Annotated in this window: 52 protein-coding genes, 3 tRNA genes and 1 pseudogene (2 of these 56 running past the window's edge); 38 read left to right on the top strand and 18 right to left on the bottom strand. The window is 50.4% G+C overall.

Annotated elements, in window-relative coordinates:
• From tmk to ptsG, 4 genes are all read left to right on the top strand, one after another.
• Positions 1-475, top strand: partial view of a dTMP kinase gene (tmk, locus tag FDW96_RS10410; protein WP_137365648.1) — the 3' portion only. Its footprint begins 167 nt before the window's first position; 475 of the gene's 642 nt are visible here — the last part of the coding sequence; its start codon lies off the left edge, out of view; the stop codon is at positions 473-475.
• Complete coding sequence (gene holB, locus FDW96_RS10405; RefSeq protein ID WP_061381763.1) at positions 472-1,476, top strand: DNA polymerase III subunit delta'; 1,005 nt, start codon at positions 472-474, stop codon at positions 1,474-1,476. The genes tmk and holB overlap by 4 nt, the downstream gene beginning before the upstream one ends.
• Before the next feature lie 10 nt (positions 1,477-1,486).
• A complete protein-coding gene (locus FDW96_RS10400) occupies positions 1,487-2,284 on the top strand; it encodes a metal-dependent hydrolase (RefSeq protein WP_061381762.1) in 798 nt (265 codons plus the stop codon).
• 416 nt (positions 2,285-2,700) lie between these two features.
• Positions 2,701-4,134, top strand: a complete 1,434-nt coding sequence (gene ptsG / locus FDW96_RS10395; protein WP_003036277.1) for a PTS glucose transporter subunit IIBC — start codon at positions 2,701-2,703, stop codon at positions 4,132-4,134.
• 55 nt (positions 4,135-4,189) lie between these two features.
• On the opposite strand, the gene FDW96_RS10390 is transcribed toward ptsG, so the two are convergent.
• From FDW96_RS10390 to FDW96_RS10375, 4 genes are all read right to left on the bottom strand, one after another.
• Positions 4,190-5,968, bottom strand: coding sequence for an aminopeptidase P family protein (locus tag FDW96_RS10390; protein WP_137365647.1), 1,779 nt, complete (start codon positions 5,966-5,968; stop codon positions 4,190-4,192).
• Positions 5,969-5,983: 15 nt separating this feature from the next.
• Complete coding sequence (locus FDW96_RS10385; RefSeq protein WP_042309167.1) at positions 5,984-7,438, bottom strand: AMP nucleosidase; 1,455 nt, start codon at positions 7,436-7,438, stop codon at positions 5,984-5,986.
• Between the two features lie 119 nt (positions 7,439-7,557).
• Positions 7,558-8,874, bottom strand: a complete 1,317-nt coding sequence (shiA, locus tag FDW96_RS10380) for a shikimate transporter (protein WP_042309164.1) — start codon at positions 8,872-8,874, stop codon at positions 7,558-7,560.
• A 208-nt stretch (positions 8,875-9,082) separates the two neighbouring features.
• Positions 9,083-9,158 (bottom strand) — tRNA-Asn (locus tag FDW96_RS10375).
• Between the two features lie 325 nt (positions 9,159-9,483).
• Between FDW96_RS10375 and nac the strand changes: the two genes are divergently transcribed.
• Together nac and cbl are read left to right on the top strand one after the other, a co-directional pair.
• A complete protein-coding gene (gene nac / locus FDW96_RS10370) occupies positions 9,484-10,401 on the top strand; it encodes a nitrogen assimilation transcriptional regulator NAC (RefSeq protein ID WP_042309161.1) in 918 nt (305 codons plus the stop codon).
• Between the two features lie 101 nt (positions 10,402-10,502).
• Positions 10,503-11,453, top strand: a complete 951-nt coding sequence (gene cbl / locus FDW96_RS10365) for an HTH-type transcriptional regulator Cbl (RefSeq protein ID WP_042309158.1) — start codon at positions 10,503-10,505, stop codon at positions 11,451-11,453.
• 105 nt (positions 11,454-11,558) lie between these two features.
• On the opposite strand, the gene FDW96_RS10360 is transcribed toward cbl, so the two are convergent.
• Positions 11,559-12,431 carry a LysR family transcriptional regulator gene (locus tag FDW96_RS10360; protein ID WP_042309157.1) on the bottom strand — a complete coding sequence of 291 codons (873 nt, stop codon included), beginning with the start codon at positions 12,429-12,431 and terminating at the stop codon, positions 11,559-11,561.
• A gap of 108 nt (positions 12,432-12,539) precedes the next feature.
• Between FDW96_RS10360 and FDW96_RS10355 the strand changes: the two genes are divergently transcribed.
• The 11 genes and pseudogenes from FDW96_RS10355 (at position 12,540) to FDW96_RS10300 (ending at position 19,999) form a co-directional block, all read left to right on the top strand.
• Positions 12,540-13,730, top strand: coding sequence for an MFS transporter (locus tag FDW96_RS10355; RefSeq protein WP_137365646.1), 1,191 nt, complete (start codon positions 12,540-12,542; stop codon positions 13,728-13,730).
• A 4-nt stretch (positions 13,731-13,734) separates the two neighbouring features.
• A complete protein-coding gene (locus tag FDW96_RS10350; RefSeq protein ID WP_137365645.1) occupies positions 13,735-14,118 on the top strand; it encodes an FAD/NAD(P)-binding protein in 384 nt (127 codons plus the stop codon).
• Positions 14,109-14,408: a hypothetical protein gene (locus FDW96_RS10345; protein WP_137365644.1), complete on the top strand. Its 300-nt coding sequence runs from the start codon at positions 14,109-14,111 to the stop codon at positions 14,406-14,408. Before FDW96_RS10350 ends, FDW96_RS10345 begins: the two co-directional genes overlap by 10 nt.
• Complete coding sequence (locus FDW96_RS10340; protein WP_137365643.1) at positions 14,398-15,738, top strand: hypothetical protein; 1,341 nt, start codon at positions 14,398-14,400, stop codon at positions 15,736-15,738. Before FDW96_RS10345 ends, FDW96_RS10340 begins: the two co-directional genes overlap by 11 nt.
• Positions 15,739-15,753: 15 nt before the next feature.
• Positions 15,754-15,957 (top strand): 2-hydroxymuconate tautomerase family protein, encoded by a 204-nt coding sequence (locus tag FDW96_RS10335; protein ID WP_038639801.1) that lies wholly within the window; start codon positions 15,754-15,756, stop codon positions 15,955-15,957.
• Between the two features lie 159 nt (positions 15,958-16,116).
• Positions 16,117-16,755: a 2OG-Fe dioxygenase family protein gene (locus FDW96_RS10330; RefSeq protein ID WP_137365642.1), complete on the top strand. Its 639-nt coding sequence runs from the start codon at positions 16,117-16,119 to the stop codon at positions 16,753-16,755.
• Between the two features lie 83 nt (positions 16,756-16,838).
• A complete protein-coding gene (locus FDW96_RS10325) occupies positions 16,839-17,987 on the top strand; it encodes an acetyl-CoA carboxylase biotin carboxylase subunit family protein (protein ID WP_252362860.1) in 1,149 nt (382 codons plus the stop codon).
• Between the two features lie 65 nt (positions 17,988-18,052).
• Complete coding sequence (locus tag FDW96_RS10320; protein ID WP_137365640.1) at positions 18,053-19,078, top strand: AbrB family transcriptional regulator; 1,026 nt, start codon at positions 18,053-18,055, stop codon at positions 19,076-19,078.
• Between the two features lie 48 nt (positions 19,079-19,126).
• Positions 19,127-19,219 (top strand): annotated as a pseudogene (locus FDW96_RS10315) (helix-turn-helix domain-containing protein); the annotation flags it as partial.
• Positions 19,220-19,408: 189 nt separating this feature from the next.
• The gene (locus FDW96_RS10305; RefSeq protein ID WP_137365639.1) at positions 19,409-19,666 is read left to right on the top strand and encodes an antitoxin; all 258 of its coding nucleotides are present in this window, start codon (positions 19,409-19,411) and stop codon (positions 19,664-19,666) included.
• Positions 19,667-19,999, top strand: a complete 333-nt coding sequence (locus FDW96_RS10300) for a type II toxin-antitoxin system PemK/MazF family toxin (protein WP_137365638.1) — start codon at positions 19,667-19,669, stop codon at positions 19,997-19,999.
• A 60-nt stretch (positions 20,000-20,059) separates the two neighbouring features.
• On the opposite strand, the gene FDW96_RS10295 is transcribed toward FDW96_RS10300, so the two are convergent.
• Together FDW96_RS10295 and FDW96_RS10290 are read right to left on the bottom strand one after the other, a co-directional pair.
• Positions 20,060-20,135, bottom strand: a tRNA-Asn gene (locus tag FDW96_RS10295).
• A gap of 99 nt (positions 20,136-20,234) precedes the next feature.
• Entirely contained in the window at positions 20,235-21,722 is a 1,488-nt protein-coding gene (locus FDW96_RS10290) for an EmmdR/YeeO family multidrug/toxin efflux MATE transporter (protein ID WP_305764171.1), read from the bottom strand.
• Positions 21,723-21,882: 160 nt separating this feature from the next.
• On the opposite strand from FDW96_RS10290, the gene FDW96_RS10285 reads away from it, so the two are divergent.
• A tRNA-Asn gene (locus tag FDW96_RS10285) sits at positions 21,883-21,958 on the top strand.
• A 155-nt stretch (positions 21,959-22,113) separates the two neighbouring features.
• Here FDW96_RS10285 and FDW96_RS10280 read toward each other — a convergent pair.
• Positions 22,114-23,280: a cytoplasmic protein gene (locus FDW96_RS10280; protein WP_137365636.1), complete on the bottom strand. Its 1,167-nt coding sequence runs from the start codon at positions 23,278-23,280 to the stop codon at positions 22,114-22,116.
• A 132-nt stretch (positions 23,281-23,412) separates the two neighbouring features.
• Here FDW96_RS10280 and FDW96_RS10275 point away from each other — a divergent pair, with 132 nt between their 5' ends.
• From FDW96_RS10275 to FDW96_RS10260, 4 genes are all read left to right on the top strand, one after another.
• A complete protein-coding gene (locus tag FDW96_RS10275) occupies positions 23,413-24,963 on the top strand; it encodes a bifunctional UDP-sugar hydrolase/5'-nucleotidase (protein ID WP_137365635.1) in 1,551 nt (516 codons plus the stop codon).
• 168 nt (positions 24,964-25,131) lie between these two features.
• Positions 25,132-26,013: a nucleoside-specific channel-forming protein Tsx gene (locus FDW96_RS10270; RefSeq protein WP_137365634.1), complete on the top strand. Its 882-nt coding sequence runs from the start codon at positions 25,132-25,134 to the stop codon at positions 26,011-26,013.
• A gap of 26 nt (positions 26,014-26,039) precedes the next feature.
• On the top strand, positions 26,040-27,650 hold the full coding sequence (locus tag FDW96_RS10265) for a bifunctional UDP-sugar hydrolase/5'-nucleotidase (RefSeq protein ID WP_137365633.1): 1,611 nt from the start codon (positions 26,040-26,042) through the stop codon (positions 27,648-27,650).
• An 83-nt stretch (positions 27,651-27,733) separates the two neighbouring features.
• On the top strand, positions 27,734-28,756 hold the full coding sequence (locus FDW96_RS10260; RefSeq protein ID WP_373562169.1) for a radical SAM protein: 1,023 nt from the start codon (positions 27,734-27,736) through the stop codon (positions 28,754-28,756).
• Between the two features lie 118 nt (positions 28,757-28,874).
• On the opposite strand, the gene fhuE is transcribed toward FDW96_RS10260, so the two are convergent.
• On the bottom strand, positions 28,875-31,061 hold the full coding sequence (gene fhuE / locus FDW96_RS10255) for a ferric-rhodotorulic acid/ferric-coprogen receptor FhuE (RefSeq protein WP_137365631.1): 2,187 nt from the start codon (positions 31,059-31,061) through the stop codon (positions 28,875-28,877).
• Between the two features lie 349 nt (positions 31,062-31,410).
• Between fhuE and hinT the strand changes: the two genes are divergently transcribed.
• The 8 genes from hinT to FDW96_RS10215 all read left to right on the top strand — a co-directional run bounded on the left by hinT (position 31,411) and on the right by FDW96_RS10215 (position 37,455).
• Positions 31,411-31,770 carry a purine nucleoside phosphoramidase gene (hinT, locus tag FDW96_RS10250; protein WP_003030826.1) on the top strand — a complete coding sequence of 120 codons (360 nt, stop codon included), beginning with the start codon at positions 31,411-31,413 and terminating at the stop codon, positions 31,768-31,770.
• 2 nt (positions 31,771-31,772) lie between these two features.
• Entirely contained in the window at positions 31,773-32,147 is a 375-nt protein-coding gene (locus FDW96_RS10245) for a YcfL family protein (protein WP_042309115.1), read from the top strand.
• Between the two features lie 13 nt (positions 32,148-32,160).
• A complete protein-coding gene (gene lpoB / locus FDW96_RS10240) occupies positions 32,161-32,802 on the top strand; it encodes a penicillin-binding protein activator LpoB (RefSeq protein ID WP_137365630.1) in 642 nt (213 codons plus the stop codon).
• Positions 32,783-33,607, top strand: a complete 825-nt coding sequence (gene thiK / locus FDW96_RS10235) for a thiamine kinase (RefSeq protein ID WP_079224641.1) — start codon at positions 32,783-32,785, stop codon at positions 33,605-33,607. Before lpoB ends, thiK begins: the two co-directional genes overlap by 20 nt.
• Positions 33,608-33,617: 10 nt before the next feature.
• Positions 33,618-34,643: a beta-N-acetylhexosaminidase gene (gene nagZ / locus FDW96_RS10230; RefSeq protein WP_137365629.1), complete on the top strand. Its 1,026-nt coding sequence runs from the start codon at positions 33,618-33,620 to the stop codon at positions 34,641-34,643.
• A 21-nt stretch (positions 34,644-34,664) separates the two neighbouring features.
• A complete protein-coding gene (ycfP, locus tag FDW96_RS10225) occupies positions 34,665-35,207 on the top strand; it encodes an alpha/beta hydrolase YcfP (RefSeq protein WP_003030817.1) in 543 nt (180 codons plus the stop codon).
• A gap of 235 nt (positions 35,208-35,442) precedes the next feature.
• Entirely contained in the window at positions 35,443-36,747 is a 1,305-nt protein-coding gene (gene ndh / locus FDW96_RS10220; protein WP_137365628.1) for an NADH-quinone dehydrogenase, read from the top strand.
• 168 nt (positions 36,748-36,915) lie between these two features.
• Positions 36,916-37,455 carry a glycine zipper 2TM domain-containing protein gene (locus FDW96_RS10215; RefSeq protein ID WP_003030814.1) on the top strand — a complete coding sequence of 180 codons (540 nt, stop codon included), beginning with the start codon at positions 36,916-36,918 and terminating at the stop codon, positions 37,453-37,455.
• A 57-nt stretch (positions 37,456-37,512) separates the two neighbouring features.
• Here FDW96_RS10215 and FDW96_RS10210 read toward each other — a convergent pair whose 3' ends face one another.
• Positions 37,513-39,693: a TonB-dependent siderophore receptor gene (locus FDW96_RS10210; protein WP_137365627.1), complete on the bottom strand. Its 2,181-nt coding sequence runs from the start codon at positions 39,691-39,693 to the stop codon at positions 37,513-37,515.
• Between the two features lie 248 nt (positions 39,694-39,941).
• A complete protein-coding gene (gene comR / locus FDW96_RS10205; protein WP_061381747.1) occupies positions 39,942-40,577 on the bottom strand; it encodes a TetR family copper-responsive transcriptional repressor ComR in 636 nt (211 codons plus the stop codon).
• A gap of 243 nt (positions 40,578-40,820) precedes the next feature.
• On the opposite strand from comR, the gene bhsA reads away from it, so the two are divergent.
• Entirely contained in the window at positions 40,821-41,078 is a 258-nt protein-coding gene (gene bhsA / locus FDW96_RS10200) for a multiple stress resistance protein BhsA (RefSeq protein WP_029139491.1), read from the top strand.
• An 85-nt stretch (positions 41,079-41,163) separates the two neighbouring features.
• On the opposite strand, the gene FDW96_RS10195 is transcribed toward bhsA, so the two are convergent.
• The 3 genes from FDW96_RS10195 to FDW96_RS10185 all read right to left on the bottom strand — a co-directional run bounded on the left by FDW96_RS10195 (position 41,164) and on the right by FDW96_RS10185 (position 46,907).
• On the bottom strand, positions 41,164-42,129 hold the full coding sequence (locus tag FDW96_RS10195; protein ID WP_079224637.1) for a L,D-transpeptidase family protein: 966 nt from the start codon (positions 42,127-42,129) through the stop codon (positions 41,164-41,166).
• 148 nt (positions 42,130-42,277) lie between these two features.
• Positions 42,278-45,724, bottom strand: coding sequence for a transcription-repair coupling factor (gene mfd, locus FDW96_RS10190; protein ID WP_137365626.1), 3,447 nt, complete (start codon positions 45,722-45,724; stop codon positions 42,278-42,280).
• Positions 45,725-45,842: 118 nt separating this feature from the next.
• Positions 45,843-46,907: an acyltransferase family protein gene (locus tag FDW96_RS10185; RefSeq protein ID WP_042309097.1), complete on the bottom strand. Its 1,065-nt coding sequence runs from the start codon at positions 46,905-46,907 to the stop codon at positions 45,843-45,845.
• A 261-nt stretch (positions 46,908-47,168) separates the two neighbouring features.
• Here FDW96_RS10185 and lolC point away from each other — a divergent pair, with 261 nt between their 5' ends.
• The 5 genes from lolC to cobB are packed head-to-tail and all read left to right on the top strand — an operon-like array spanning position 47,169 to position 52,073.
• Positions 47,169-48,368, top strand: coding sequence for a lipoprotein-releasing ABC transporter permease subunit LolC (lolC, locus tag FDW96_RS10180; protein WP_038639847.1), 1,200 nt, complete (start codon positions 47,169-47,171; stop codon positions 48,366-48,368).
• Positions 48,361-49,062, top strand: a complete 702-nt coding sequence (lolD, locus tag FDW96_RS10175) for a lipoprotein-releasing ABC transporter ATP-binding protein LolD (protein WP_042309095.1) — start codon at positions 48,361-48,363, stop codon at positions 49,060-49,062. The genes lolC and lolD overlap by 8 nt, the downstream gene beginning before the upstream one ends.
• Positions 49,062-50,306, top strand: coding sequence for a lipoprotein-releasing ABC transporter permease subunit LolE (lolE, locus tag FDW96_RS10170; protein ID WP_042309093.1), 1,245 nt, complete (start codon positions 49,062-49,064; stop codon positions 50,304-50,306). Before lolD ends, lolE begins: the two co-directional genes overlap by 1 nt.
• A gap of 18 nt (positions 50,307-50,324) precedes the next feature.
• On the top strand, positions 50,325-51,236 hold the full coding sequence (gene nagK / locus FDW96_RS10165) for an N-acetylglucosamine kinase (protein ID WP_137365625.1): 912 nt from the start codon (positions 50,325-50,327) through the stop codon (positions 51,234-51,236).
• 15 nt (positions 51,237-51,251) lie between these two features.
• Positions 51,252-52,073, top strand: a complete 822-nt coding sequence (gene cobB, locus FDW96_RS10160) for a Sir2 family NAD+-dependent deacetylase (RefSeq protein ID WP_042309089.1) — start codon at positions 51,252-51,254, stop codon at positions 52,071-52,073.
• 102 nt (positions 52,074-52,175) lie between these two features.
• Here the strand turns inward: cobB and potD are convergent, their stop codons facing one another.
• Genes potD through potA form a run of 4 tightly spaced genes read right to left on the bottom strand, consistent with a single transcriptional unit; the run spans position 52,176 to position 56,003 of the window.
• Positions 52,176-53,222 carry a spermidine/putrescine ABC transporter substrate-binding protein PotD gene (gene potD, locus FDW96_RS10155; RefSeq protein WP_137365689.1) on the bottom strand — a complete coding sequence of 349 codons (1,047 nt, stop codon included), beginning with the start codon at positions 53,220-53,222 and terminating at the stop codon, positions 52,176-52,178.
• Positions 53,223-53,249: 27 nt separating this feature from the next.
• A complete protein-coding gene (potC, locus tag FDW96_RS10150; RefSeq protein ID WP_003030794.1) occupies positions 53,250-54,029 on the bottom strand; it encodes a spermidine/putrescine ABC transporter permease PotC in 780 nt (259 codons plus the stop codon).
• Positions 54,026-54,883: a spermidine/putrescine ABC transporter permease PotB gene (gene potB / locus FDW96_RS10145; protein WP_061381743.1), complete on the bottom strand. Its 858-nt coding sequence runs from the start codon at positions 54,881-54,883 to the stop codon at positions 54,026-54,028. Before potB ends, potC begins: the two co-directional genes overlap by 4 nt.
• Positions 54,867-56,003: a spermidine/putrescine ABC transporter ATP-binding protein PotA gene (gene potA, locus FDW96_RS10140; protein WP_038639864.1), complete on the bottom strand. Its 1,137-nt coding sequence runs from the start codon at positions 56,001-56,003 to the stop codon at positions 54,867-54,869. The genes potB and potA overlap by 17 nt, the downstream gene beginning before the upstream one ends.
• A 250-nt stretch (positions 56,004-56,253) precedes the next feature.
• Here potA and pepT point away from each other — a divergent pair, with 250 nt between their 5' ends.
• The gene (gene pepT / locus FDW96_RS10135; protein ID WP_137365624.1) at positions 56,254-57,483 is read left to right on the top strand and encodes a peptidase T; all 1,230 of its coding nucleotides are present in this window, start codon (positions 56,254-56,256) and stop codon (positions 57,481-57,483) included.
• A gap of 3 nt (positions 57,484-57,486) precedes the next feature.
• Positions 57,487-57,671: the 5' end (the start) of a hypothetical protein gene (locus tag FDW96_RS10130; RefSeq protein ID WP_137365623.1), read on the top strand. It continues 1,150 nt past the right edge of the window; only the first 185 of its 1,335 coding nucleotides appear in the window; the start codon lies at positions 57,487-57,489; the stop codon falls past the right edge of the window.

The following is a 57,671-nucleotide window of genomic DNA, read 5'->3' as shown; positions in this document are numbered from 1 at the left end:
CATTAAGTCGGTGGGTGACGAGGTCATTACCGACAAAGCCGAAGTCCTGATGTTTTACGCCGCGCGCGTACAGTTGGTCGAAACTGTTATTAAACCTGCTCTGGCGAGAGGAGCATGGGTCATTGGCGATCGTCACGACCTGTCGACCCAGGCGTATCAGGGCGGTGGCCGCGGCATTGATCAAAATATGCTGGCAACGCTGCGTGATGCGGTACTCGGAAATTTTCGTCCGGACCTGACGCTCTATCTGGATGTCACTCCAGAAGTCGGATTGAAGCGTGCGCGTGCGCGCGGCGAACTGGACCGTATTGAACAGGAATCTTTCGATTTCTTTAATCGCACCCGAGCGCGCTATCTTGAGCTGGCTGCCAAAGACGCCAGCATTCGTACTATCGACGCTACGCAGCCGCTGGAGGCTGTGATGGCTGATATCCGCAATACCGTTACCCAGTGGGTGAAGGAGCAGGGCGCATGAAATGGTACCCATGGTTACGACCTGATTTTGAAAAACTGGTAGCGAGCTACCAGGCCGGTCGTGGTCACCATGCGTTACTGATTCAGGCGTTACCCGGCATGGGCGACGATGCGCTGATTTACGCGCTCAGTCGCTATTTAATGTGTCAGCAGCCGGAAGGACATAAAAGCTGCGGACACTGCCGCGGCTGTCAGCTGATGCAGGCGGGAACGCATCCGGACTACTATTCGCTGCTGCCGGAAAAAGGTAAAAGCACGCTCGGGGTTGATGCGGTACGCGAAGTCAGTGAGAAACTGTACGAGCATTCACGCCTGGGCGGGGCGAAAGTGGTGTGGATCCCGGATGCCGCCCAGTTAACCGACGCCGCCGCTAATGCGTTGCTGAAAACGCTGGAAGAGCCTCCGGCGCAGACCTGGTTCTTCCTCGCCAGTCGAGAGCCTGCGCGTTTATTGGCCACGCTACGTAGCCGCTGTCGGTTACATCACCTTGCACCACCGGCAGAGTCGTACGCTATCTCCTGGCTTAGTCGTGAAGTGACGTTGTCACCGGAAGCATTGTTGAGCGCATTACGTCTGAGTGCGGGATCGCCGGGTGCGGCATTAACGTTACTGCAGGACGCAAGCTGGACGCACCGCACAGATTTCCTCGCTGCGCTGGCGAACACCCTGCATTCAGGCGACTGGTATATCCTGTTAACGGCGCTTAACCACGATCAGGCTGCCGCTCGTTTACACTGGCTGGCAACGCTGCTGACGGATGCTCTAAAGCGTCCCTATGGGGTTTCCCATTTAACCAATCCTGATGCTCAGGATCTCATCTCTTCTATCGCAGAGCGGTTATCCGTCGCCCAGATACAGGCGATACTCGGTGATGTTTGTCATTGCCGTCAGCAGTTGCTGAACGTGACGGGTTTAAACCGTGAACTGGTGTTAACCGATCTTATCCTTCGTATTGAGCATTACCTGCAACCGGGCACCGTACTGCCTGTTCCTCATCTTTGAGAGAGACATTATGTTTTTAGTCGACTCACACTGCCATCTTGATGGCCTGGATTATCAATCTCTGCATAAGGACGTGGATGACGTGTTGGCGAAAGCAGCCGCACGCGATGTGAAATTTTGTCTTGCCGTCGCGACAACCCTGCCGGGATACCGCAGTATGCGTGAACTGGTTGGCCAACGTGACAACGTGGTTTTCTCCTGCGGTGTGCATCCGTTAAATCAGGATGAAACTTATGATGTTGAAGACCTGCGTCGTTTTGCCGCCGAAGACGGTGTGGTAGCGATGGGAGAAACCGGGCTGGATTATTTTTACACGCCGGAAACGAAGGTGCGCCAGCAGGAATCTTTCATCCACCATATTCAGATTGGCCGCGAGTTACAGAAACCGGTTATCGTTCATACTCGTGATGCCCGAGCCGATACATTATCAATTCTGCGCCAAGAAAAGGTGACGGATTGTGGCGGCGTACTACACTGTTTTACAGAGGACAGAGAAACGGCGGGCAAATTGCTGGATCTCGGCTTTTATATCTCGTTTTCCGGCATCGTCACGTTCCGTAATGCTGACCAACTGCGTGATGCTGCCCGTTATGTTCCTCTGGATCGTTTGTTAGTTGAGACGGATTCCCCGTACCTTGCGCCGGTACCGCATCGCGGAAAAGAGAACCAACCCGCCATGACGCGTGATGTCGCAGAGTACATGGCCGTAGTGAAAGGTGTTGCCGTGGAAGAACTGGCGCAGGCAACCACTGATAACTTTGCCCGCCTGTTTCACATCGATGCTTCTCGCCTGCAATCAGTCCGCTAACTGACTTTTTTTAAAGCTCGTAATTAATAACTAAAGCGAGTAAAGTTCACCGCCACAAAATGGGCGGTGAATAACCAGTTAGACACATTCAGAAACTCATTTTATCGTAATGTGCGAATTTTGCGGCCATTCACAACTGAATTGTGATAGCCGTCAAACAAAAACAGGCTGAATTATTTTACTCTGTGTAATAAATAAAGAGCACTTAGATGCTCTGTCCACGGCGAGGCTCTCCCCCCTTGCCAATGCGTGAGAACGTAGAATACACAAAATCATTCAAGCTGCATCAAGGCGGCAAGTGAGTGAATGACAGGAGCTTACTCGAGTAAGTGACTGGAGTGAACGAGCACAGCCAACGTTGAGGCGGTTTGAAGGATGAAGTGTATAAGCACAAATACTCAGGAGCACTCCTAATTATGTTTAAGAATGCATTTGCTAACCTGCAAAAGGTCGGTAAATCGCTGATGCTGCCGGTATCCGTACTCCCGATTGCAGGTATCCTGCTGGGTGTCGGTTCCGCTAACTTCAGCTGGCTGCCAGCCGTTGTATCGCACGTAATGGCAGAAGCAGGCGGTTCTGTTTTTGCGAACATGCCGCTGATCTTTGCCATCGGTGTTGCGTTAGGCTTCACCAACAATGACGGCGTATCTGCACTGGCGTCCGTTGTTGCCTACGGCATCATGGTTAAAACCATGGCTGTTGTTGCGCCGCTGGTTCTGCATTTACCTGCTGAAGAGATCGCCGCTAAACACCTTGCTGATACGGGTGTTCTCGGGGGGATTATCTCCGGTGCGATTGCAGCGTATATGTTCAACCGTTTCTACCGTATCAAATTGCCTGAGTATCTCGGCTTCTTTGCGGGTAAGCGCTTCGTTCCTATTATTTCTGGTCTGGCTGCCATCTTCACAGGCGTGGTTCTGTCCTTCATTTGGCCGCCGATCGGTACTGCTATTCAGACGTTCTCCCAGTGGGCTGCATACCAGAACCCGGTAGTGGCGTTCGGTATCTATGGCTTCATTGAACGCTGCCTGGTGCCGTTTGGTCTGCACCATATCTGGAACGTTCCTTTCCAGATGCAGATCGGTGAGTACACCAACGCTGCGGGCCAGGTGTTCCACGGCGATATCCCTCGCTATATGGCGGGTGACCCGACTGCGGGCAAACTGTCCGGTGGCTTCCTGTTCAAAATGTACGGTTTGCCGGCTGCCGCTATCGCTATCTGGCATTCTGCTAAACCAGAAAACCGCGCGAAAGTGGGCGGCATCATGATCTCCGCGGCGCTGACCTCGTTCCTGACCGGTATTACCGAGCCGATCGAGTTCTCCTTCATGTTCGTGGCGCCGATCCTGTACATCATCCACGCGATTCTGGCTGGTCTGGCATTCCCGATCTGTATCCTGCTGGGTATGCGTGACGGAACATCGTTCTCTCACGGTCTGATCGACTTTATCGTTCTGTCCGGTAACAGCAGCAAACTGTGGCTGTTCCCGATTGTCGGTATCGGTTATGCGATTGTTTACTACACCATCTTCCGTGTGTTGATCAAAGCGCTGGACCTGAAAACGCCTGGTCGTGAAGATGCTACCGAAGACAGCAAAGCGGGTGCGTCCGGCGAAATGGCTCCGGCTCTGGTTGCTGCATTCGGTGGTAAAGAAAACATCACTAACCTCGATGCGTGCATCACTCGTCTGCGTGTTAGCGTGGCTGACGTTGCCAAAGTGGATCAGGCTGGCCTGAAGAAACTGGGTGCGGCGGGCGTCGTGGTTGCTGGTTCCGGTGTTCAGGCGATCTTCGGTACTAAGTCCGATAACCTGAAAACTGAAATGGATGAATACATCCGTAACAGCTAAGCAGTAAGAAGTTGGGGAGAACTAAGGCAGCCTGCGGGCTGCCTTTTTTAATGCCTTAATTGGCCTGAACGCGAATGGGCGCAGTGGCGGCGAACAGCCACGGACGGGCTTCTGCGTTTACGCGTGGGGACAATGTCTCTCTGACCTGCTGGTGGTAATCATCAATCCACTGTTTCTCAGCATCGCTCAGCAGATGTAGTTCCACCAGGTTCAAATCAATCGGCACCAGCGTCAGCGTTGAGAAGCGGCAGAAGCCCGGACGGCTGTTGATAATCTCCACCTGATTCTCAATGCGGATCCCATATTGCCCGGCCAGATAATAACCCGGTTCGATGGTGATGATATTGCCCGCCACCAGAGGCCAGGGGTTAACTTTTTTGGCAATGCGATGAGGTTGTTCATGGATAAGCAACTGATGGCCTACGCCGTGCCCGGTTCCATGATCAAAATCCAGTCCCAAATCCCACAACGCCCGCCGACTAAAGGCATCCAGTTGATGGCCCTGAGTACCGCTGGGGAACTGCAGTGAAATAAGTGACAAGAAGCCTTTCAACACGGCGGTGTAGTGCAAGCGTCGCTGCGGATCCTGTGGGCCAAATGCGAGGGTACGCGTCGTATCCGTCGTACCATTATGATACTGACCACCGGAATCATTCAGGTACATGGCCTGCGAGGTAATTGGCGTATTGGTTTTTTCGCTGGAGTGGTAATGACACATCGCCGCATTGCTGGCAGAGGCTGAAATCGTGCTGAAGCTCTGCTCGATAAATCCCGGCTGCTGTTGGCGAAACTCCAGCTGTTTAGCCTGTGCTTCCAGTTCGGTGATCGGATTGCCTGCCGCTTCGCCTAAAGGGACCTCATGCGCCAGCCATGCGAGGAAGTTAACCCAGGCTGCGCCATCCTGTTCATGGCATTCCCGATAGCCTGCCAGTTCAACGTCATTTTTGTGCGCTTTCATTAACGTGATGGGATCGGGGGCCCACAGGACGTTGCCGCCATGTTCTTCTATGGCAAAACGCAATGCCACCGGAGCGTAGTCTTTATCGACCAGAAAGCGCTTCCCATTTGCCAACTGCTGGCAGCGAGCCAGGAAGTTCTCTTGCGGGGCCAGCGTAAGCGTATCCAACAGCGATGCGGGGAGCTGCTGTGTTTTGTTGCTATCCACAAACCATTCCAGTTCGCCGCTGCGATGGAGCAGGGCAAATGAGAACGGCACTGGAACCATAGCAAGATCCGAACCGCGGACATTGAGCAGCCAGGCGATGTTGTCCGGCAGCGTAATCGCTAGCACGTCGGCCTGATGTTGAACGAGCAGCTCTACCACCCGCGCACGTTTCTGCGCGCTGCTCTCACCGCTGATGTCGAGGGGCATTTCGCGAATGATGCCGCAGGGCGCAGCCGGACGATCGAGCCATATCTGGTCGAAAGGATCTTGCTCCAGAGGCACCAGTTCGCAATGCGTCGCCGACAGCGCTTCAAACTGGCTGTTGACCATCAACAGCGGCTCAAAGCCAATACGCGCGCCCGCTGCAACGTGACACTGCAAATAGTCGGCCAACGGCTCATCGTGTAAGTGGTGAATTTCAAAATCATCCAGCGAGACTTCATTGCGCACCTGGACCTGATAGCGCCCATCGACAAACATTAATGCGCGATCGCGCAGGACCAATGCGAGTCCCGCAGAGCCGCTAAACCCAGTCAGCCAGGCCAGCTTATTATCATGCGGCGTACAATCTTCACTTTGGTGAGCGTCGGCGCGCGGGACAATCATACCGTCCAGTCCCTGCGCTATCAGCAGGTTACGCAGGGCGGAAAGAGGAGTTGAGTTGTGCATAGTTACCTTCAGGCCTTAACGGAACGGCGGTTCGTTGAATGTGCGTAATTTACGGGAGTGCAGTCGGTCGCCTTCGGCACGAAGACGATCGATAGCCCGGATACCTATTTGCAGATGCTCGGAAATGGCGCCTTCATAAAAACGGTTGGCCTGACCAGGCAGTTTGATCTCGCCGTGCAAGGGTTTGTCGGAAACGCAAAGCAATGTGCCGTAGGGAACGCGGAAGCGGTAGCCCTGGGCGGCGATGGTGGCGCTTTCCATATCGATAGCTACCGCGCGGCTGAGGTTAAAGCGCAGCGCAGAGGCGGAGTAACGTAATTCCCAGTTGCGATCGTCGGTGGTGACAACGGTACCGGTACGCAGGCGCTGTTTGACCTCTTCGCCGGGCATGCCGCTGACCTCTTTGGTCGCGTCATACAGCGCGCGTTGCACTTCAGCGATGCTTGGAATCGGGATGTCCGGTGGGAGAACGGCATCCAGTACGTGGTCATCACGCAAATAAGCGTGGGCCAGAACATAATCGCCAATTGCCTGACTTTCACGCAGGCCGCCACAGTGCCCAATCATCAGCCAGACATCAGGGCGCAATACGGCGAGATGATCGCAAATAGTTTTGGCGTTAGACGGGCCGACGCCGATGTTTACCAGCGTGATCCCCTGACCATCAGCGGTAATTAAATGCCAGGCGGGCATCTGGTGCTTCTTCCAGGCGAGGTCAGAGATGGCTTCTTCTGGCGCTTCGGTTTCGGCGGTGATCCAGATCCCGCCCGCGCATGACAGCGCGATGTACGGGCTGTCCGGGTCGAGGATCTGGCTGCAGCCCCAGCGTACGAACTCATCGACATAGCGGGTGTAGTTGGTGAACAGCACAAAGGGCTGGAAATGTTCAACCGGCGTGCCCGTGTAATGACGTAGTCGCGCCAGCGAAAAATCCACGCGTCGGGCATCGAAGTGAGACAGCGGAGAAAATTCCGCCGGATGAAAAATCCCGTCCGCCGTTTCGTCACCAATCTGCGACAATTCAGTGGTGGGGAAATGACGCGTTAATCCGGCGCTCATCGAGCGATCCAGCGTCAGTTCTGAACCGTCAATCACATAGGGATAGGGGATTTCATGCTGCGATGGCTCAACAGAGATATGCGCATCATAATCCTGATACAGCAGCGTAAGCTGTTCTTCAAGATAAGGACGAAAGAGCGACGGACGGGTAATGGTGGTGGTATAGCAACCCGCATGGGTAAAACGGCCATAGGCGCGGGTTTTCGGAGGATTGGTGGCGCTGCCATCCCAGGTGACACGAAGTGATGGGTAAACAAAAAGACCGTTATGGCGGGCGATTACGTCAGGGAGCGTCCCTGTTTCAATATACTTACCAATGGCGCTACGCAGTGATTTAACCGACTGTTCGTACAGCGCGTCCAGTTTATCCAGTGCCTGAGCCGGGGTCAGGCTGGCGCCCTTATTGTTCATGTCTGTCTCCTTGTTCCACAGATATACCGCTCTTCCGATAGTATGTCACAGGAATGTGAAACAAAAGTCAGACGATAAGGAAGATTGTGCGAAGACCGGACGACCCTCGCACCGGGGGTTTAACCGTGCTGCTTATCTCGCATTAACAGCGCGGTAGTGGCGGAGATAAGACAACCCGCCATCAGATAAATAGCTACGCTGTGCCAGTCTCCACCTGAGAATGTCACCAGTGCCGCCGCAATAAAGGGGGTAAAACCGCCGCCAACCACGCTGGCCACCTGATAACCAACGCCTGCGCCGCTGTAGCGATAACTTGCGCCAAACAGACCGGTAAACATAGGCTGCTGTACGCACACCACCATATCGTGCGCGATGTTGGCTAACATAATCGCGAAGAACACGATCCAGAAAATAGACTGTGCTTCCAGTGCCATAAAGAACGGGAAGGCGCTCAGCGTACCGACCAGTGCCCCGGTAATGTAGACGCGACGACGACCAAAGCGGTCGGCAAGCCACGCAAAACAGGGGATGGTCAGACAGCTCAGCCCGCCGACCAGCAATCCGATATTCAGAAACAGCTCGCGCGGCAGGCCCAGGTTTTGCGTCGAGTAGTTAAGAGCAAATGCGGTGACGATATACATCGTCAGCAGTTCACACAGGCGCAGGGCGATAATTTTTAAGAACGCGCCCGGATGGCGGATTAAAGCCTCGATGACCGGAAGCCGCTTTTTCTCCGGTTGCGGCGCCTGTTGCTGCTGTTCGAACTCGGCCGATTCATCCATTCTGTTACGCATCCACAACGCGCCTAATACCAGCACAATGCTGAACAAGAACGGAATACGCCAGCCCCAACTGAGGAACTGCTCATCGGTGGTTTGAGAGCTAATCAGCGAGACCAGGCCGGTAGAAAGCAGCAGACCGACGCCGTACCCGACCTGTACACCGCTGCTATAAAAGGCTTTTTTATTTTTCGGCGCACTTTCGACGGAGAGCAACGCGGCTCCGCCCCATTCACCACCCACGGCGAAGCCCTGAATAGCGCGCAGCGTCACCAGTAGAACAGGGGCCCACCAGCCAATGGTGTCAAAGGAAGGAATAATGCCAATCAGCGCCGTGGCGATCCCCATCATCCAGACGGTGAGCATCAGCATACGTTTACGCCCAAGACGATCGCCGAAGTGGCCGAAGATGACCCCGCCTAGCGGGCGGAACAGAAATCCGACGCCAAAGGTAGCGAAGGCGGCAAGTGTGCCCATCGCCGGACTGACCTGTGGAAAGAACTCGCGGTTAAAGACTAACGCAGCGGTGATGCCATAGAGCAGAAAATCATACCAGTCGACCACGGCGCCCGCGAAGCTACCAAGCGCAGCGCGTCGGGCACGGTTGAGCGAAGAGGTGTCCTGTTGGGAACCCGTGGAGGTGAGGGTGGAATCCATAGTTATCCTGTCTGTACTGTATTCTAGTTATTAGTATTTGAGTTGGGTTACACACATTGCAGCCGATAGATTACCGGCCGTTATGAGATTACCGCGACAGGCATGAAGAGGAAACGATTATATCCCTCGCAGAGGGCAACATGAATAATTAGACGAATGAGAAAATTGAAAAGCAAAAAGCCTGCTCGAAAGCAGGCTTTTCTGAATTTGGCTCCTCTGACTGGACTCGAACCAGTGACATACGGATTAACAGTCCGCCGTTCTACCGACTGAACTACAGAGGAATCGTGTGAACGAGGCGCATATTAGCGAGGGTGATGAGGGTTGTCAAAGGACGAAATGCAATTGTGCGTTCGTTTGCTGACAAAATCAGCAAAGCGGCGAACTTTCCGTCTTTTTATGCTTTTGCCCCATTCTGGTGCGCTTCTACCTTTTCCAGGGCAGCCACAGTTATCTGTATAAGCGTACAAAAAATGTCGTTCTTCACTTTGCTCCTTACCTGACGCGGCGTCAGCGTAAAATGCAGCTTCAGACGAAACTGGCAAGTATCTTGCAATCCTGAATCACATGACTGCCAGCACGGGTTCTGGTATTCCGACAGGAGGCAAAATGAACTTCAGACGACTGAAATATTTCGTAAAAATCGTCGATATTGGTAGCCTGACCCAGGCAGCGGAAGTGTTGCACATCGCGCAACCCGCGCTGAGCCAGCAGGTCGCCACGCTGGAAGGCGAACTGGATCAGCAATTGCTGATTCGTACCAAACGCGGCGTCACGCCCACGGAAGCGGGGAAAGTGCTGTATACCCACGCTCGAACGATTTTACGTCAGTGTGAACAGGCGCAACTTGCAGTCAATAATGTTGGCCAGACTCTGAGTGGTCAGGTTTCTATTGGCCTGGCACCGGGTACGGCAGCATCATCCATCACTATGCCACTGTTACAAACAGTACGTGCCGAACTGCCTGATGTACTGGTCTATTTGCATGAAAACAGTGGGGCAGTGCTAAATGACAAGCTTCTCAGCGGACAATTAGACATGGCAGTGCTCTATGAGCGCTCGCCCGTGGCGGGCATCAGTTGTCAGCCGTTGCTGAAAGAGGATCTTTTCCTTGTGGGGACGCGTGATTGTCCAGGCCAAAGCGTCGATTTAGCCGCAGTGGCGCAGATGAATCTGTTTTTGCCGCGGGATTACAGTGCGGTGCGTTTGCGGGTGGATGAGGCTTTTTCGCTACGTCGCTTAACGGCCAAAGTCATTGGCGAAATCGAGTCTATCTCGACCTTAACGGCTGCCATTGCCAGCGGTATGGGCGTCACTGTGTTACCCGAATCGGCAGCCCGCGCACTGTGCAATGCAGCAAATGGCTGGATGGCGCGGATTACTGCTCCATCAATGAATCTGCCGCTCTCGTTGAATGTGTCGGCCATGGGGAGCTTGTCGCCACAAGCGCAGGCAGTCAAGGAGATCCTGTTGTCGCTGGTTAGCCGACCAATGCTGGAAAACCGTGAGTTGCAACTGGTGAGCTAAACCTTATTCCCAAGAGGAATAAGATGCAGGTTTTTATTATTTGTTATGCCGGGCATCAGACTTTAACAATAGCGTAATGTCTGATGTGCCCGGAGTGTAAAGTGAATTTCCAGCAACTTAAAATAATCCGCGAGGCGGCCCGTCAGGATTACAACCTGACGGAAGTCGCGAATATATTGTATACCTCGCAGTCGGGCGTCAGCCGACATATTCGTGAACTTGAAGATGAACTTGGCATCGAAATATTTATTCGTCGCGGGAAACGCCTGCTGGGCATGACCGAACCGGGTAAAGCCTTACTGGGCATTGCCGAACGTATTCTGAATGAGGCCAGCAACGTCCGCCGTCTGGCGGATCTGTTTACCAATGACACCTCAGGTGTTCTGACGATAGCCACCACGCATACCCAGGCGCGCTATAGCCTGCCTGCAGTGATTAAAGCATTTCGTGAGCTTTTCCCGGAAGTGCGTCTGGAACTGATTCAGGGCACGCCACAGGAGATCGAAGCGTTGTTGCAAAATGGCGGAGCAGATATTGGGATTGCCAGTGAACGTCTGAGTAGCGATCCACTGCTGGTGGCTTTTCCCTGGTTTCGTTGGCACCACAGTCTGCTCGTTCCGCACGACCATCCAATCGTCAAGACATCACCTTTAACGCTGGAATCCATCGCCCATTGGCCGTTAATTACTTATCGCCAGGGGATTACGGGGCGTTCGCGTATTGATGAAGCGTTTGCCCGAAAAGGGTTAGTGCCGGATATCATACTCAGCGCCCAGGATTCGGATGTGATTAAAACTTATGTGGCGTTGGGACTGGGTATTGGGCTGGTGGCAGAGCAATCCAGTGGCGAGCAGGAGGAGGGCAGTTTGACCCGTCTGGATACCCGGCATTTATTTGATGCAAACACCGTCTGGCTGGGGTTGAAACGAGGACAACTACAGCGCAACTATGTCTGGCGATTCATCGAGCTATGCAACGCAGGATTATCCGTGGATGAAATTAAGCGCCAGGCAATGGAGCCGGATGAAATGATGATTGACTATCAGATATAAAGCGGGCTTTTCAATATCAATTACGTTGCCACTGGCGCTCTTTTGAGTGCGCCAGTCTTCCACTGACTCTGCGGCCTGCATTGCGCCGGTGTCTGTAGCGAAAAATTAAGCCCCGGTAATAAATGAGACAAAGCGATTAAGCACCCGGCTGACTTCTCGGTTTTTAAGCCATATCATCATAGTATTCACGTTACCTATTTGTGGCGTAATCGCATGGCTACGGATAGGGAAATTATGTTCATACTGTCTGACTACGCTCTCTGGCAACAGGGCAATCCCCATTCCGGCACTCACGCAGCCAAGGATCGCCTGAAAAGAGCCGAACTCCAGGGGATCGGCATAATCGACTCCCTGCAGCCGCAGCCATTGTCCCAGACGGGAGCGATAGTTACACCCCTTAACAAAGACCAGCGGTCTTGACACCTTGAGATCCGCGCCGGTAATGACATCCCGGTGTTCTGCCGCCGTCACCAGTACCAGCGTTTCCTGACATAAAATGTGCGATTGCAGAGGCGAATTTTCCGTGTGCAGTCCCTGATGATCGGCAACGAAAGCGATTTCCAGTTCATTGTTCAGGATGTGCTGCACCAGTACCTCCGTGGGGGAGGTTTTCAGGTTTAGCTCAACGGAAGGCATTTCGCGGTGGAAATTCGCCAGTATCGAAGGCAGACGTACCGCTGCGGTCGTTTCCATTGCGCCGATGCGTAACGGCCCCGCCACTTTTGTTCCATGCATGGACAATTCCGCTTCGTGTAACAGAGCCAGAATTTTGTTGGCATAGCGAAGAAGAAGCTCGCCTTCAGGGGTGATGTAGAGACGATTTTTCTCACGGACAAACAGAGATACGTCAAGGCTGGCTTCCAGCTGTTTGAGACGGGTTGTGACATTCGATGAAACGCAGTGCAGACTACGTGCAGCAGCGGATATGGAACCCGTTTCCGCAACCGTTTTAAACAAATTAAGCGAGGTACTGTTCATAGAAGGCATTACCTAAAGTGAATGTTTTCGTCATTTTTATTAACTTTTTATTATCATTTCCCTGTGTAATATAACAATCAAACTTAATTCGTCTTTTGAGGCCAAAAAATGGATCTCGATCACAGTGCTGTTGGCCATCGTCAGTTGAGTACTGCTGTATTTGGTATGATCGTCTTGACCTTAGGAATGGGAATTGGGCGTTTTTTATATACCCCTATGCTTCCCGTTATGCTTCATGAAGGGCTTTTTACCTTTTCGCAATTATCCTTAATTGCCAGCGCCAACTATGCAGGTTACCTCGTCGGCAGTCTCCTTTTCTCCTTTGGTATTTTTAACGCAGTCAATAAGTTAAGAATGCTGTTACTGGCTTCAGCGTTACTCACAGGCCTGCTGATTTTTTTGATGGCACAAGTGACTCAGCCTGAAATTATTCTGTTAATCAGATTCCTTGCGGGTGTGGCAAGCGCGGGAATGATGATATTTGGTTCAATGCTGGTGCTCCAGCATACCCATAATCCTTTTGTTATCGCCTCACTGTTTTCAGGCGTAGGAATAGGCATTTTTATCGGTAATGAATATGTCATTGCTGGCGTGTCTTACGCGTTAGATTCACGCTTGTTGTGGATTGGCGCTTCCATACTTTCAACGATATTTTTCGTCATCCTGGTAATTTTATTGCCGAAAGATAAGCATATGATCCCCGCGGTAAAAGCAGTCGTAAGTGCGGAACCTGAAATCCAGTGGTGGAATTTAGCCTTACTGTATGGTCTGGCCGGATTCGGTTATATCATTGTCGCTACATATTTACCGTTAATGGCCCGGGGGGTTGGCAACACCTTTTTAGCCGACCATATCTGGTCCATTGTCGGTCTTGCCGTTATTCCTGGATGCTATGGCTGGTTATGGGCCGCGCGCAAGTGGAATATATTATCCTGCCTAAGTGTTAACTTAATTGTTCAGGCGAGTTGCGTAGTCATGGCCATATTTATTAACTCACCACTGCTACTAACCATTAGCTGTATTGGTTTTGGCGGCACATTCATGGGGACCAGTTCTTTGGTCATGCCGCTGGCAAGAAAAATAAGGGCACCAAAAAATATTAACCTTCTTGGCCTCGTTACGCTGACTTATGGGGTTGGGCAGATCGTCGGTCCATTAATTGTCAGTGCCTTCCAGAGCAATAAAAATGGAATGACCTATTCCATATTATTGGGCGCAGTCTCGTTATTTATCGCAGCAGGGATTAGCTATTTACAATACAGTAAAGTTAAATATTCAGACAGTTGGAGCAAAGAATGAAAAAATGACAGTGGCTATACTGGGTATGGGACCGCGTGGTTTAAGTATTCTGGAAAGGATTTGTGCCCTGCATACAGAGTCTGCGATTAATGAACATATGCAGATCATTATTATTGATAAAAATGCTATGGGTGTGGGAGCGCATAGTTTGTCTCAGCCCGATCATTTATTAGTTAATACTGTTGCCTGTCAAATAACATTGTTTGGCGATGCGACCGTAAAAAATGCCGGCCCTTTTCGCCCGGGCCCATGTTTTCATCAATGGGCTAACAATCAGGGTTATCGCAAAGTGGGTGATCGCTATATAAAAAGCGAAACAGGTTTAGCTATTGATGCAAATGATTACTTGCCTCGTCGCTTATTGGGGGAATATTTGAATTGGGCGTAGGAGAGAATACTAAAAACGGCATTGTGCGTCCCTTTATGAACGATGGTTATCATCCAGGCGGGCTGGATATTGATATCAATCAGCATCCGATTAACTGCCTTGGGGAAACGCAAGAATCGATTTGGGTGTTAGGTAATCCAGCGGAAGGGGCTAATTTTTACACTTACGTATTGCCCCGATCCCTTGTCAATTCGAGGTTCCTGGTCGATGCCGGGCGCTGTGTAACCGATATTTATCAACAATTGCACCATCGCAATGTTCAGCATGAGGTTGTCATTAATGCAGACTGAGCAAATCCAGACGCACGGTAATCTCTGGCAAAATCTGCAATCCTCAATGATTGTGATCTCATTGGGTGTTTTCCTTGCATCCTGTGTGCTCGCCGGTAAATATCCCGTGATGTCTGCTTTTGCACTCGTTGCGTCAATATTGTATATCCTGTCAACTTTTTCATTCTGGTGGAAAAAATCATCGGCAAGAAGTGGGATCCTCATTTTTCTCGCTTCGATGATTTTTCTACTGACAGCAAACAAGAGTGGGGAACTTAACCTCCTCGCTGTATTTGTACGATATTCAGACGTCATGCTCTTGCTGGTGGGGATTGCATTACTCCAGCAGGTGATGAACGCGATAAATTTTAACGCTGCGCTGGGGGCATATTTACTGCAGAAAAAACCGTCTCGAGTCACATTGTCCATTACGTTGCTGACCGCTTTTTTAACCTGGCCAATGAGCCTTGGGGCCATTCCACTCCTGCTTGATAGCCTGAAAAAAGTGGTTCAACCGAAGTTTAACCTGGCGAAGATTGTCACTCGTACGGTATGTATCACGATGGTTTTAATGCCGACGACTATTGGTGCGGCGGCGGTATGGGCAGCTATGCCGGATATCCCTCATGTTCCGGCGATGCTGGTCGGCATTCCCCTGTTTTTATTCAGTATCCTGTTAAACCAGAAATCGCGTGTCCAACTGGTTGCCGAAGATAGTCATACGGTTTCTGACCGCGGCAATATGACCTCGATTCTTGCTTTTATTGGCTTGTTTTGGGGAAGCTTTATTCTATCGTTGAGCGTGCTGGGGTTGAATCCTTTGCAGAGCATCACCTTCACGGCGGTTGTTCTTTTTATCGTCAGCCATTTTGCGAATCGCAAAATGCAGTGGGCACAACAACTGTCTGAATCTGCTCAGGGGATCTCCGGCGAAGTGGTATTACTCCTGGCATGTAGCCTGTTAACATCGGTATGTATGATGTTGTTTGCAAACATCCCGCAAGGCATTACAGCGTTTGTTAGCGGTCTTACAACTTTTCAGTGCTATGCCATTATTTTATTTGTTCTGCCCTTGCCTGGTATCCTCGGTATTCATCCCCTAATTATATTTAGCGTGTCGTGGTCGATTTTTTCCGACTATCTTTCCGGCAGCGTGGTGGATTATCAGATTTGGATTTGCCTTTTTATTGCTACGCAACTGCTATCTCCGGTATCGATAAACGCAATTTTTGCTGCCAACAGCCTTAATGTTTCTCCCGGCAGAACCAGTTTCCAGATGCATTATGGTTATGTTCTGCTGTTTAACCTGTTTGCGCTTAGCTACCTCGGCGCATTATCCACAATCATTTAGTTTACAGGAGTTGTTATGCCCTACGTAAATATTAAGATCACTAAAGAAGGTGTGACCGATAAACAAAAGAAACAGCTGATGGAAGGTGCGACTCAGCTACTGGTGGATGTGCTTAATAAAAACCCTGCTACAACCATTGTGGTTATTGACGAAGTCGATACCGATAACTGGGGGATTGGCGGCGTACCGGTGACCGAGTTGCGTAAAAAAAGCCAGTAATAGTGAAGGTGATGGCGGGGGAACGTGCGTTCCTCGCCTGATATCCGCAGTCATCGTATTTTGCCCAAGATGCAGGTAATGATATTGGCCCTTGCCGGTGTCATAAGTTGAGAAAAATAACCAACATACATTATTGTCTCTTTTCTGAGGATGTCATATATGCATGCTTATCATCATATACGTTTGGGTAATACCTCGATTAATGTTAAAAAAAGCTTTGATGAGTTGCTACCTGATCCCTGGCTTAAAGCTGAAGATGGAAAATTTCGTTTTCGAAGTTATCTTCAGGCAAAAGCAGGGTGTGAAAAATATTTTAGTTTGTGTGAGGCCGGAGTTTTCTTTCAGTCTGAAAAAGTTAATACGTATTCAGGTGGTATCAGCAGAAAGTATCCAGAAATAAAACAGGATGTTGCCGAAGAAGTTATGAATCTGGTATTTAGCAAATTACTGCCATTGCTACCGAAGGATAATTATAACGTTGGTATTCATCAAATAAGAATTACAACACATGATCGACAACCGGGCTATCCTGCTCCGGAAGGTATACATCAGGATGGCTTTAAGTTCATTGCCGTCTATTGCAGCGAAATGGAAAATATCGCCGGTGGCGATACTACGTTAATCCCTCATCACGACGGCGGAAATGACGCAACAACCTTCAAAATTCTGGCGGGGGAGGCGATCATTTTCAATGATGTTAATTATCTGCATTATACCGCACCTATCGTACCGCTGTTGCCCGGGAAAGGATTTCGGGATGTGTTTGTCATTACGTTTGATATCGAGAGTGAAAAATAATGAACATCTTACTGTGCCCACCCAAAATTCTTTTACAACACTCGCCGAACGCCTGGCATGAACTCCAGCAATCAACGCCGTTAGTGATAGCCACCTGCGCCAGTCAAAAAGCGGCGATTTTGCATCATATGGGGAATGATTTTACCTTTCTGTTTTATGAAAACTTTAACGATAATCCCCTGGTAGAACTGGATATTTATCATTATGCACGTTCGAACAACGCCAGCGGTATTTACTTCCTGGCTGAAATTGATGTGCTCAGAGCGGCAAGGATCAGCGATCGTTTAGGTTTAACGCAGGGGCGTGAGAATGCGGCGATCCTGTTTCGCGATAAGTTTCTGATGAAATCCCGTGTGCAGCAATATCAGTTACCGATTCCAGCAATGGCTCGAGTGGGAAATGCGACGGCAATGGCCTCATTTATTGCGCAACAAGGATATCCCTGCGTGATAAAACCAAATGATGGACGTGGATCTCTGGGAGTGGTGGTTTTAAAAAATGAAGGTCAGTTATTTAAATATCTGGCGCAGATGAAATCCTCTGAATACCATAATCTGTTAATCGAGAAGTTTATCGAAGGTGAGGCTTATCAGATCAACGCGTTGTATCTGCACGGGAAACCCATATTTATTTCCGCCTTTCGGGCCACGGTATCTTGTCTTGATTTTCTATCAGGGCAAACCTTAGGGCTGGTCATGGAAGATGATAATCCACTACACCAGAAGTTGATTGACTATACAAAATACCTTGCGAAAGAAGTCTTTCCTATTGAGAAAAACACCTTACTTCATCTTGAGGTATTTGTGGATCAGGGCGGTAATATTATTTTCGGCGAGCTTGCCTGCCGGTTAGGCGGATGTTTCGTTAATGAAGAATTAGGTGCGGCGTTTGGCCTCGATCCGCGTATGACATGGCTGAAGGCCTGTCTGAACGAAACGTATCCGCGGGATTTAGCGCAAAGAATACCTGTTATCCGGGTTGGACAACTGAATGTGCCGCCTTCTCAAGGAACCTTACAGGCTATTGCGGATAAATGTCCGTTACCTTTTGTGATCAATTATCGGGCTACAGGTGTTGTCGGACGTCATTACGATGTGATGAAACTGACGAATGGTGAGATTGTCAGTGCTATTGTTGAAGGTGAGTCCAGTCGCGAAATTGAGGAACATCTTGCGATGCTAACGCAATGGGTGATCGATAATACGCATTGGGTTAAAGATACGGTGCACTGAATATATTCATGATGGTGCCGGCGAAAACTATTGTTATCTGAACAACCGGCCTGGAGAGGTACTGGATGAGAGTATTGGCAGGTACTATCCTCTGTTTTCTCGTCGGGCAGGGATTCACTTTCTGTAACGTTCCACTGGGCATGATGTTTGGTGCCCTTTTTACCGTGCTTATGCTTAAACGTATTGGGTTCTCCGTATCCTCAATGCCGGGGAGTATCACGGTTATCCAGCTTTCTCTCGGAATCTCGATAGGGATTATGTTCAGAGATTTTTCATATGGCGAACATCGACAGATAAGCCTTTTGTTTGCTTTGTTATTACTCTGCTTATCTTTACAATTTACCTTGAGTTACTTCTGGTGTGTGCGGCGGTTAGGCTGGAATAAAGAAGAGGCGCTTTTAGGTGCAGTGCCAGGAGCGATGGCGGCGGTACTGGCGTTAGCCTCTCATATTAAGACGCCGCCACAAAAGATTGTGATCTCGCATTCTCTGCGTCTCATTACCCTGACGTTTCTGGCCGGGTATATTACCCGTGGGGCATCTGCAGATATTCTGGCAGCGACTCCAGCCGTTTTTTTCTCCGGGCACAATCTGCTCTGGCTGACCGGAATGGTATTAGCAGGATATATTGCGGGGAAGTTTCTGGAGCGCTTACATTTCCCGGCACCCTTTATGATAACCTCGCTGGTTTGCGCGGCGGCATTGCACCCTTTATCCTCACAACCGCTAATTTTCCCCGATCTCTTTAACCAGATTAGCATGGTGCTGATGGGGATCTTGCTGGGGCATCATTTTACGACTTATTCGATGGCTGAATTTAGTCGTCATCTTTGGTCTTCGGTACAGCTTGTTCTGATTGGACTGGGGGTGACGATAATCATGGCATTTATCTCGGCGCGCTTGCTGGATTATCCCTTCCCGGTGTTGATGCTCTCCTGGGTTCCCGGCAGCGTGGAGTCGATGTCATTTGCCGCGCTGGCGTTAAAAGCGGATGCGAGCTTTGTTATGGCGAATCATATTATTCGTATGCTTCTCATTCATACCGTTCCAGCATTGGTTTTCTTTCGCAAAAGACAGATGAAAGTGGATTAATGTCTTCCTTGAAGAGCAAGGTAATGTTGTGGCGTTGCGGTTATTATTGCGCTTATCCGCCACTGGCCCAAAGGCGAGAGATTGATTGCCGAAGCGCTTGACGTCGTGCCTGAAAAAATCTGGCCTTCATGCTATCGCTGATGCTCCTCCGGTGCAGTCCGGATATGGAAGGTGCGCCGTATTTCGTTTATCAGATCTGTCATAATCCTTTGAACCGCAAAAACAGTTTTCACGCTTTATTACGCTCAGGAAATCACAATGAATCTGATGAATAATTGTGCATCGCTCGCCGCAGATGTTTTATTAAAATATAATATCCGGAGGTGCTCTATGTATACCACTCGTCTGAAAAAGGTTGGCGGATCCGTCTTACTGGCGGTCCCTCCCGCCGTGCTGAAAACGCTGGGGCAGTCGACGGACAGCGAAGTGGGTATGACCATTGATGATGGCTGCCTGATTATTGAACCCCAGAAACGGCCCCGTTATTCGCTTGAGGAACTGCTGGCACAGTGCGATCCGCACGCCGAAATGAGCGACGAGGATCGGATATGGATTGATGCGCCTGCGATGGGCAAAGAGGTCCTGTAAATGGACAGAGGGGAAATCTGGCTTGTCTCACTGGATCCTACAGCCGGACATGAACAAAGCGGAAAATGTCCGGTACTTATCGTATCGAAGGCATCATTTAATAAGTTCACCCGGCTACCTATTGTCGTTCCCGTCACCAGTGGCGGAAACTTTGCTCGCACGGCAGGTTTCACTGTTTCACTGGAAGGGGCGGGGACAAAAACAATGGGCGTTATTGGCTGCGACCAGCCCAGAACTATAGATATGGCGGCCCGGAACGGCAAGTGTCTGGAACGCATACCTGACGCCGTTGTCAATGAGGTGCTTGCAAGGCTGGATGCGATTCTGAGTTAACACCAGAGACGCAAAAAAGCAAAAAGCCTGCTTAGTTTCCTAAGCAGGCTTTTCTGAATTTGGCTCCTCTGACTGGACTCGAACCAGTGACATACGGATTAACAGTCCGCCGTTCTACCGACTGAACTACAGAGGAATCGTGTGAACGAGGCGCATATTAGCGATACCACTCAGCGATGTCAAAGCCTGAATCGATAAATTTAATCGTTTGCCGAAATATTCCCCATTTCGCCGATTATTCAGGCGCAACAGGTTGTTTTATGCACTTTTCGTGTTCGGGACGCGGGTATTTCCATAGCCAGCGGCCTGTCACCATACGCCAGTAAAATAATGCGGCGCGTACGGCCCAGTCGAAGAACATCCCTAACCAGACGCCCACTACCCCCCATCCTAATACAATTCCCAGGGTGTAACCCGCCACTACGCGACAGCCCCACATCCCCAGCATAGATACCCACATCGCAAAGCGGGCATCGCGTGCGCCTTTAAAACCAGCCGGTAATACCCAGGAGGCCGCCCATATCGGCATAAATGCCGCGTTGAGCCAAATCAGAATGACTATGACCTCTTTTACGTCCTGATCATGGGTATAAAACGAGGCCATAACGCCGGCAAAAGGGGCTGTCAGCCAGGCGATGGCAGTTAAACCGATGGTCGACAGCCAGAATACATGCCGTAACTGGATTTCGGCCTGGGCAATTTGACCATTTCCCAAACGCCTGCCGGTGATGATTGTCGACGCAGAGCCTAAAGCATTTCCCGGTAGGTTGATGAGCGCGGCGATAGAAAATGCAATGAAGTTTCCGGCAATTACGCTGGTGCCCATACCTGAGACAAACATCTGCGTTAACAGTTTGCCGCCATTAAACAGCACTGACTCAATGCTGGCTGGAATACCGATCCCCATTACCTCCCAGATAATGGCGAGGTTGAGTGGCTTAAAATAACTTTTGAAAGTGATACGTAACGCCGGATTAAAACCAATCATCAGTACCCAAATAATGGCGATCGCACCTATGTAGCGTGAAATGGTTAGTCCGAGTCCGGCCCCCACGAATCCCAATCCTTGCCAGGAAAATACGCCGTAGATCAGGATGCTACTGATAATAATATTCAGAATGTTCATACCACCGTTAATCAACAGCGGTATTTTGGTATTACCCGCGCCGCGTAGGGCACCACTACCAATTAACGCAATGGCTGCCGCCGGGTAGCTGAGCACCGTCAGCTCCAGGTAGGTGAGTGCCAGAGCTTTTACATCGGGCGTTGCTTCACCAGCGACAACGTCAATAATCTGCTCACCAAAATAGTGAATGACCGCTGCCAGCACGGTAGCAAAAATCGTCATAATCACCAGCGATTGCCTGGCAGCAGCTCTGGCCCGGCGACGATCTCGTTTTCCCAGGCTAAAAGCCACAACCACCGTGGTACCCAGATCGATGGCGGCGAAAAATGCCATGATGACCATGTTGAAACTGTCGGCGAGTCCAACACCTGCCATCGCCTCTTTCCCCAACCAGCTTACCAGGAAAGTACTCAGGACACCCATCAATAGCACGCAGGTGTTTTCCAGAAAAATAGGCACGGCAAGCGGAGTGATTTCGCGCCAGAAGAGAACCTTATAACTCTTGCGTTTGGCATACCAGGGCGTGCGGGATACGACCTGGCGTAAGGCTGCGGAGACGTTCAAAGTGGACCTTAAAGAAGAAAGTTGAAACCTCATTTCAAATGATGAGGGAGAATCAAGAAAGCTGCAAAGTTTTTTCCATTTAAAATGTCTGCAAATGCAACAAACTGTCGAGAGAAGCATCAACTGAGCATCATTCAGGGAAATGGGGTTTGACAAAAAAAATTTCGCCGCTAACATAAGCTTCCACAACGATTCCTCTGTAGTTCAGTCGGTAGAACGGCGGACTGTTAATCCGTATGTCACTGGTTCGAGTCCAGTCAGAGGAGCCAAATTAAAGAAGCCCGCTTAAGGAAACTTAAGTGGGCTTTTTGCTTTCTGTACTGGTCTGACTTTGATGTATTTCGGTTCAATAATGAAGTGACCACCATTTATCCCTGGACGACGCGAAAATCTGCGCTATCAAGCCTTCAATGGAGCGATGACTTCATGGCAGAGGAAATTTAGTCGGATATAAATCGCCAGAAGCCGCGGCAAGCATACAGTTGTAGTCCTGTGCCAGAGAAAGCAGTATTTGCGTTACACGCCCTGCAGATAACTGGGTACTGTGGGTAAAAGCCGTTTGTTTATACAGCCAGTGGATGTAGTGCCTGCTTGCTGCTAAAGAGAGCGTTTTAGCTTTATTTCTATCCCCGCCCGTTAATGAGCAAACCATCTTGCGATTTTTTTCCTGCACCCAAAGCTGCCATTGACTTTGCCACCAGCCATGCTGTGTAGTTCCCTGAAAATTCCAGGGGATATTAATATCACTGTCATTTATCTCCTCTTCTATAAACCAAAGCTCGCCTTGCTGTTGGCGGAACAGGTCTGCCCAAACAGTAATAACCGCCCCTCGAAGAAAGCTTTCATGTGAAATAACATGCACCTTGACCTTAGGAAAAAGGAGATTAAGTACTCGAAAATGCCCGTGAGCCGCAATAACCGGACGCACAATCGCACCTCTGGCGTTACGTTTAAGAAGAGCGCTTCCATATTGAATTTCATCGAACTGGCTCCGACGTAGAAACTGCGTCTCGCGCATATCAACGCGTTTTACGATATCACTATGATGCAAATCAGGCTCTATCTTTCCTCTCCAGTGATAACGTAAAGTTTCCCCAATATGATGCTGAGTAAAATTAGTGGAGAGATGCAGAATATTACCGCGGACAGCATCGAAACTGAGTAGGACATACAGTTTCTGTTCTGCACTTGTTCCCTGGAATGGAACAATCAGAGGAACTGATTCAATCCTTTCTGGTTGCGCTATTTCTCTGTGTAACTGTTGTTTGGGTGTCCAGACTTTTTTGCAGGTGTGACACTGAATGCGCTGTGTTCCTTGCGGGTTATGGCCATAATAAATAGTTTTTGTGCCATAACATACAGGACAAAACAAGCCTCTCTCAGAGGCGTATGTGGTTAAGTGAACAGACAGCCAATCATTAAACTGTTGCTCATCAAACAGAGGGGGATAACTTCCACATGCCCGGCAGTGCAATGCTGGATATCCCAATCTATAGTCTGGCCAACTGTAATCTACAGATGCTGATATTGGCAGCCCTAAATTGCGGCAACCAAACGATTTGCACGTATTAATCGTAAATAGAGTCAATATTAGTCACCAACGATTTCAATGGATCGCTTATTTTTACTCATTACTCTTGCTTAATTGTGTGAACAGACACGCATAAAAAAGCATTTCAGAACGTAAAGTAACGAATCTTTATATGACTGAAAGGAACTGCTTATGAAGATAAAATTAATCGCTGCGGGTATTCTGTTGACGTTACCGTTTTGGGCTTGCGCCAAGGATGTAACTATCTATTATACCAACGATTTACATGCGCATGTCTCTCCAGGGAAAATTCCAGCCGTCGATAAAGAGCGTCTGGTAGGTGGCTTTGCTAACATAGCGACTATCGTTAATGATGCTAAGAAAAAGAATAAAGATGTCTTTTTTTTTGATGCGGGTGATTACTTTACCGGTCCATATATAAGTACCCTGACTAAGGGTGAAGCAATTATAGATATTATGAATGCTATGCCGTTTGATGCTGTATCAGTGGGAAACCACGAATTTGACCATGGCGTTGATAATATGGTTAAGCAGTTATCAAAAGCTAACTTCCCCATTCTATTGGGTAATATTTTTTATACCAATAGCGACAAGCCGGTCTGGGATAAGCCCTGGACGATTGTCGAGAAAGATGGCATAAAAATTGGCGTAATTGGAGTGCATCAGAAATTTGCCTTTTATGATACGGTGGCGGCTAAGGCTTACGCTGGCTCGGAAGCGCGTGATGAAGGCCCTTACATTCAAAAGGGGCTTGATGCCTTAAAAGGTAAAGTTGATATTATTGTACTGCTTATCCATGAAGGCACACCGGCGCGTCAATCCAGTTATGGAAATAAAGACGTAGCCAGAATGCTGCAAGCCGATATCGATACTGCAAAGAAATTTAAGGGTATTGATGTGCTCATCACAGGACATGCCCATGTTGGGACACCTGAACCCATTAAAGTCAATGACACACTCATTGTTTCAACAGATGCATATGGAACTGATATTGGTAAACTCGTATTGGATTTTAACCCTCAGACGAAAAAGATTGATGGCTATAACGGTAAATTAATCACCGTTTTTGCTGATGAATATAAGCCTGACCCTAAAGTGCAAGCGAAGATTGATGAGTGGAATGCTAAGCTAAAAAATATCACAGATCAGGTTATTGGGTCGGCAACCGCGCCCTTTACGCGCGCCTATGGTGAATCATCACCAGTTGGTAATTTAATTGTCGACGCCATGATGGCTAAAGCTCCGGATGCCGTTGTGGGATTCCAGAACAGCGGTGGAATGCGCGCTGACTTCCCACAGGGAAATTTAAAATATGGTGATGTAATTACCACTTTCCCATTTAATAATGAACTGGTTGAAATGGATCTTACCGGAAAAGATCTCATTAACTTAATGATTCACGCGACTAACCTCACCAATGGCGTTTTACAGGTGTCCAAAAGTGTCCATGTTGAATATGACAGTAAAAAATCTCCAAGTGAGCGGATTATTAAATTCACTATTAATAATCAACCAGTAGATCCAAGCAAAACATATCGGGTTGTTACACATTCATTTTGTGCGACAGGTGGTGATGGATTTGAGGATTTCTTAAAAGGAACGAATGTCAAAACTATCAATAGCACAACCTCTGCAGAGTCAATTATTGATTATGTCAAAGCCCATAGCCCATTAACCCCTGATTCTGATGTGAGGGTGATTGATGTCAGTTCGACTAAATAAAATTTATTTTCTATAACGCTTATATTTCAAGGCGTCCTGGTATGATAGAGGGATTAATATTACCTCTGTTATATCAGACCGATATGCTAAAAAATATAATTAATTATTTGTATTCTTTATTGTAGAAGTATTTTTTCTAATGAACCTCAATGAAAAGGGAATATGCCTATGTCAAAAACAAAATTTCTTGTATCAGGAGCCTTGATGCTTTTGCCCATGGTAACATTTGCGGACTCAAGGAATGATGAGTATCTGTCAGACTGGTGGCATCAAAGCATTAATATCGTAGGTAGTAACTCCACTCGTTTTGGACCACTTAAAAGGTCCGATCTATATCCAGAATATCGTGGTTGGGCGCATATAGATTGGTTTGATTTCTATGGTTATGCTGATTTACCTAAGTTCTTCGGCTTAGGAAATGATAACGATATTGGTATTTGGGATAATGGTTCCCCCTTCTTCATGGAAATAGAACCACGTTTTAGTATCGACAAATTAACTGGGCTGGATCTCAGTTTTGGCCCGTTTAAAGAATGGTATTTTGCCAATAACTACATCTATGATGCGGGTACTAACGAGGGGCAGCGTCAGAGTACCTGGTATATGGGGCTTGGTACGGATATTGATACCGGGCTACCAATGACGTTATCTGCAAATATTTATGCAAAATACCAGGGTAATAATTATAATGCGGCCAACGAAAATGAGTGGGATGGATACCGATTTAAAATAAAATATGCTGTTCCTATCACCACATTACTTGGTGGGAAACTTAATTACGTCGGTTTCACTAATTTTGATTTTGGTTCGGATTTAAAAGATGAATCAGGTGGTAAACAACAGTTTTATTCCCGTACAAATAATTCAATAGTTTCCACGCATGTACTTAGCTTAGTTTACTCTCACTGGAGCTATGGCGCGACCCTACGTTATTTTTATCATGGTGGCCAATTTGAAGAAGGTAGTAAAGCATTTAACAGTGACGGGGATGTCGTCACTATAGATTCAACTGGCTGGGCATACTATCTGACTGTCGGTTACACTTTTTAAACATATATAACTGAAAGGAATTGGCTATGAAAATAAAATTAATTGCAGCAAGTGTTCTGTTGACACTACCGTTCTGGGTTTGCGCCAAAGATGTCACCATTATTTATACCAATGATCTCCATGCGCATGTTGATACATACAAATTGCCATATGTTGCAAACGGCGAACGCGCTATTGGTGGATTCGCTAATATAACAACTTTAGTCAAGCAGGAAAAAACCAAAAATAAAGCTACATTTTATTTTGATGCTGGTGACTATTTCACCGGGCCCTATATCAGCACGCTGACAAAAGGGCAGGCAATAATTGATATTATGAATACTATGCCCTTTGATGCGGTATCAATCGGTAACCATGAGTTTGACCATGGTTGGGATAATCTCTTACGTCGGTTAAGTAAGGCAAACTTCCCTGTTCTGCTGGGGAATGTGTTCCATAAGGACAGCGAAATACCTTTCTGGAACAAGCCGTATACCATTCTGGAAAAGGATGGCGTAAAGATTGGCGTTATTGGGCTACACGGCGTGTTTGCGTTTAATGACACAATTTCAGAACTCTCTATCCAGGGTCTCGATAACGATAACAACAACCGCTTTGATAAATCAGCCGCAGCCCTCAAAAATCAGGGGATTGAAGCTCGTGATGAGGTGAAATATCTGCAGCACTATCTGGATGAGTTGCGGGGTAAAGTTGATATTACCGTTGCGCTCGTTCACGAAGGCGTTCCAGCACGTCAGTCCAGTATTGGCAACACAGATGTCAGGCGCGCGCTGGATAAAGATATTCAGACTGCAAGCCATGTGAAAGGGCTGGATATTCTCATCACCGGACACGCTCACGTAGGAACACCAGAACCAATCAAAGTGGGAAACACATTAATCCTTTCTACTGACAGCGGCGGTATTGATGTAGGGAAATTAGTGCTCAATGTTGATCCTGATGCTCGTACCCATAAAGTGAAAAGCTTCGAGCTGAAAACAGTTTATGCCGATGAATGGAAGCCTGATCCCACGACACAAAAAGTTATTGATGGTTGGAATAAAAAGCTTGCGGATATCGTACGCCAGCCAGTTGGCGAATCACCTATCATGTTGACTCGCGCCTATGGCGAATCATCACAGCTCGGCAACCTGTTTACCGATGCGATGCTTGTTGCTGCGCCGAAAGCCCAGATCGCATTGATTAATTCCGGTAGCTTGCGGGCCGATCTCAATGCTGGATCTATCACCTTTGGTGATATTACCAGCACATTCCCCTTTAAGAATGAGCTTACCGAGATGGATCTCAGCGGCAAGAGTTTGCGTAACCTGATGGAACATGGGGCATCGCTCACGAATGGTATACTACAAATGTCTAAAGGTGCTGAAATGCATTATATGCCGCAGAAACCTGCAGGGCAGCGCATTGTATCTTTTACGATAAACGGCAAACCCATTGTCGATACGGAGACTTACCATGTTGCCACGACGACATTCCTTGCTTTAGGAGGCGATGTTTTTCTGGCATTTAAAGAAGGAAAAAATGTACAGGTTCGTGCTGGACAGAATATGTCCGATATCGTGATTGATTATCTGAAGTCAGGGCACAAAATTGTTCCCGCACAGGTTAATGAAATGCGGGTTGAAGTCAGTAAATAATATAAACTCAATTTTGATGATGCAATTCAATAATATGAATTGCATCATTTCTTTGCTTATTATAAGACATGTAAAATAATACAATGAAAACGATAGTAAAAAAACACCACAGGCTGACGAAATCTACCTGTGTATCCTGCAATTTATCTTGCTCGCACTGCATGTATCTCAATAAGGCACAAACCTACTCTGAATACACAGCGTGCGATATGGATGATATGACGCTTCTGCTATTTATTCATCAGAAAATTGATGCCCAGGAAACTAACAATGTGATTTTTTCCTGGCAGAGTGATGAACTCACGTCTGACAGGTTTCACTTCTTTAAACGAGTTATAGAACTACAACAGCAATGTGCGCAAGGTAAAAATATTATCAATACATTGCTAACTAAAGGCATTTTGCTGGACGATCACTGGTGTGAATTCTTCAAGACCAATCAATTTTTGATTAGTCTTTCAGTGGATGGTGATGCTGCACCGTACGACAATATCCATGAAACGATTTCGGGCAAACTAACAAATTATCTGGTTAAAGAGACCGTGAGACTATTACAACAGCATGATATTGATTTTAACACTCTGACCATCGTTAACGCTATTAATAGCCAGCAACCTCTGCGAATCTACCATTACCTGAAAAGTCTTGGCAGCCGCCATATGCAGTTTATCCCTTTACTGGAACCACTAGCACAAGGTGACGTGGATAAACGAAGCCTTGCGCCCGCCGAATTGGCGAAATTTTTGAAAACGATTTTTTATAACTGGATCCGGCTGGATATTGGAGTAATTAACATTCCTATTTTTGAACACACTTTCGCGGCGTGGTGTGGACTATCTACAAAGGCCTGTGCTTTTGCACCAATTGTTGAGCAGCATAAGGAGGCACTGGCAGCAGAATGTACGGATTGTAAAGTGAAATTTATCTGCCGTGGCGGTTGCCCTAAAGAACGTGTAGCGCTTTCCCGGCGCGGTGTCCCGGAACTCAATTATTTCTGCGAAAGCTATCAGGCTTTTTTCACTTATGCTGAACCCTATATGTTGATGATGAGGGCGCTGTGGGAACAAAACTATCCACCTTCCGATATCCGTCAGTATTTGGTCTGATATAGTGTCAGTACAAATTGATGATTGAAGCAGCGTGCCGACAATATCTGAAATATCGGAGTTTTTTTCATTTTCATCGTCAAACGCATCCACCTACTGAGCAGGCGGATGCTTGATATCAGAACTGATAGCTGGCGGTAACGCTGACGTTACGTGGTTCGCCATAAACAATAGAGCCGTCGATATTGGTGTCGTAGGTTTTATCGAACAGGTTATTGAGATTGCCCTGCACAGAGAAGTTTTTCGTTACCTGATAGCGAGTGAATAAATCTACCAGGGCATAGCTTCCCTGTTCTGCGCGGAATGTGCCGTAGGGGGTGACCGTATCGCTGTAAACGCGATTCTGCCAGTTAATACCACCACCCACGGTCAGTTTTGGCATCGCTGGCAGGCGATAACGGGTAAACAGTTTTACCGTTGTACGCGGCAGGTTCGGGTTTACCGCATTACCATCGTTGTCTTCAGCAACATAGCGTGTTGCGCCGAACGTCATTTGCCAGTTATCGGTGATCGCGCCGTTAATTTCGAATTCGACTCCTTTGCTGACTGTACCATCTACTGCTTTATAAGCCGTGTCCCCGTTACTGCCGGCAATAGGTACACCGGTTGATTGTCCAACATTATCCTGTTCAATGCGGAATACCGCGAGGGTGGTGGTTAACCGGCTGTTCATCCAGTCTGATTTCAGACCAACCTCGTAGTTGTTGCCCGTAATCGGTGAGAGATATTGACCGGAACTGTCGCGTTTGTTCTGCGGCTGGAAGATAGAGGTATAGCTGGCATAAGTTGACCAGTTATCGTCAATGTCATACACCAGACCTGCATATGGCGTGGTGTGGTTTTGCTCCATGCTGTAGGTCAGTGTGTCGATACGCCAGTTGGTATAGCGCGCGCCGACAATCAAATGCAGCGGGTCGGCGAGTGAAATACGCGTAGCGGCGTAGAGCGATTTCATGTGAGTGGTATCATCCTGGGCCAATGACTGCGGGTTCCAGTTGGTTTCCGGGAAGTTACCATCGAAGGTATAGAAGCTGCCCGTCTCGTTGGGGAAGACGTTCGCCCATGAGCTTTCGTAACGGTTATTCTGCTTACTATAGCTGCCGCCCAGCATCAGATTATGCTGACGACCAAACAGGTCGTAGCCGCCATCGGCGAAGAAATCGACGGCATCGACTTTACGTTTGCCGCTGTTCCAACCGGTGCCGCCCACGTAGTCATAACCTGGACCATAGTTAGAATATGGTCCAACCAGCGAGCCATTGGCTTTGTTGACGTACGCATCGATGTACATCATTTTGCTGTCAAACTTAATCTCAGAGTGAGTGGCGTTCAGGGTCGCCTGCCAGGTATCGGCAAAACGTTGTTTGAGGGTGACAAACACTTTGTTGAAGTCTTTATCGTTGTAGGCCCAGTCCGGGGCAGTGCTACGCGAGCGGTCATAGCTGTTTTTACTGCCATCGGTATTCCAGCGCGGCAATCCTCCCCAGGTTGGGCTGTTAATATCAATCTGCTGGTGTTCGTAACCCGCAGATAAACGGGTGGTGTCACCCAGATCGGCATCGACAATTCCGGAGAAGAACATTTTTTCGCTGCTGTAGCGATCAAGCCAGGAGTCATTATTCTGGTAGCCTGCCACGATGCGGCCGCGTACGTTACCGTCCGGCGTCAGAGGACTTTGTAAATCAGTGACATAACGCTGCTTATTCCAGCTACCATATTCTGCTGAAACATTACCGGTAAACTCGCGGCTGGTGGCATGTTTGCGGATCATATTGATGGTGGCGGAAGGGTTGCCGGTCCCGGTCATTAGCCCGTTTGCGCCACGGACCACTTCGACACGCTCAAAAAGGGCGGTGTCAGAAAGGGCGTCACCGAGATTCCAGCGGGATTCAAAATAGGTCGGAATACCATCGACCATGTAGTTATCAATCTCAAATCCGCGGGAGTAGTAACTATTACGATCGGAATCGGCCTGGCTTTTACTGATCCCCAGCGTGTTGTCCATCACATCGCCCAGGGTTTGCAGTTGCTGATCTTCCATCCGCTGCTGGCTAACAATACTGACCGATTGCGGAATATCGCGCTGCGTCATCTGCATTTTCGTGCCCGCAGTCGTCGATTTTACGCTGTAATCCTGTTCCTCGCTGGAGGCGGTAGAAGTGGAACCCTCAACGATAACCGTCTCTTCCGTCGGGGCAGCCTGGCTGGCAGCCGGCAATAGCGCTAACGTGATGCAGGCGGCCAGTATGGGGGGCGCAAGTCCTGGCTGACGCTGATTATTCCCAGTGTTTGTTGTGAAAGACATCGAAAAGCCCTTGATAATTATTAATATTAAGTTCGAATCACGCGTAACGGTGATGAACCCTTTGGTTTTAAATTATTAAATGCGCATGTAAATACAAATGCGAAATATACGCATTAACATTCAATGTGTAAACAGAAGCTTCATCGCAAATGAAATATTGTTTCAGTACTATGCTTAAGCAATAGCGTAGGGAAATGGTTATAAGAGCAGCACTGACCAGGGTTTTTGCTTAAAAAATCGAGGGTTAAAGTTGAAAGAGCGTGAGTAACTCGCTCATACTCTATACTCGCAGTGTTACCCGGCGTAGCATGGCATAACGCTTGGGCTGTTAATGAAAAAGGAAAACGTCGTGGCAGAAGAAACTATATTCAGCAAAATTATCCGTCGTGAAATTCCGTCGGATATCGTGTACCAGGATGAACTGGTCACAGCGTTTCGTGATATTTCCCCTCAGGCACCTACGCATATTCTGATCATCCCTAATATCCTGATCCCCACCGTCAACGATGTGACGGCAGAACATGAGCAGGCGCTGGGCCGAATGATTACCGTTGCGGCGAAAATCGCGGAGCAGGAAGGTATTGCTGCGGATGGATACCGTTTAATCATGAATACCAATCGTCACGGCGGCCAGGAGGTGTATCACATTCATATGCACCTGTTGGGTGGACGTGCGCTTGGTCCGATGCTCGCACATAAAGGTCTTTAAGCATGACCAGAGGATGCATTGCACTTTCACTGGGCTTGCTGTTGCTGGCAGGCTGTCGCTCACACCCTGAAATTCCGGTCAGTGATGAACAGTCTCTGGTGATGGAATCAGCTATTCTGGCGGCGGGCATAACCGCAGAACAGCCCGTGTTAACAACGTCTGATATTCAGGCTTCAGCATCCTCGCGACTCTATAACGAAAGACAAGAATCCGTCACCGTGCATTATCGGTTTTATTGGTATGACGCCAGAGGGTTGGAGATGCACCCTCTGGAAGCGCCACGCAGCGTGACTATCCCGGCTCATTCGTCGGTAACACTGTACGGCAGCGCCAATTATCTGGGTGCGCACAAGGTTAGACTTTATCTATATTTGTAAGGGGTGAATCTTGATGATCAAAATGAATCGCTACGCATTGCTTGCCGCGCTGGCGATGTTTCTCTCTGGTTGTGTGGCTCAACGTGAACCTGCGCCGGTAGAGGAAGTGAAGCCGGTACCGGAACAGCCCGCGCAGCCGCAACAGCCGGTACCGGTGGTACCAACGGTGCCAGGTATACCGCAGCAGCCGGGTCCGATCGAACACGAAGATCAAACGGCGCAGCCAACACCGCGCCAACGTCACTACGACTGGAACAGCGCAATGCAGCCGATGGTGGGTAAAATGCTGCAGGCCGATGGCGTCAAAGCGGGTGGTGTTCTGCTGGTTGATAGTGTGAATAACCGTACTAACGGTTCATTGAACGCTGGCGAAGCGACTGAAACCTTACGTAACGCGCTGGCGAATAACGGCAAATTTACCCTGGTTTCCACCCAGCAACTGGCTGTCGCCAAGCAGCAGTTAGGTCTGTCGCCGAACGATAGCCTGGGAACGCGCAGCAAAGCGATTGGTATTGCCCGTAACGTTGGTGCGCAGTATGTGCTCTATTCCAGCGCATCTGGCAACGTCAATTCGCCGGCGCTGCAAATGCAATTAATGCTGGTACAAACTGGCGAGATAATCTGGTCAGGTAAAGGTGCTGTTCAGCAACAATAACAGATTGACGCGCGATGAAGTTATGTCGCGCTACTTTCCGCAGTATCATCCCGTCGTAGCCAGCCACCATGGCTTGAGCGGCGGGAGCTGCATAATCGAACATCAGACCCACCGCTTAGTGCTGCGCTGTCATCACGACCCCGACGCGCCGGAATCGCATTTTCTGCGCCAATATCATGCGTTAAAACACCTACCGGAAAATCTTGCGCCCCGACCTCGTTTTTATACGCGTGGGTGGATGGCAGTCGACTTTTTTCACGGTAAGGTAGAATCCAGATTACCGGACGCCGACGAACTTGCTGACTTATTGTATTATCTGCATCAGCAACCTCGGCTGGGCTGGCGAATCAGCCTGCTGCCGTTACTTGAACAGTACTGGCAGTGTGGTGATCCGGCGCGTCGTACACCACATTGGTTACGAGCGTTAAAGCGGCTAAGAAAAAGCGGCGAGCCCCGCCCTTTGCGGCTGGGGCCGCTACATATGGATGTCCACGGTGACAACATCGTACGCGCACCGTCAGGGTTGCGGCTGATTGACTGGGAATATGCCGGAGACGGCGATATCGCCCTCGAGCTGGCGGCGGTGTGGGTCAGTGATGAGCTCCAGCACCAACAGCTAGTCAGCGCCTATGCCCGACGAGCGTGCATTGAGCCAACCGTTTTGTGGCGACAGGTCAGGCGATGGCGACCCTGGGTAATCATGCTAAAAGCAGGGTGGTTTGAGTATCGCTGGCGACAAACCGGCGATCAACAATTTATCAGGCTGGCCGATGAAACCTGGCGGCAGCTAACAATGAAAGGATGAGGAGAGTAGTGTGGGCCCAGTAATGTTGGATGTCGAAGGGTATGAGCTGGACGCTGAAGAGCGTGAGATTCTGGCGCATCCGCTGGTAGGTGGGTTGATTCTCTTTACCCGAAATTATCATGACCCGGAACAGTTGCGTGAGTTAGTGCGTCAGATCCGTAGCGCGTCACGTAATCATTTGGTCGTGGCGGTTGATCAGGAAGGCGGACGCGTACAGCGTTTTCGCGAAGGTTTTACCCGCCTGCCTGCGGCCCAATCTTTTGCCGCGCTACACGGTCTGGAAGAGGGAGGCAAACTGGCTCAGGACGCCGGGTGGCTGATGGCCAGCGAAATGATCGCCATGGATATTGATATTAGCTTTGCACCGGTTCTGGACGTGGGACATATCAGCGCAGCGATTGGCGAGCGCTCTTACCATGCCGATCCGCTGAAAGCATTGGCGATGGCGACCCGTTTTATTGACGGTATGCATGCCGCTGGCATGAAGACCACCGGTAAACACTTCCCCGGGCATGGGGCGGTGACGGCGGATTCGCACAAAGAAACGCCAACCGATCCACGCGCAGAAGCTGAGATTCGTGCGAAAGATATGTCCGTGTTCCGGACGTTAATTACAGAAAACAAACTCGATGCCATTATGCCTGCGCACGTTATCTACAGCGACGTGGATCCGCGTCCGGCGAGTGGTTCGCCTCACTGGTTGAAGACGGTACTGCGTCAGGAGCTTGGCTTCGACGGCGTTATTTTCTCTGACGATCTGTCGATGGAAGGTGCGGCGATTATGGGAAGCTACGCCGAGCGTGGGCAGGCATCGCTGGATGCTGGTTGCGATATGATCCTGGTCTGCAATAATCGTAAGGGAGCGGTCAGTGTGTTAGATAATCTGTCGCCGATCAATGCAGAACGTGTTACACGTTTGTATCATAAAGGTTCATTTTCACGTCAGGAACTAATGGACTCGACACGCTGGAAGACGGTAAGCGCCCAGCTCAACCAGCTTCATGAGCGCTGGCAGGAAGAGAAAGCAGGTCATTAACGCACGTTTGGCGAGGATGCGATGATTATCTATTTACACGGTTTTGACTCTAATAGTCCGGGCAACCACGAGAAGGTGTTGCAGCTGCAATTTATCGACCCGGATGTCAGGCTGATTAGCTACAGTACGCGGCATCCTAAACATGATATGCAGCATCTGCTGAAAGAAGTGGACAAAATGCTGCAGCTTAATGTGGACGACCGTCCGCTGATTTGTGGCGTCGGTCTGGGGGGATACTGGGCAGAACGCATTGGTTTCCTGTGTGATATTCGTCAGGTGGTATTTAATCCTAACCTGTTCCCGTATGAGAATATGGAAGGGAAAATCGACAGACCTGAAGAGTATGCTGACATTGCGACAAAATGCGTGACCAATTTTCGTGAAAAGAACCGCGATCGCTGCCTGGTGATCCTCTCTCGCCATGATGAAGCACTGAACAGTCAGCGCTCGTCAGAAGAGCTGCATCACTTTTATGAGATCGTCTGGGACGAAGAGCAGACGCATAAGTTTAAAAATATCTCTCCGCATTTGCAGCGCATTAAGGCGTTCAAGACGTTAGGTTAAGCCTGATGAGTGTCTAAAAAACCAGCTTTCGGGCTGGTTTTTTTGTCTTTAACCTTCGGGTTGTCTATCTTTTCAGCATCAAAACTTGATGCACATCAATTTTGGTATGACCAATGCACCGTTCGTGTTATTCTCACTCTCGAAGGACATTTTCATTATCGTAACCTGTTGTTAATTAAAGGCTATGTTAATAACTTTTAATTAACAATTGGTTAATAAATTTGAGGGGGTCACGTTGACTACACCATTGAAAAGGATCGTGATTGTCGGCGGCGGTGCTGGCGGGCTGGAAATGGCGACGCAGCTGGGTAAAAAGCTGGGGCGTAAGAAAAAAGCCAAAATTACGCTGGTGGACAGAAACCACAGCCATTTATGGAAACCGTTACTGCATGAAGTGGCGACTGGTTCTCTGGATGAAGGTGTGGATGCGCTGAGCTATCTGGCGCATGCCCGTAACCATGGTTTCCAGTTCCAGTTGGGCTCGGTGGTTGATATCGACCGCGAAGCGAAAACCATTACTCTTGCTGAGCTGCGCGACGAGAAGGGCGATCTGCTGGTTCCCGAGCGTAAAGTACCGTATGACACGCTGGTGATGGCGCTGGGCAGTACGTCCAACGATTTCAACACGCCGGGCGTCAAAGAGAACTGTATTTTCCTTGATAACCCGCATCAGGCGCGTCGTTTCCACCAGGAGATGCTGAATCTGTTCCTCAAGTATTCCGCGAATCTGGGCGCTAACGGTAAAGTGAATATTGCCATTGTCGGCGGCGGCGCAACGGGGGTTGAACTCTCCGCGGAACTGCACAATGCGGTCAAACAGCTGCACAGCTATGGCTATAAAGGACTGACCAATGACGCGCTGAACGTCACATTGGTTGAAGCTGGTGAGCGTATCCTGCCGGCATTGCCGCCGCGGATTTCCAGCGCCGCGCACAATGAGTTAACCAAACTGGGCGTACGTGTACTGACGCAGACGATGGTTACCAGCGCTGACGAAGGCGGGTTGCATACCAAAGATGGCGAATACATTGAGGCCGACCTGATGGTGTGGGCCGCAGGGATCAAAGCGCCAGACTTTATGAAGGATATTGGCGGTCTGGAAACGAACCGCATTAACCAACTGGTGGTTGAGCCGACGCTGCAGACCACGCGCGATCCTGACGTGTATGCGATTGGCGACTGCGCTTCCTGCGCGCGTCCAGAAGGGGGTTTTGTGCCGCCGCGCGCTCAGGCTGCGCACCAAATGGCGACCTGCGCGATGAACAATATTCTGGCGCAGATGAACGGCAAGCCGTTGAAAGCGTATCAGTACAAAGATCACGGTTCTCTGGTCTCGCTTTCTAATTTCTCTACCGTCGGTAGCCTGATGGGCAACCTGACGCGCGGTTCAATGATGGTAGAAGGCCGTATTGCGCGCTTTGTCTACATCTCACTGTATCGTATGCATCAGATTGCGCTGCATGGTTACTTCAAAACCGGCCTGATGATGCTGGTCGGCAGTATTAACCGGGTGATTCGCCCGCGTCTGAAATTGCATTAATATTGACCTCAGGCGTCGGACGCTTTCACGCATCCGACGCCTTCCTTCAGAGTTCTCTGAATCATCTCGCTTTATCCCTTCCTTCCGCTATTTTCATCCGTAATCTGATTGGCATTCCTTACCTTCTGTTGCAAAGTTGTTGCTAATAGCAAAAAAGGAGGAAGTCCCGTGAATAAATCAATGTTGGCGGGTATAGGGATTGGCGTAGCTGCTGCGCTGGGTGTTGCAGCGGTGGCCAGTCTTAACGTTTTCGAGCGTGGCCCACAGTATGCACAAGTTGTCTCTGCAACACCGATTAAAGAATCGGTAAAAACGCCACGTCAGGAGTGTCGGAACGTGACGGTCACGCACCGCAAGCCGGTGCAAGATGAAAACCGTATCGCGGGTTCTGTGCTGGGTGCCGTAGCCGGCGGTGTTATCGGCCATCAGTTTGGTGGCGGACGCGGTAAAGATATTGCCACCGTGGCGGGGGCGTTAGGCGGCGGCTATGCCGGTAACCAGATCCAAGGTTCGATGCAAGAAAACGATACGTACACCACCACGCAGCAGCGCTGTAAAACGGTGTATGACAAATCAGAAAAAATGCTGGGCTACGACGTGACGTACAAAATTGGCGATCAGCAGGGGAAAATTCGTATGGATAAGGACCCCGGCGCGCAAATTCCGTTGGATAACAACGGACAGTTGGTACTGAATAACAAAGCGTAAAATAGCATTATCCTGAGCATTAGCCCCCCATTCGCTCAGGCTGGGGGGCTTTTTTTATCAGAAGGTTAAGGCGTAGTTCAGACCAAAGGTACGACCCCGGCCCTTGTATTCATACAGTGACGGGCTGCCATAAGTTGGGCTGTACAGCAGTGGTGCACGTTGTCCCCATAGCGTGGTGTACTCTTCATTCAGCAGATTTTCCACACTGAAGGTCAGCTTACCTAACGGGAGCTGGTAGCTGCCGATAAAGTCCATAGTGTTATAGCCGTCCAGCTTATTGCCGCTGGCGTCACTCAGATCAAATGTTTGCTGGCTCTGTACTCGCAGCGACCACGGTTCAGGCGCCCAGCCGACCCATGCGGTTGCTTTAGATGGCGAAGCCAGAGTGACATCCCATTTCTGCCATTTACCGTTTTTTTTCACTTCGGATTTAATGACGTTGAAGTTGCCGCCCAGACTCCAGTCGGTATCGGCGATGAAATAATCTACCGCACCTTCCAGACCATAAATCCGACGATCGTCGGGCTGTACGTTTATGGTCATATCACTGCGGTTGATAACGATCGATTTATCCGAAGTGGAGTAATAAGCGGCGAGTTGCGTGCGCAGGCTATCGCCCGTGTAACGCCATCCCAGCTCGTACGAGTTAACTTTAATCCCTTCCAGTCGTGAATCCGCAACGTTGACGCTGCGCTGAAGCTGGTAATGATCGCCAACCAGAGAATAGGTACCATTACCGTAATATTTCCCCGGGTCCGGAAGCTCCACGCCCTGAGAGAAATTAAACCAGGTTTGCTGGCGCTCAGTCAGGTGGGCGAGGATCCCGGCGTTAAACAGGAAGTTATCGTAATCGGTTTTGCCGCCCGGAATGGTATCCGCGGAGTTTGCAAGGCCCGTCGCGATGCCCTGCTGTTGCGCATAGCCAACGAAATCATCAACCCTGTTTTCGGTCCATTGATAGCGTACGCCGCCACTGAGGGTAAAGATGTCGTTTATGTCATAGCTGTTTTGCAGGAAAGGTGCGAAGTTGGTGATGCTGTAACCAGGATAACGCCCGGTAGTATAGGCGGTACGGTTGTCCATGCCGCCGGAGGGCAGAGAGTAAGCCAGATCGAAGAATTTCTGATTGGAGTCGAAGGTTTCATGATCCGCATCGATACCCCACGTCAGTTCCCAGTCATCCATCACCTGGCTGTTGAGGGTGATTTTGGCACCGAACTGGTCGGTATCCTGCTGTGAGGCGGAGAAACTGGTGACCTTACCTTTGCTGAGCGTCGGGAAAGGATAGAATTTCAGCGATTCGTCGCGGTAATAGATTTGGCTGACCAGGTTCTGACCAAAGAAATCTGCATCTGAATATTGCAGGCTGATCAGATGACGTTCGGTGCCGGGAATACGATCGGAGTTCAGTCCGCTGCTGGTATAAGCTTTACCATTTCCGGTCACGGCGGACATGTTCTCGCCGAGATCCAGCCCGTAATCTTCGTCCCCCTGGCTCTTGTAGTACTGGGTAACCAGTTGCAATTGACGGTTATCATCCAGCTCAATCGTCCCGGTGCCCATCACGTCCAGACGATCGGAATGCTGCAGGCCGGTTTGGGTGTTATCCAGCAGCAGAGCATCGTGGTTTCCATCATACCAACCGCCAAACCGTTGATATGCGACGGACATACGACCGGATGCACGATCGGTTCCTCCGCTCACCGCGGCGGCGACGCGTTCGTCATGATCGTTACTGTTATTAAACCCGCTTTTACTGCCCAGTTCGAGTTCAACTTCACGCTCAGGCTGACCTTTTTTGGTGACGATGTTGATCAAACCGCCGGTACTTCCCCCGCCATATAGGGATGTTGCGCCTGAGATGACTTCAATATGAGCAATGTTAAACGGGTCAATGGAGTCAAGTTGACGGCTGTCGGTGCGGGAAGAATTCAGACGGACACCATCTATCAATACTACGATGGCGCGACCGCGCATGTTCATGCCGTAGTTGGTTCGTCCCTGACTGCTGACATCAATTCCGGGGATTAACTGAGCAAGAACATCCTTGAACTCTTTACCACCCTGAACTTGCTGTTCAATTTCGCTTCCTTCAATAACCCAGGTCGTTTGTGCCATTTCTGCCACGGTGCGTTGGCTGCGGTTAGCGCTGACGATGAGATTCTCTTCCTCCGCTGCGATAGCCGGTAGGGTTAAGGATAATAAGAGCGGATTGAGCACCCAGAGACGCTTATGCATTTGTATTCCTTTTAAAAAAGTCGGTCTGTTTTTGTTATTACGGTAGAGAAACCGATAGTTACATTGGGAAACAGGTGTTAAAACAAATGCGAATATTGCTGATAATAATTGTCGTTATCAATACCTTTTTTAAAAAAGTTCTGCTAATGCGATGAAAACAATAAGGAATGAAGGGGTATTGGTACAAAAAAACCGAGGGCTTTTGGCCCCCGGCGGTGTCATCTGTTCGTGGAAGAGAGAGGAAAGGATTAAGCTTTGATGAGTTCGGGCCACAGTCGCAGGGTTGTGTGCGCGATCTGCATCAGTTTCTCAAATGACGCGCCTTCACGGGCGCTAATCGACATACCCTGTAAAATGCAGTTCAGATATTCGGCCAGCTTTTGCACGTCGCAGTGGGCCGGAATTTCGTCCCGCTGTTGGCGCTGACGAAGGAACTGGGTAAGCGTCTGTTCCTGCATCGCATGGCGTGATTTCACGGTATGGGCGATCTCGCGGGAAGAGGCCGCCAGCGTAGCGGACGTATTAATCATAAAACATCCTGCCGGAGTATCTTTACTGGTAAAGCAGGTGGCTATGGCAGTGAAATAGTCTTCCAGTGCGGACTCCAGGCTTTTTTCCTCACAAAACAGCTGAGCTTCATGTTTCGCCGCGAAGCGAGTTATATAGCGGTCCAGCACGGCACGAAACAACCCTTCCTTGTTGGTAAACTCCGCATACAGCGTGGGCGCTTTTGCACCGGTTGCTTCCACGAGATCGGCGAGCGATGTCGCTTCATATCCGTGCTGCCAGAAGAGTGTCATGGCCTTATCAAGCGCGGCTTCCCTGTCGAACACTTTTGGTCGGCCACGGCTTTTTTTTGCACAACCTGTCGTTTCAGTTGTCATGGCGCCGATGTACCTTAGTTGGGTTTATTGAATAACCATTATAAAAATATTCCCCCCCACACTCCAGCGGATTAGCGATAAAAATAATTTATAGCTATTAGCATGAAAAATAAGGTCTTTATGTTTTATATAACGATCATTATAAAAAAATGTTGACGTGTGACCTGGATCACATCTATGATTTACCTATCGATCGTTAAGTTAATCCTTACGACACCCATTCATCTGCAAAAGGTCACTATTATGAAAAACGTAAAAACTCTGTTTGTTGCTGCTGTTCTTAGCTCACTGTCATTTGCCAGCTTCGCCGCTGTTGAAGTTCAGGCCACGCCTGCAGGGCAACAGAAAGTTGGTACTATCTCTGCAAATGCGGGGACGAACTTAGGTTCTCTGGAAGATCAACTGGCGCAGAAAGCGGATGAGATGGGCGCGAAGTCTTTCCGTATTACTTCCGTTACCGGTCCTAACACCCTTCACGGGACTGCAGTTATCTACAAATAAGATTTAACCCATCGCAATGCCACTGCGAGTTAAATAAAAACCCCCGCGGAAAAAAATCCAGCGGGGGTTTTTTTATGCGTAACGTTTACATCGGTTGTTGAGCCACGTCGTGATGACGGGTGACATCGACCGGCATGCCTGAGCGGATCTCCATCGCATGTTCCATGACGGCTGGGTCCGTTTGCGCCGCGTTCTTAAAGGTCTGCATTGCGGCATTCAAAACGATTGGCAACAGTTGCGGGTCGTCATTGATCTTTTCTGACAGCGGCTGGTGCACTTCCACCAGCCGCATGCCGTTAGGTTCGACTGAGGCTTTGATCGGTGTATTAATGATATTGACCTTGGTTCCTGGCTTCACTTGACGGAACAGGGTTTCGATATCACCGTCGCGCAGACGAATACAGCCAGAACTGACGCGCATGCCGATGCCAAAGTCAGCATTGGTGCCGTGCAGCAGATAAACGCCGCCGTATGCGGCTAAGCGAATCGCGTGATGGCCCATCGGGTTATCTGGCCCGGCAGGGACAACGGCAGGAAGATCGATGCCGTTGGCTTTATAGCGCGCACGGATATTTGCTGTAGGCGTCCAGGTGGGGTTGGCGCGTTTATCGGAAATGGTGGTTACCATGGTGGGGGTCAGCGTATCACCGCCTAACTGGCCAATGCCGATAGGATATACGGTCACCGAATTTGTTCCCGGCTGGTAATAATAAAGACGCAGTTCGGCGAGGTTGATGACAATGCCTTCGCGCGGTGCATCCGGTAACAGGGTTTGCAATGGGATCGTCAAAACGCTGCCGGGGCGAGGTACGAAAGGATCAACGCCGGGGTTAGCCTGCAACAGCGCTAAAAAGCCGACGTTGTATTTTTTCGCAATCGCTTCGAGAGAACCGCCATTGTCTTCGACAACGTGAACGGCATTCTGTCCCACCAGGCGGCTTCCCGGCGGCGGCAGCGGCCAGGTGTTTGCCTGAGCCGGAAGTGTTAACGCGAAGGTCGCTGCAAGCGTAAAAAACGCTAACCAGCGAGAGAGTCGTTTATTGTTTAACATCACCATAAATCCATTGTTTTTACGTGGTTTTTATTATGTAAAAGTAAACAGGAATTATGGCCGTTTGCTGTGTCGGGAAGTGCAGGGAAGTGCAAAGAGTTTGTAAATTCACAGGCCGGGAGGGCTGTGTGCGCTCCCGGCCTGTTCACTATGCTACGGCGTTTTCTTCAAGCTGGCGCATAAACTGGCGTACCCAGTCGATTCGCGTTTTGCGTTCGCCCAGATCCTGCATAAATTTCAGCCGGGTTGGGCCGTCCAGACGGAAGTGCTGCGGCTGTTTTTGCAGTAAACCAATCAGCCAGACCGGATTGACGTGGTTTTTCTCTGCAAACTCAATTGTGCCGCCTTTTTCATTGCCTTCAAGCTTTCTGATACCCAGTTTCTGCGCCTGTTGGCGTAACCGGGCAATATCCAGCAGCGTACGGGCCGGGTCGGGCAGCAGACCAAAACGGTCTATCAGCTCGACCTTAATTTCTTCCAGCTCGTTTTCGCCTTTCGCACTGGAAATACGCTTGTAGAACGACAGTCGCGTGTTGACATCGGGAATATAGTCATCCGGCAGCAGTGACGGCATGCGCAGTTCAACTTCGGTTTGCTGGCTGGTGAGATCTTCCAGCGACGGTTCGCGTCCCTCTTTGAGCGCATCGACAGCATTTTCCAGCAGCTCCATATACAGCGAGAAGCCGATGCTTTCCATGGAACCACTCTGATCTTCACCCAGCAGTTCCCCGGCGCCGCGAATTTCAAGGTCGTGGGTCGCCAGCGCAAAGCCAGCGCCCAAATCTTCCAGCGAGGCGATGGCTTCCAGGCGCTTTTGCGCGTCGGTGGTCATCGCTTTTGGATGCGGCGTCAGCAGCCAGGCGTACGCCTGATGGTGTGAGCGTCCCACACGACCGCGCAACTGGTGCAATTGCGCTAAACCAAAGTGGTCGGCGCGTTCGATGATAATGGTGTTGGCGGTCGGAATGTCGATGCCGGTTTCGATAATGGTGGTACACACCAGCACGTTAAAGCGCTGATGGTGGAAATCGTTCATCACGCGTTCCAGTTCGCGCTCGCGCATTTGACCGTGGCCGATACCAATACGCGCTTCCGGCACCAGTTCCGCTAATCTGTCAGCCGTTTTCTGGATATTTTCAACGTCGTTAAACAGATAATAAACTTGCCCCCCGCGCAGAACTTCACGCAGGATAGCCTCGCGAACCACCAGATTGTCATATTCACGCACAAAGGTTTTCACCGCCAGACGACGGGCAGGAGGCGTGGCAATGATCGACAGATCGCGCATGCCGCTCATCGCCATATTGAGCGTACGCGGAATAGGCGTTGCCGTCAGCGTCAGGATATCGACATCCGCGCGCATTGCTTTGATGCGCTCTTTATGGCGAACGCCGAAACGGTGCTCTTCATCGACAATCAGCAGACCCAGATCTTTTAACTTCACATCCGCTTGCAGCAGTTTGTGCGTGCCGATGAGAATATCAATTTTTCCCTCGGCAACTTGCTCCAGAATCTGCGCTTGCTCTTTGGCGCTACGAAAACGGGACAGCATCTCAATGCGTACCGGCCAGTTGGCAAAGCGGTCGCGGAAGTTGTCGAAGTGCTGCTGCGCGAGCAGGGTGGTTGGAACCAGCACGGCAACCTGCTTGTGGTTCTCTACGGCGAGGAAGGCGGCGCGCATCGCGACTTCGGTTTTACCAAAGCCGACGTCGCCGCACACCAGACGATCCATGGCCAGCGGCTGACACATATCGCTGAGGACCGCGTTGATCGCCTGCGCCTGATCGGGCGTAGTTTCAAACGGGAAGCTGTCGCAAAACAGCTGGTACTGCTCACGGTCATGCTTAAAGGCAAAGCCTTCTTTCGCCGCCCGCTGAGCATAGATATCCAACAGTTCTGCCGCGACATCGCGCACCTTCTCAGCGGCTTTCTGGCGGGCACGAGACCAGGCATCTCCGCCCAGTTTATGTAGCGGCGCATTTTCTTCCGCGCCACCAGCGTAGCGGCTGATCAGGTGCAATGATGACACAGGCACGTACAGTTTGGCGTCGTTGGCGTAGGTGAGCATCAGGTACTCGCCGGTGATACCGCCTGCTTCCAGCGTGGTCATCCCGGCATAACGGCCAACGCCGTGCTCCAGGTGCACCACCGGTTGACCTGGATGCAGTTCGGCGAGGTTACGAATTAACGTATCCGGATTGATGGTGCGACGAGAATCCTGGCGGCGGCGCGCCACCCGCTCCCCGAGCAGATCGCTTTCACAAATCAGCGCCAGGTTGCGTTTGCTATCAATGAAGCCGTGTTCGGCTGCGCCAATCATCAGATAGCGGCCATTGTCGATGGCTTCGTCGAGACGCAGTATGCGCTTCGGCGCGATTTTGATACGGGCGAGCAGTTCGCCGAGCGCTTCGCGACGACCTTCACTTTCAACCGAGAAAATCACCGGACCGGTGAAGGCTTCAAGAAATTTACGTAACGCATCTAACGGTGCTTTTTGCTGCGCCTGAACCGCGATATCTGGCAACTTCTGGAAGCCGAGGTTAGTATTCGCGGCTTTGTTCGCCAGTGTCTCGGTTTTCAGTTGAACGCGCGGCCAGCGTTTTAGTTCGGAGAACAGCTCGTCAACGCGCAGCCACAGCGAGTGCGGCGGCAGAAGCGGGCGCATCGGATCAACACCCCGATTCTCAAAACGCGACAGGGTATCGGCCTGGAAGCGTTCTGCACTGGTCTCTATATCACCCGTATTGACCAATAACGTATTGGCGGGGAAATAGCTGAACAGGGGGGGCAGCGGCTCGCTGAAAAACAGCGGCTGCCAGTATTCGATACCCGCAGGTAACGTGCCTTTGCTGACCTGCTGGTAAATATGTTCGGCGTCGCGTTTAACTTCAAAGGTATCGCGCCACTGGCTGCGGAACAGCTCGATCGCCGTTTTATCGGTCGGGAATTCGTGCGCGGGCAGCAAATTAATGGCATCGACTTCTTCCAGCGTGCGCTGGGTGTCGGTATCAAACAGACGCAGGCTGTCGATTTCGTCATCAAAGAAGTCCAGACGATAAGGCAATTCACTGCCCATTGGGAACAGATCCAACAACGCGCCGCGCGTGGCGTATTCGCCGTGCTCCATCACCTGATCAACATGGCGGTAGCCCGCGCTGTCCAGTTGTTCGCGCAGGGCGTCGCGCGAAAGCCGCTGACCTTTTTTCATCACCAGCGCATGACCGTGCAGATAGCTGTGCGGACAGACGCGCTGCATCAGCGTGTTCACCGGCACAATCAGCACACCGCGCTGCATGGCAGGGAGCTGATACAGGGTGGACAGTCGCGAGGAGATAATCTCCTGATGAGGGGAAAAGCTATCGTAGGGCAGCGTTTCCCAGTCCGCCAGGTTCATTACCATCTGGTCGGTAAACTGACGAATTTCATCATGCAGTCGCAGGGCATTTTGCATGTCCGGCGCGATCAGTACTACAGGACCCGCATGACGTTCAGCGATTTCGGCGACCAGCGTCGCGCAAGCTGCGCCGGTCAGTTCACCTAACTGGCGCTGGTCGGAAGCGCCGGCCGGGAGCGTGTAACGATGTTGTTCAGGCATTCGGTTGTCAGGATCTCGTTTAGATATACATCTGATAAGCAATGTTCTTTATTATCCGTGATCGTTTCTCATAAGCAAATTGATTCGCCCCCTGATGGGGGCAAAAAGCGCGTTGAAATTAGCGCGAGGATGTCGATAAAGACGGTGGGGAAAAGAGCAAGTCGGCAACGGTTTTTTGCGAAATTTTACGCACCAGCAAGCCAAACAGGGTGCACAACAGCAGGCAGGCGAAGGGATAAACCAGCAACAGGAGCAACTCGCCGTACGCAGGCCAGGCGGCATGATTGATTTTGGGGATGAGCGTTAAGCTGAACAGCTCAACCAAAATACGGTGGGTGGTGTAGATGGCGATGGTATTGGATCCAATCACGCTTAACGGGCTGGATGCGCGCATACCAAAGCGCTGCTCGAACTGATAAAACAGCTTCATGATCAGTACAATAGACAGGAGGGAAAGCAGTAGCGAAATATTTACCAGCCACGCGCCCACGGCGACCACTACGCTAACCATAAATATGAGCGTATGGCGGCGCAGAGGCACCTCTTTGATCCATACCATCAGCGTTGCGCCAAACCAGGCGCCGAGACTGTACCAGGGCAGATTGCGAATCACGCTGTTCACTCCCCACCACGGCGTGGGGAAAAAATTGATCGCCACGCTCAGCACGACAAACAGCGTCAACAGCGGTAATGCCCAGCGGTTGAAAATCTTACACAGCACAAAATAGACAATCAGTGCATACAGATACCACAAGCTGGTGCTGGCGGTCAGCATCCCGTGGGTAAAGCCAGCGATTGAACCGGCATACGCGGCGTTGGCGGCATGACTCAGATCGCGTTGCGGAGCCAACCAGTTATTGAGCGTGACTAACGCCAGCCATTGCACGACTCCCCATAGCACCAGCACCCAGGCAATACTCCAGATCCGTTTATTCACGCAGGTCGTCCAGGGAACGTTATCGATGTAGCGGCGGATCAAATAGCCCGAAATAAAGAAAAATACCGGCATACGAAACGGCGCCAGGTACAGATTGAGGTAAATCCAGCATTTGCTCAGCATCTCTGAAAGCGGATGCTGAAAGGTGGTGAGATGCGGGTAAAACGTAATGACTGAGTGGTATATAACCACCAGACAAATGCATAACCCTTTGATTTGATTAATCCATAGTTCTTTTTTATTCATCGAGACAGCGTATCCATATTGTTGGCTATAGCCTGCTATCCTGCGCAACCCTCAGTACGCTGTAATGCGTAACTGTCTGCATTTTGTTTTTTTAGGATAAAGATCAGGGACCGGCACTAAAGGGGCGAGGGACAGCTACAGCGGATTGATTTGTTTATACTTTTAGGAATAGTGCTGACGAACACTTACGGTTCAGTCATTTACCCATTCCGCTTTCGCTTATATACTCGTGACTTTGCTAACAGCAACCAGACGGATTTCATGTACCAACCTGTCGCTCTATTCATCGGCCTGCGTTATATGCGTGGGCGTGCAGCAGATCGCTTCGGTCGCTTCGTTTCCTGGCTCTCCACCATCGGCATTACTCTCGGGGTAATGGCGCTGGTCACAGTGTTGTCAGTGATGAACGGTTTCGAGCGCGAGCTGCAAAACAATATCCTTGGCCTGATGCCCCAGGCCGTTCTCTCGTCTGAGCAGGGTTCCTTAAACCCGCAGCAACTGCCGGAAAAAGCGGTGGTGTTGAACGGCGTCAACCGCGTTGCACCCATAACTACGGGAGATGTGGTGCTGCAAAGTGCACGTAGCGTGGCGGTTGGCGTAATGCTGGGGATCGACCCGGCGCAAAAAGATCCGCTCACGCCGTATCTGGTCAATGTGAAGCAAACAGATCTGCAACCGGGTAAGTATAATGTCATCCTCGGTGAGCAGCTTGCCGGGCAGCTGGGCGTTAACCGTGGCGATCAAATTCGCGTGATGGTGCCGTCCGCCAGTCAGTTTACGCCGATGGGGCGTCTGCCGAGCCAGCGTCTGTTTACGGTGATTGGCACCTTTGCTGCTAATAGCGAAGTCGACGGCTACCAGATGCTGACCAATATTCAGGATGCGTCACGCCTGATGCGCTACCCGGTGGGTAATATCACCGGCTGGCGTTTGTGGTTGAACGAGCCGTTAAAGGTTGACACGTTGAGCCAGCAAACGCTGCCGCAGGGCACCAAATGGCAGGACTGGCGCGAGCGTAAAGGGGAATTATTCCAGGCTGTGCGCATGGAGAAAAACATGATGGGGCTGTTGCTAAGTCTGATCGTGGCGGTAGCGGCTTTTAATATTATTACCTCGCTGGGTTTGATGGTAATGGAGAAGCAAGGGGAAGTGGCGATTCTACAAACGCAGGGGCTAACGCCGCGGCAGATAATGATGGTGTTTATGGTCCAGGGGGCCAGTGCCGGAATTATCGGCGCGCTGCTGGGCGCAGGGCTGGGCGCATTGCTCGCCAGTCAACTGAATAACCTGATGCCCATTATCGGCGTGCTTCTGGATGGCGCTGCGCTGCCGGTCGCCATCGAGCCGTTGCAGGTTATCGTCATTGCGCTGGTGGCGATGGCCATCGCGCTGCTGTCTACGCTTTATCCTTCCTGGCGCGCTGCCGCCACTCAACCCGCTGAGGCTTTACGTTATGAATAAGATCCTGTTGCAATGCGACAACCTGTGCAAACGCTATCAGGAAGGCACAGTGCAGACCGATGTCCTGCACGATGTCAGTTTTTGCGTTGGCGAAGGCGAGATGATGGCAATTGTCGGCAGCTCCGGCTCCGGTAAGAGTACGCTGCTGCATCTGTTAGGTGGGCTGGATACGCCGACCTCCGGCGACGTCATTTTTAGCGGTCAGCCGATGAGCAAACTCTCGTCTGCGGCGAAGGCGGAGCTGCGCAATCAGAAGCTGGGCTTTATTTACCAGTTCCACCATCTGCTGCCGGATTTTACCGCACTGGAAAACGTGGCGATGCCGCTGCTGATCGGCAAGAAAAAACCGGCTGAAATCACTGCGCGCGCGCGCGATATGCTGAAAGCGGTAGGGCTGGATCATCGTGCCAGCCATCGGCCGTCTGAACTGTCGGGCGGCGAGCGTCAGCGTGTGGCGATTGCCCGTGCGCTGGTGAACAACCCTCGTCTGGTGCTGGCGGATGAACCCACGGGTAACCTGGATGCGCGTAATGCGGACAGCATTTTCGAGCTTCTGGGTGAACTTAACCGCTCTCAGGGCACAGCATTTCTGGTGGTTACGCACGATCTGCAGTTGGCGAAGCGGATGAGCCGCCAGCTTGAAATGCGCGATGGTCGCCTGACGGCTGAACTGAGCCTGATGGGAGCAGAGTAATGGCGTCGCCTTTATCGTTATTGATTGGCCTGCGCTTTAGCCGTGGTCGGCGGCGCGGTGGCATGGTCTCGCTGATTTCTGTGATTTCTACCGTTGGTATCGCGTTGGGTGTGGCGGTGTTGATCGTCGGATTAAGCGCCATGAACGGCTTTGAGCGTGAGTTGAACAACCGTATTCTGGCCGTGGTCCCGCACGGTGAAATTGAGGCCGTTAACCAGCCGTGGAACAACTGGCAGGAAGCGCTCGATAAAGTACAGAAAGTGCCTGGTATTGCCGCCGCAGCGCCTTATATCAACTTTACCGGGCTGGTGGAGAGTGGGGCGAATCTACGCGCGGTGCAAGTGAAAGGCGTTGACCCGAAACAGGAACAGCGTTTAAGCGCGCTGCCATCGTTCGTGCAGAACCACGCCTGGGATAATTTCAAAGCCGGTGAGCAGCAAATCATCATTGGTAAAGGGATTGCCGATGCGCTGAAGGTGAAGCAAGGCGACTGGGTGTCGATTATGATCCCTAACGCCAGTGCGGACCATAAGTTACAGCAGCCTAAACGCGTGCGTTTGCACGTGACGGGCATTTTGCAGCTGAGCGGTCAGCTCGATCACAGCTTTGCCATGATCCCCATGAAAGACGCGCAGCAATACCTGGATATGGGATCCAGCGTTTCCGGGATCGCGTTGAAAGTTAACGACGTGTTTAACGCTAATAAACTGGTGCGAGACGCGGGTGAAGTGACCAACAACTATGTTTATATTAAGAGTTGGATTGGCACCTACGGCTATATGTATCGCGATATTCAGATGATCCGCGCCATTATGTATCTGGCGATGGTGCTGGTGATTGGCGTGGCCTGTTTTAATATCGTTTCCACGTTAGTGATGGCGGTAAAAGACAAAAGCGGTGATATTGCGGTATTAAGAACCCTGGGAGCTAAAGATGGTTTGATCCGTGCCATTTTTGTCTGGTACGGCCTGCTGGCGGGTCTGTTCGGCAGTCTGATAGGTGTGGTCATCGGGGTGGTTGTCTCGCTGCAATTGACGCCGATCATCAACGGAATCGAAGCGCTTATCGGCCATCAGTTCCTGTCTGGCGATATCTATTTCATTGACTTCCTGCCATCGGAATTACACTGGCTGGATGTGATCTACGTGCTGGTGACAGCATTAGTGCTGAGTCTTTTGGCGAGTTGGTATCCGGCGCGTCGCGCCAGCAATATTGATCCTGCGAGAGTACTTAGCGGCCAATAACAATAAGAAGGAGCGGTGATGTATTACGGATTTGACATCGGCGGGACCAAAATTGCGCTGGGGGTATTTGATAACCAACGCCGTTTACAATGGGAAACACGCGTCCCTACACCTCGCGACAGCTATGACGCTTTCCTTGATGCGGTCTGCAATCTGGTAACGGAAGCGGACCAGCGCTTCGGCGTCAAAGGTTCGGTGGGTATCGGTATCCCTGGCATGCCAGAAACAGAAGACGGTACGCTATATGCGGCCAACGTGCCTGCCGCCAGTGGTAAACCGCTCCGCGCCGATCTCAGCGCCCGCCTTGACCGCGATGTCCGCCTGGACAACGATGCCAACTGTTTTGCCCTCTCTGAAGCCTGGGACGACGAGTTCACTCAGTATCCGCTGGTTATGGGGTTAATCCTCGGCACCGGTGTCGGCGGTGGACTCGTGCTTAACGGTAAATCCATCACCGGACGCAGCTATATCACCGGTGAGTTTGGTCATATTCGTTTGCCTGTCGATGCGCTGACGCTAATGGGATTTGATTTCCCACTGCGCCGCTGCGGATGCGGTCAATTAGGCTGTATTGAAAGCTATCTCTCCGGCGGTGGATTTGCGTGGTTATATCAGCATTACTACCATCAACCGCTGGATGCCCGTGAAATTATCGCGCTGTGGGAGCAGGGGGATGAGCAAGCGCGCGCCCATGTTGAACGTTATCTGGATTTACTGGCAGTCTGTTTGGGGAATATCCTGACCATCGTTGATCCTGATTTAGTGGTGATTGGTGGTGGTTTGTCGAATTTTTCCGCTATTACGACGCAACTGGCGAACAGATTGCCACGCCATCTGCTGCCGGTTGCCCGAGTGCCGCGTATTGAGCAGGCACGGCACGGTGATGCGGGCGGAATGCGCGGGGCCGCTTTTTTACATCTTACCGATTAATACAAAGAGGTTGTTATGCTGTCGCGTCGGAGTCATCGGTTAAGCCGCTTTCGTAAAAATAAACGCCATTTGCGCGATCGCCTGCGTCAACGAATCTTTTTCAGAGACAGAGTGGTGCCTGAATTGATGGAAAAACCAAGAGTGTTGGTACTGACGGGAGCGGGGATTTCTGCCGAGTCAGGTATTCGAACCTTCCGTGCGACGGATGGACTTTGGGAAGAACATCGGGTCGAAGACGTTGCGACCCCGGAAGGGTTTAGTCGTAACCCGGAACTGGTTCAGTCATTTTATAACGCCCGTCGTCATCAATTGCAGCAACCAGAAATCCAGCCCAACGCGGCGCATATCGCGCTGGCAAAACTTGAAGCCGAGCTGGGTGACCGTTTTTTACTGGTGACGCAGAATATTGATAACCTGCATGAACGCGCGGGCAGCCAGAATGTCATCCATATGCACGGCGAACTGCTCAAGGTTCGCTGTTCGCAAAGCGGACAGATTCTGGAGTGGACGGGCGATGTGACTGCGGAAGACAAATGCCATTGCTGCCAGTTCCCGGCTCCGCTGCGACCGCACGTCGTGTGGTTTGGTGAAATGCCGCTGGGAATGGATGAAATTTATATGGCGCTGGCAATGGCGGATGTGTTTATTGCCATTGGCACATCAGGCCATGTTTACCCGGCCGCGGGTTTTGTGCATGAGGCGCGGCTGCATGGGGCGCATACGGTAGAGTTAAATCTCGAACCGAGCCAGGTGGGAAGCGAGTTCGAAGAGAAGCATTACGGTCCGGCAAGCCAGGTGGTGCCCGAGTTTGTTGAGAGGTTATTGAAAGGACTGTGATTTTTTTTGCCGGATGGCGGCAAATGCCTTATCCGGCCTACGGTTCGCATTGATGTAGGCCCGATAAGCGTAGCGCCATCGGGCATTCCTTACAATGCTGAATTAGCGTCCTGCTTTCAGCTTCTGATAGTACTCTTCATAGATAGCGCTGGCGGAACCGACGTCGTTTTGCCATTCCCCTTTGTTGATGGTTTCAGCATCAGGGTAGAGCGTTTTATCGTTCGCGACTTCCGGGCTTAACAGCTTACGTGCCGCCAGGTTTGGCGTTGGATAACCGATGGTTTCTGCGACTTCTTTCGCCACGTCCGGGCGCAGCAGGAAGTTAATTAGCTTCAGCGCACCTTCTTTGTTTTTCGCATTAGCCGGAATAGACAGGCTGTCCATCCAGAAAATACCTCCTTCCTTCGGCCACACCACTTCCAGCGGCGTACCCGCCTGGCGCGCAACATACGCGGAGCCGTTCCACACCATCCCCAGATTGACTTCGCCTTCCATATACGGGTTGGCCGGGTTGTCAGAGTTAAATGCAGCGACGTTAGGCATCAGCTTCTTCAGTTCGTTATAGGCGGCTTCAATCTCTTTCGGATCGGTGGTATTGCCTGAATATCCCAGCTTGCGCAGCGCCATCTGGAAGACTTCGCGCGCGTCATCGGTTAACAACAGGCTACCTTTGTACTCCGGTTTCCACAGGTCGGCCCAACTGGTTACGCTTTTCGGGTCGATGGCATCGCTGTTTATGCCAATGGCCGTCGCACCCCAGATATACGGAATGGAGTAGTCATTGTTGGGGTCAAATGGCTTGTTGAGCATTTCCGGATCGAGGTTGTGGAAATTGGTCAACGTCGACTTGTCGATCTTCTGGATCATGCCTTCTTTACGCATTTTATCGACGTAATAGGTAGACGGAACCACCAGATCGTACGCACCGTCTTTATAGGTTTTGAGCTTGGCGTACATGGTTTCATTCGACTCATAGGTCGAATAGATAACCTTAATGCCGGTCTCTTTGGTGAACTGCTCCAGCAGTCCTGGCGGCACGTACTCAGTCCAGTTATAGAAATAGAGTGTGTTGTTGTCATTCGCGTGAGCGGCGCTCATGCCCAGTGCCAGAGCACCCGCCGCGAGCAGGTGGCGTGACCATTTTTTCATCATTTAACGTCCCCTGAATTAAGGGCCTTAGCGGCCCTTGGTTTTATCACGTGCAATAAGCTGGCTGGCGATCACCATAACCAGCGACAGAACCAACAAAATGGTCGCCAGCGCGTTCACCTCGGGTGATACGCCGACTTTTACCATTGAGTAGATTTTTAAGGGCAAAATTTCGTAACCCGGTCCGGTGACGAAGGATGAAACGACGACGTCATCCATCGACAGCGTAAAGCTTAGCAACCAGCCTGCGGCTACCGCAGGCATTGCCAGCGGTAGAATGATCTTGCGCAGGATAGTCACTTCGCTGGCACCCAAATCTTTTGCCGCTTCCAGCATTCGCACATCAAAACCTTTCAGACGTGAATAGACCGTCACCACCACAAAAGGCAGACAGAAGGTAATATGCGAAAACAGCAGCGACCAGAAGCCGAGCTGAATGCCAATTAACATAAACAACACCAGCAGTGAAATCGCCATTACGATATCGGGCGACATCATCACCACAAACAGCATGCCGCTAACAAAGGGTTTCCCGCGAAAACGGTAGCGATAAAGCGCGACCGCGGTGAGTGAACCGATCAGCGTGGCAAACGTTGCGGAGAGCACTGCCATCGTCAGGGAGTGTTGCGCCGCCTGCAGCAGGCTGTCGTTGTTCATCAGCAGACCGTACCACTTGGTAGTAAAACCTTGCCAGTTGATGCCAAAGCGCGAGCTGTTAAAGGAGTTCACAATCAAAATAATGATTGGAATGTACAGATATGCGTAGATAGCGGTCATAAAACCGCCACGAAGCAGTCGACCGATCATTCGAGTTCTACCTTCTTGTTCAGCAAGCGGGAGGCGCGCCAGTAGACCAGCAGCATCAGCCCCATCACGATAGTCAGCGTTATGCTGGTAGCTGCGCCAAACGGCCAGTCGCGAATGTTCAGGAACTGCACTTTAATCACGTTACCAATTAACAGGTTTTTCGCCCCACCCATTAAATCGGAAACGTAAAACAGCCCCATTGCCGGCAGCATAACCAGCAGACATCCAGCGATAATTCCCGGCATCGTCAGCGGAATAATGATGCGGGTAAAGGTCTGAAGTTTGCTGGCGCCTAAATCGCGTGCGGCTTCCAGCAGCGGTTTGTCGAGTTTCTCAATGCTGGAGTAGAGCGGCATCACCATAAACGGTAGCAGGATGTACACCAGGCCGATGATCACCGCGCTGGGGGTAAACATGATGCGAATGGGGGTATCAATAATGCCGATCCACAACAGAAATTCGTTGAGATAGCCCTTGGTGCTGAGGAAAATTTTGAGTCCGTAAATGCGAATAAGCGAGTTGGTCCAGAACGGAACAATCAGCAGGAACAGCAGCAGCGGGCGCACTTTTTCCGGCAGCTTTACCAAAAACCAGGCAAACGGATAGCCCAGTACCAGACAGGCGAGCGTGGCAATCAACGCCATATTGAGGGAGTGAACCAGTACCTCAAAATAGAGCGGATCCAGCAGGCGAGTATAGTTTTCCAGCGTAAAGACCATTTTGACGAAATTAGCGTCGTCACGGGTCAAAAAGCTGGTGCCGATGATCATCAGGTTGGGCAGAAAGACAAATAACACAAGCCAACCGACAATGGTGACGATCACCACACTCTGGAATTTACTTGTGTTCTTCATCAGCCAGTACGACCTCCCAGCTTTCTACCCAGTTAATCGCCATTTTCTGGTCGAGTGAGTGGTCGAAGTCAGGGTCGTCTTCATTGAAGAATTCACTGACCATCACCATCTTGCCATTTTCCAGTTCCACAACCGACTCCAGCGTCATGCCTTTGTAGTTGCGTTCACGCACATAGCCGATAAGACCTTCAATATGATTATCGTCGTTGATCTCATCAACGCGCAGATCTTCCGGGCGTAATAATACGTGCAGTTTTTGTCCAGGCACCACCGCGAAGTTGACGTAAATGTTGCATTCGCGACCTTCCACATTAGCACGAACGCGCTGATCGTCCAGACGCTCAATGACCGTCGCGTTAAACATATTAATCTCGCCGATAAACCCGGCGACAAACAGATTTTTCGGCTCTTCGTAGATTTCGCGCGGCGTACCATCTTGCTCAATCTTGCCATCGCGCATCACCACGATACGGTCTGACATGGTCAGCGCTTCTTCCTGGTCGTGCGTGACAAAAACAAAAGTGATACCAAGCTTACGTTGCAGCGCTTTCAGTTCGTTCTGCATCTGTTTGCGCAGTTTGTAGTCCAGCGCAGAGAGGGATTCATCCAACAGGAGCAAACGAGGTTTGTTGACCACCGCACGGGCAATCGCCACGCGCTGTTGCTGCCCACCAGAAAGTTGATGCGGCTTTCGTTGGGCGAATTCTTCCAGTTGTACCATGCGCAGGGCTTCGGTAACGCGAGGAGGGATATCAGCAGCGGGTGTTTTCTGCATGCGTAAACCGAAGGCCACATTTTCAAACACGGTCATGTGGGGAAATAACGCATAGCTTTGGAAGACGGTGTTCACGTAGCGATTTTCCGCCGGAACGTGAGTGATGTCCTGGTTGTCCAATATGATATGACCGGAATCAACCGTTTCCAGACCGGCAATCAGGCGAAGAACGGTTGTTTTACCGCAGCCAGAGGGGCCGAGCAGCGTGAGAAACTCGCCGTTTTTAATGGTCAAATCCAGGCTGGAAATCACCTCTTTGCCATCGAAACTTTTGCGAATTCCCGCTAATTGCACCAGTGGAGAAAGCGAACGCGGTTGTTTATTCAATTTTTTACTCTGTCCCATGTAAACGCAACGGATGGCTGACCGATGCGGGGTTTGTGGTTAACCACCTTGATGACTCTTAATGAGGGCCGTTATTCTACGGCAAACCATGGTAATCGCCAATCCTTGTTGCGAATTACTGACTTAGCCCTATAGTCAGAGGGGATGTCATGGCGAAATATTCTTACTTGCGGGGATAAAAGTGACCTGACGCAATATTTGTCTTTTGTTGCTTATTGATAATGTTGTCACAAAAAGTGAGGGTGACTGCATGGATAAACTACTTGAGCGTTTTTTACACTACGTGTCGCTGGACACCCAATCAAAATCGGGCGTGCGGCAAGTACCCAGCACCGAAGGACAGTGGAAGTTATTACAACTGCTCAAACAACAGCTCGAAGAGATGGGGCTGGTCAATATTTCACTCAGCGAAAAGGGGACGCTGATGGCAACGTTGCCTGCTAACGTTGCTGGCAATATTCCCGCTATCGGTTTTATTTCCCATGTGGATACCTCACCGGATTGCAGTGGTAAAAACGTTAATCCGCAAATTGTTGAAAACTACCGCGGGGGCGATATCGCGTTAGGTATTGGCGATGAAGTTCTGTCGCCGGTGATGTTCCCGGTACTGCATCAGCTTTTGGGCCAGACGCTAATCACTACAGACGGCAAAACATTGCTGGGTGCCGATGATAAAGCGGGCATCGCAGAAATCATGACCGCGCTGGCTGTGCTAATCCAAAAAGAGATCCCGCATGGTGATATTCGCGTGGCCTTTACGCCGGACGAAGAGGTCGGTAAAGGGGCGAAGCATTTTGACGTTGCTGCATTCGATGCGCAGTGGGCCTATACCGTTGATGGCGGTGGCGTAGGGGAGCTGGAGTTTGAAAACTTTAACGCCGCGTCGGTTAATATCAAGATCGTGGGCAACAATGTGCATCCCGGCACCGCAAAAGGGGTGATGGTGAATGCGCTGTCGCTGGCGGCGCGTATTCACGCCGAGGTTCCGGCAGATGAAAGCCCGGAAACGACGGAAGGCTATGAAGGCTTTTATCACCTGGCGAGCATGAAAGGGACGGTTGATCGGGCGGATATGCACTACATCATCCGGGATTTTGACCGCAAGCAGTTTGAGGCGCGTAAACGCAAGATCATGGATATCGCCAAGAAGGTTGGCAAAGGGTTACACCCGGACTGCTATATCGAACTGGTGATCGAAGACAGCTACTACAATATGCGCGAAAAAGTGATTGAGCATCCGCACGTGCTGGATATTGCCCAGAAGGCGATGCGCGATTGCGATATTGAACCTGTGCTGAAGCCTATTCGTGGCGGAACCGACGGCGCGCAGCTGTCGTTTATGGGGTTACCGTGTCCGAATCTGTTCACCGGCGGCTACAACTATCATGGCAAACATGAATTTGTGACCCTGGAAGGGATGGAAAAAGCGGTGCAGGTGATTGTGCGTATTGCGGAGCTGACGGCGAAGCGCGGCCAGTAGCGAATGTTACGCATTACGATGAAGCGTTTTATTATTTATGGCGGGATATTTTCCGCCATCAATTTTTCTGCCTGGAGCGCCGAATATACGCCTTCCTGGTCCCAGCGCCAGCAACAATCTGCAGCATGTTTTATGACCGGCGATGAAACCTGCATGACGTTTATTGATGATGCGGTGAGGCTGGCCTC

Source organism: Citrobacter sp. TBCS-15 (genome assembly GCF_005280815.1).
Classification (GTDB): domain Bacteria; phylum Pseudomonadota; class Gammaproteobacteria; order Enterobacterales; family Enterobacteriaceae; genus Citrobacter; species Citrobacter werkmanii.
This window is presented reverse-complemented; position numbering and strand designations above follow the sequence as displayed.

Bases quoted from the DNA above. Each gene is read 5' to 3' on its own strand.
- FDW96_RS10330 (WP_137365642.1), top strand. From the start codon at position 16,117: ATGCATGCTTATCATCATATACGTTTGGGTAATACCTCGATTAATGTT.
- pepT (WP_137365624.1), top strand. From the start codon at position 56,254: ATGGATAAACTACTTGAGCGTTTTTTACACTACGTGTCGCTGGACACC.
- lolE (WP_042309093.1), top strand. From the start codon at position 49,062: ATGGCGTCGCCTTTATCGTTATTGATTGGCCTGCGCTTTAGCCGTGGT.
- FDW96_RS10290 (WP_305764171.1), bottom strand. From the start codon at position 21,722: ATGAGGTTTCAACTTTCTTCTTTAAGGTCCACTTTGAACGTCTCCGCA.
- FDW96_RS10300 (WP_137365638.1), top strand. From the start codon at position 19,667: ATGGACAGAGGGGAAATCTGGCTTGTCTCACTGGATCCTACAGCCGGA.
- FDW96_RS10245 (WP_042309115.1), top strand. From the start codon at position 31,773: ATGACCAGAGGATGCATTGCACTTTCACTGGGCTTGCTGTTGCTGGCA.
- potA (WP_038639864.1), bottom strand. From the start codon at position 56,003: ATGGGACAGAGTAAAAAATTGAATAAACAACCGCGTTCGCTTTCTCCA.
- FDW96_RS10400 (WP_061381762.1), top strand. From the start codon at position 1,487: ATGTTTTTAGTCGACTCACACTGCCATCTTGATGGCCTGGATTATCAA.
- FDW96_RS10385 (WP_042309167.1), bottom strand. From the start codon at position 7,438: ATGAACAATAAGGGCGCCAGCCTGACCCCGGCTCAGGCACTGGATAAA.
- FDW96_RS10350 (WP_137365645.1), top strand. From the start codon at position 13,735: ATGACAGTGGCTATACTGGGTATGGGACCGCGTGGTTTAAGTATTCTG.
- ycfP (WP_003030817.1), top strand. From the start codon at position 34,665: ATGATTATCTATTTACACGGTTTTGACTCTAATAGTCCGGGCAACCAC.
- lolC (WP_038639847.1), top strand. From the start codon at position 47,169: ATGTACCAACCTGTCGCTCTATTCATCGGCCTGCGTTATATGCGTGGG.
- fhuE (WP_137365631.1), bottom strand. From the start codon at position 31,061: ATGTCTTTCACAACAAACACTGGGAATAATCAGCGTCAGCCAGGACTT.
- FDW96_RS10320 (WP_137365640.1), top strand. From the start codon at position 18,053: ATGAGAGTATTGGCAGGTACTATCCTCTGTTTTCTCGTCGGGCAGGGA.
- lpoB (WP_137365630.1), top strand. From the start codon at position 32,161: ATGATCAAAATGAATCGCTACGCATTGCTTGCCGCGCTGGCGATGTTT.
- lolD (WP_042309095.1), top strand. From the start codon at position 48,361: ATGAATAAGATCCTGTTGCAATGCGACAACCTGTGCAAACGCTATCAG.
- FDW96_RS10355 (WP_137365646.1), top strand. From the start codon at position 12,540: ATGGATCTCGATCACAGTGCTGTTGGCCATCGTCAGTTGAGTACTGCT.
- FDW96_RS10360 (WP_042309157.1), bottom strand. From the start codon at position 12,431: ATGAACAGTACCTCGCTTAATTTGTTTAAAACGGTTGCGGAAACGGGT.
- FDW96_RS10210 (WP_137365627.1), bottom strand. From the start codon at position 39,693: ATGCATAAGCGTCTCTGGGTGCTCAATCCGCTCTTATTATCCTTAACC.
- FDW96_RS10185 (WP_042309097.1), bottom strand. From the start codon at position 46,907: ATGAATAAAAAAGAACTATGGATTAATCAAATCAAAGGGTTATGCATT.
- nac (WP_042309161.1), top strand. From the start codon at position 9,484: ATGAACTTCAGACGACTGAAATATTTCGTAAAAATCGTCGATATTGGT.
- FDW96_RS10305 (WP_137365639.1), top strand. From the start codon at position 19,409: ATGTATACCACTCGTCTGAAAAAGGTTGGCGGATCCGTCTTACTGGCG.
- FDW96_RS10340 (WP_137365643.1), top strand. From the start codon at position 14,398: ATGCAGACTGAGCAAATCCAGACGCACGGTAATCTCTGGCAAAATCTG.
- comR (WP_061381747.1), bottom strand. From the start codon at position 40,577: ATGACAACTGAAACGACAGGTTGTGCAAAAAAAAGCCGTGGCCGACCA.
- cobB (WP_042309089.1), top strand. From the start codon at position 51,252: ATGCTGTCGCGTCGGAGTCATCGGTTAAGCCGCTTTCGTAAAAATAAA.
- mfd (WP_137365626.1), bottom strand. From the start codon at position 45,724: ATGCCTGAACAACATCGTTACACGCTCCCGGCCGGCGCTTCCGACCAG.
- bhsA (WP_029139491.1), top strand. From the start codon at position 40,821: ATGAAAAACGTAAAAACTCTGTTTGTTGCTGCTGTTCTTAGCTCACTG.
- FDW96_RS10335 (WP_038639801.1), top strand. From the start codon at position 15,754: ATGCCCTACGTAAATATTAAGATCACTAAAGAAGGTGTGACCGATAAA.
- FDW96_RS10265 (WP_137365633.1), top strand. From the start codon at position 26,040: ATGAAAATAAAATTAATTGCAGCAAGTGTTCTGTTGACACTACCGTTC.
- shiA (WP_042309164.1), bottom strand. From the start codon at position 8,874: ATGGATTCCACCCTCACCTCCACGGGTTCCCAACAGGACACCTCTTCG.
- FDW96_RS10260 (WP_373562169.1), top strand. From the start codon at position 27,734: ATGAAAACGATAGTAAAAAAACACCACAGGCTGACGAAATCTACCTGT.
- FDW96_RS10195 (WP_079224637.1), bottom strand. From the start codon at position 42,129: ATGTTAAACAATAAACGACTCTCTCGCTGGTTAGCGTTTTTTACGCTT.
- potD (WP_137365689.1), bottom strand. From the start codon at position 53,222: ATGAAAAAATGGTCACGCCACCTGCTCGCGGCGGGTGCTCTGGCACTG.
- ptsG (WP_003036277.1), top strand. From the start codon at position 2,701: ATGTTTAAGAATGCATTTGCTAACCTGCAAAAGGTCGGTAAATCGCTG.
- potC (WP_003030794.1), bottom strand. From the start codon at position 54,029: ATGATCGGTCGACTGCTTCGTGGCGGTTTTATGACCGCTATCTACGCA.
- FDW96_RS10270 (WP_137365634.1), top strand. From the start codon at position 25,132: ATGTCAAAAACAAAATTTCTTGTATCAGGAGCCTTGATGCTTTTGCCC.
- holB (WP_061381763.1), top strand. From the start codon at position 472: ATGAAATGGTACCCATGGTTACGACCTGATTTTGAAAAACTGGTAGCG.
- nagK (WP_137365625.1), top strand. From the start codon at position 50,325: ATGTATTACGGATTTGACATCGGCGGGACCAAAATTGCGCTGGGGGTA.
- potB (WP_061381743.1), bottom strand. From the start codon at position 54,883: ATGAAGAACACAAGTAAATTCCAGAGTGTGGTGATCGTCACCATTGTC.
- FDW96_RS10275 (WP_137365635.1), top strand. From the start codon at position 23,413: ATGAAGATAAAATTAATCGCTGCGGGTATTCTGTTGACGTTACCGTTT.
- FDW96_RS10390 (WP_137365647.1), bottom strand. From the start codon at position 5,968: ATGCACAACTCAACTCCTCTTTCCGCCCTGCGTAACCTGCTGATAGCG.